Annotated in this window: 34 protein-coding genes and 1 pseudogene (1 of these 35 running past the window's edge); 17 read left to right on the forward strand and 18 right to left on the reverse strand. The window is 59.6% G+C overall.

Features of this window, described 5'->3' with window-relative positions; all coding sequences use genetic code 11:
- Positions 1 to 125, forward strand: partial view of a hypothetical protein gene (locus ACYYKW_RS05195; RefSeq protein ID WP_464989577.1) — the final stretch only. The gene continues 136 nt to the left of window position 1, outside the view; the window shows 125 of its 261 coding nt (coding positions 137–261); its start codon lies off the left edge, out of view; it ends in the stop codon at positions 123 to 125.
- 24 nt (positions 126 to 149) lie between these two features.
- Here ACYYKW_RS05195 and betT read toward each other — a convergent pair whose 3' ends face one another.
- A complete protein-coding gene (betT, locus tag ACYYKW_RS05200) occupies positions 150 to 2,111 on the reverse strand; it encodes a choline transporter BetT (protein WP_167359944.1) in 1,962 nt (653 codons plus the stop codon).
- 491 nt (positions 2,112 to 2,602) lie between these two features.
- A complete protein-coding gene (gene epsC, locus ACYYKW_RS05205) occupies positions 2,603 to 3,529 on the reverse strand; it encodes a serine O-acetyltransferase EpsC (RefSeq protein ID WP_464989578.1) in 927 nt (308 codons plus the stop codon).
- A 190-nt stretch (positions 3,530 to 3,719) separates the two neighbouring features.
- Here epsC and ACYYKW_RS05210 point away from each other — a divergent pair, with 190 nt between their 5' ends.
- The 11 genes from ACYYKW_RS05210 to ACYYKW_RS05260 all read left to right on the forward strand — a co-directional run bounded on the left by ACYYKW_RS05210 (position 3,720) and on the right by ACYYKW_RS05260 (position 15,222).
- On the forward strand, positions 3,720 to 4,712 hold the full coding sequence (locus ACYYKW_RS05210) for a D-cysteine desulfhydrase (RefSeq protein WP_464989579.1): 993 nt from the start codon (positions 3,720 to 3,722) through the stop codon (positions 4,710 to 4,712).
- Between the two features lie 307 nt (positions 4,713 to 5,019).
- Positions 5,020 to 5,820 (forward strand): cystine ABC transporter substrate-binding protein, encoded by an 801-nt coding sequence (gene tcyJ / locus ACYYKW_RS05215; protein ID WP_336356221.1) that lies wholly within the window; start codon positions 5,020 to 5,022, stop codon positions 5,818 to 5,820.
- Entirely contained in the window at positions 5,820 to 6,485 is a 666-nt protein-coding gene (gene tcyL, locus ACYYKW_RS05220; RefSeq protein ID WP_093106265.1) for a cystine ABC transporter permease, read from the forward strand. The genes tcyJ and tcyL overlap by 1 nt, the downstream gene beginning before the upstream one ends.
- 4 nt (positions 6,486 to 6,489) lie before the next feature.
- Positions 6,490 to 7,239 (forward strand): L-cystine ABC transporter ATP-binding protein TcyN, encoded by a 750-nt coding sequence (gene tcyN, locus ACYYKW_RS05225; protein WP_090288255.1) that lies wholly within the window; start codon positions 6,490 to 6,492, stop codon positions 7,237 to 7,239.
- Between the two features lie 461 nt (positions 7,240 to 7,700).
- Complete coding sequence (locus ACYYKW_RS05230) at positions 7,701 to 8,465, forward strand: hypothetical protein (protein ID WP_093106270.1); 765 nt, start codon at positions 7,701 to 7,703, stop codon at positions 8,463 to 8,465.
- 232 nt (positions 8,466 to 8,697) lie between these two features.
- Positions 8,698 to 9,939 carry an SfnB family sulfur acquisition oxidoreductase gene (locus ACYYKW_RS05235; RefSeq protein WP_093106273.1) on the forward strand — a complete coding sequence of 414 codons (1,242 nt, stop codon included), beginning with the start codon at positions 8,698 to 8,700 and terminating at the stop codon, positions 9,937 to 9,939.
- Between the two features lie 38 nt (positions 9,940 to 9,977).
- Positions 9,978 to 11,171 carry an SfnB family sulfur acquisition oxidoreductase gene (locus tag ACYYKW_RS05240; RefSeq protein ID WP_464989580.1) on the forward strand — a complete coding sequence of 398 codons (1,194 nt, stop codon included), beginning with the start codon at positions 9,978 to 9,980 and terminating at the stop codon, positions 11,169 to 11,171.
- A complete protein-coding gene (locus ACYYKW_RS05245) occupies positions 11,171 to 12,529 on the forward strand; it encodes an LLM class flavin-dependent oxidoreductase (RefSeq protein ID WP_093106283.1) in 1,359 nt (452 codons plus the stop codon). Before ACYYKW_RS05240 ends, ACYYKW_RS05245 begins: the two co-directional genes overlap by 1 nt.
- A 125-nt stretch (positions 12,530 to 12,654) precedes the next feature.
- The gene (locus ACYYKW_RS05250; protein WP_093106289.1) at positions 12,655 to 13,464 is read left to right on the forward strand and encodes a MetQ/NlpA family ABC transporter substrate-binding protein; all 810 of its coding nucleotides are present in this window, start codon (positions 12,655 to 12,657) and stop codon (positions 13,462 to 13,464) included.
- Between the two features lie 2 nt (positions 13,465 to 13,466).
- Positions 13,467 to 14,588, forward strand: coding sequence for a methionine ABC transporter ATP-binding protein (locus ACYYKW_RS05255; RefSeq protein ID WP_464989581.1), 1,122 nt, complete (start codon positions 13,467 to 13,469; stop codon positions 14,586 to 14,588).
- A complete protein-coding gene (locus ACYYKW_RS05260; protein ID WP_093106298.1) occupies positions 14,578 to 15,222 on the forward strand; it encodes a methionine ABC transporter permease in 645 nt (214 codons plus the stop codon). The genes ACYYKW_RS05255 and ACYYKW_RS05260 overlap by 11 nt, the downstream gene beginning before the upstream one ends.
- 99 nt (positions 15,223 to 15,321) lie before the next feature.
- Here ACYYKW_RS05260 and ACYYKW_RS05265 read toward each other — a convergent pair whose 3' ends face one another.
- Positions 15,322 to 18,225: an RHS repeat domain-containing protein gene (locus tag ACYYKW_RS05265; RefSeq protein WP_464989582.1), complete on the reverse strand. Its 2,904-nt coding sequence runs from the start codon at positions 18,223 to 18,225 to the stop codon at positions 15,322 to 15,324.
- A gap of 571 nt (positions 18,226 to 18,796) precedes the next feature.
- On the opposite strand from ACYYKW_RS05265, the gene ACYYKW_RS05270 reads away from it, so the two are divergent.
- Positions 18,797 to 19,153, forward strand: a complete 357-nt coding sequence (locus tag ACYYKW_RS05270; RefSeq protein WP_464989583.1) for a DUF6124 family protein — start codon at positions 18,797 to 18,799, stop codon at positions 19,151 to 19,153.
- A 107-nt stretch (positions 19,154 to 19,260) separates the two neighbouring features.
- Positions 19,261 to 19,890: a class I SAM-dependent methyltransferase gene (locus ACYYKW_RS05275; RefSeq protein ID WP_464989584.1), complete on the forward strand. Its 630-nt coding sequence runs from the start codon at positions 19,261 to 19,263 to the stop codon at positions 19,888 to 19,890.
- A gap of 98 nt (positions 19,891 to 19,988) precedes the next feature.
- Here the strand turns inward: ACYYKW_RS05275 and ACYYKW_RS05280 are convergent, their stop codons facing one another.
- From ACYYKW_RS05280 to ACYYKW_RS05290, 3 genes are read right to left on the reverse strand one after another with little or no spacing between them, the layout of a single operon-like run.
- Entirely contained in the window at positions 19,989 to 23,042 is a 3,054-nt protein-coding gene (locus ACYYKW_RS05280) for an efflux RND transporter permease subunit (protein WP_464989585.1), read from the reverse strand.
- On the reverse strand, positions 23,039 to 24,103 hold the full coding sequence (locus ACYYKW_RS05285) for an efflux RND transporter periplasmic adaptor subunit (RefSeq protein WP_090288229.1): 1,065 nt from the start codon (positions 24,101 to 24,103) through the stop codon (positions 23,039 to 23,041). The genes ACYYKW_RS05280 and ACYYKW_RS05285 overlap by 4 nt, the downstream gene beginning before the upstream one ends.
- Positions 24,100 to 25,203, reverse strand: coding sequence for an efflux RND transporter periplasmic adaptor subunit (locus ACYYKW_RS05290; RefSeq protein ID WP_090288227.1), 1,104 nt, complete (start codon positions 25,201 to 25,203; stop codon positions 24,100 to 24,102). Before ACYYKW_RS05290 ends, ACYYKW_RS05285 begins: the two co-directional genes overlap by 4 nt.
- Positions 25,204 to 25,349: 146 nt before the next feature.
- Between ACYYKW_RS05290 and ACYYKW_RS05295 the strand changes: the two genes are divergently transcribed.
- Complete coding sequence (locus ACYYKW_RS05295; protein ID WP_464989586.1) at positions 25,350 to 26,546, forward strand: AAA family ATPase; 1,197 nt, start codon at positions 25,350 to 25,352, stop codon at positions 26,544 to 26,546.
- Between the two features lie 209 nt (positions 26,547 to 26,755).
- Here ACYYKW_RS05295 and ACYYKW_RS05300 read toward each other — a convergent pair whose 3' ends face one another.
- From ACYYKW_RS05300 to ACYYKW_RS05355, 12 genes are all read right to left on the reverse strand, one after another.
- The gene (locus ACYYKW_RS05300) at positions 26,756 to 27,628 is read right to left on the reverse strand and encodes a transporter substrate-binding domain-containing protein (RefSeq protein WP_093106316.1); all 873 of its coding nucleotides are present in this window, start codon (positions 27,626 to 27,628) and stop codon (positions 26,756 to 26,758) included.
- Positions 27,625 to 28,407, reverse strand: coding sequence for an amino acid ABC transporter ATP-binding protein (locus ACYYKW_RS05305; RefSeq protein WP_464989587.1), 783 nt, complete (start codon positions 28,405 to 28,407; stop codon positions 27,625 to 27,627). The genes ACYYKW_RS05300 and ACYYKW_RS05305 overlap by 4 nt, the downstream gene beginning before the upstream one ends.
- Positions 28,404 to 29,063, reverse strand: coding sequence for an amino acid ABC transporter permease (locus tag ACYYKW_RS05310; protein ID WP_336356208.1), 660 nt, complete (start codon positions 29,061 to 29,063; stop codon positions 28,404 to 28,406). Before ACYYKW_RS05310 ends, ACYYKW_RS05305 begins: the two co-directional genes overlap by 4 nt.
- The gene (locus ACYYKW_RS05315; RefSeq protein WP_464989588.1) at positions 29,044 to 29,709 is read right to left on the reverse strand and encodes an amino acid ABC transporter permease; all 666 of its coding nucleotides are present in this window, start codon (positions 29,707 to 29,709) and stop codon (positions 29,044 to 29,046) included. Before ACYYKW_RS05315 ends, ACYYKW_RS05310 begins: the two co-directional genes overlap by 20 nt.
- A gap of 658 nt (positions 29,710 to 30,367) precedes the next feature.
- Complete coding sequence (locus ACYYKW_RS05320; RefSeq protein WP_016772222.1) at positions 30,368 to 31,165, reverse strand: MetQ/NlpA family ABC transporter substrate-binding protein; 798 nt, start codon at positions 31,163 to 31,165, stop codon at positions 30,368 to 30,370.
- Between the two features lie 167 nt (positions 31,166 to 31,332).
- Entirely contained in the window at positions 31,333 to 32,265 is a 933-nt protein-coding gene (locus ACYYKW_RS05325; protein WP_464989589.1) for a sigma 54-interacting transcriptional regulator, read from the reverse strand.
- A gap of 52 nt (positions 32,266 to 32,317) precedes the next feature.
- Positions 32,318 to 32,899, reverse strand: coding sequence for an alpha/beta hydrolase (locus ACYYKW_RS05330; protein WP_336356205.1), 582 nt, complete (start codon positions 32,897 to 32,899; stop codon positions 32,318 to 32,320).
- Positions 32,900 to 33,277: 378 nt separating this feature from the next.
- On the reverse strand, positions 33,278 to 33,679 hold the full coding sequence (locus tag ACYYKW_RS05335) for an ExbD/TolR family protein (protein WP_093095839.1): 402 nt from the start codon (positions 33,677 to 33,679) through the stop codon (positions 33,278 to 33,280).
- Between the two features lies 1 nt (position 33,680).
- Positions 33,681 to 34,406 carry a MotA/TolQ/ExbB proton channel family protein gene (locus ACYYKW_RS05340; protein WP_464989590.1) on the reverse strand — a complete coding sequence of 242 codons (726 nt, stop codon included), beginning with the start codon at positions 34,404 to 34,406 and terminating at the stop codon, positions 33,681 to 33,683.
- Between the two features lie 45 nt (positions 34,407 to 34,451).
- Complete coding sequence (locus ACYYKW_RS05345) at positions 34,452 to 35,261, reverse strand: energy transducer TonB (RefSeq protein WP_093095846.1); 810 nt, start codon at positions 35,259 to 35,261, stop codon at positions 34,452 to 34,454.
- A gap of 381 nt (positions 35,262 to 35,642) precedes the next feature.
- Positions 35,643 to 35,969: a hypothetical protein gene (locus ACYYKW_RS05350; protein WP_464989591.1), complete on the reverse strand. Its 327-nt coding sequence runs from the start codon at positions 35,967 to 35,969 to the stop codon at positions 35,643 to 35,645.
- A 196-nt stretch (positions 35,970 to 36,165) separates the two neighbouring features.
- Positions 36,166 to 38,526 carry a TonB-dependent receptor gene (locus tag ACYYKW_RS05355; protein WP_464989592.1) on the reverse strand — a complete coding sequence of 787 codons (2,361 nt, stop codon included), beginning with the start codon at positions 38,524 to 38,526 and terminating at the stop codon, positions 36,166 to 36,168.
- 165 nt (positions 38,527 to 38,691) lie between these two features.
- On the opposite strand from ACYYKW_RS05355, the gene ACYYKW_RS05360 reads away from it, so the two are divergent.
- Positions 38,692 to 39,636 (forward strand): LysR family transcriptional regulator, encoded by a 945-nt coding sequence (locus ACYYKW_RS05360; RefSeq protein ID WP_464989593.1) that lies wholly within the window; start codon positions 38,692 to 38,694, stop codon positions 39,634 to 39,636.
- 215 nt (positions 39,637 to 39,851) lie between these two features.
- Positions 39,852 to 41,466 (forward strand): annotated as a pseudogene (locus tag ACYYKW_RS05365) (alkaline phosphatase family protein).
- Positions 41,467 to 41,596 lie beyond the last annotated feature (130 nt).

Raw genomic sequence — 41,596 nt, forward strand, 5'->3', positions numbered from 1 at the left:
ATGGCGCGGTGGGGGTGGTGCATGCCAGCCAGTCCGTTGGTTCGGAAATAGCGGTTGGCAGTGCGGTGTTCGGCGTGCCAATGGCGGCGATGGTGTTGTTCATGGTGCTGAGCGCCGAGTCCTGAACAGACCCGACGCTCAGCCGCCGATCAACGCACCAGGTGCAGGAACTGCATGTGCCGTTCGTACTGGTCGAGGATGTCGTTGATGATCTGCTCTTTGGTGTAGCCGACCAGATCGTAGTCCTGACTGCCCTCGCTCAAATGCACTTCGGCGCGGTAATAGCGGCGGTTGTTGAGCTGTTTGGAGCCCATGCCACCGCGCGCAAATGACGGCGTGAAGTAACCGCGCATCTGCACTTGATAGATGAACGGATGCTGCTCGCCATGGCCGATTTCCAGGCTGACGCTGTCATGCGCCGGGTCTGGCTGGGTGACCACGTTCAGGCCTTTCTCGACGAACACTGCCGTGACTTCTTCAATCGCCGGGCGCACCGTAGTGTCCATGAAGCGATACACCTCGTCACGCGACGGGAAGTGCACTGCCTGGCTCAGGCGCTGGCGCCAGCCACCGGTGCCACGCCGCGAACCGGAAACCGGCGCCAGCGAATGCAACTGCGCAATCTGCTTCTGCGACTCCAGATAGAACGCCTTGTGCAGTCCCCACATCATCAGCAGCAGAATCAGCGAGAACGGCAACGACGTGAGCACCACCGCTGACTTCAGTGCATCGATGCTGCCGGAGAACAGCAGCGCACTGGTGATCAGCGCAGTCATCGCGCCCCAGAACACCCGCAGCCATTTCGGTCCGTCTTCGTCCGGGTTACCGCCCTTGGCCGACAGCGTCGAAAGCACGACAGTGCCGGAGTCCGCCGAGGTGACGAAGAACACGAAGCTGATGAACACCGTCACCGCGATCACGGTTTTGCTCCACGGATAGGTTTCCAGCAACAGATAAATGCTCATCGACGGGTTGTCGATGGCCGACATGCCCAGCGCGCTCATGCCATGGTTGAGCACTTGATCGAGGGCGCTGTTACCGAAAATCGACATCCACGCCAGGGTGAAACCGAGCGGAATCAACAGCACGCCGAAGACGAATTCGCGGATGGTGCGGCCACGGGAAATCCGTGCGATGAACAGGCCCACGAAAGGCGACCAGGCAATCCACCAGGCCCAGTAGAACACCGTCCAGCCGCCGAGCCAATCGCTCGGTTTGTCGTAGGCGTAGAGGTCGAAGCTCTTCATCGGCAGGGCGCCGAGATAGTCGCCAAGGTTCTGGATCAGGGTGTTGAGCAAGTGCTGGGTCGGCCCGGCGAACAACACGAATAGCAGCAGCGCACAGGCCAGCAGCATGTTGATGTCGGACATCACCCGCACGCCTTTATCGACACCGGAAACAGCAACGATGATCGCTGCGCCCATCATCAATGTGATCAGGCCGACCTGAATCCACTGGGTGTGAGCGATGCCGAAGAGATAGTCGAGACCGGAGTTGAGGTGCAGCACGCCAAAGCCCATGTCGGCACCCAGACCGAACACCGTGGCGATGATGCCGAAGCCATCGACCGCGTAACCGATCGGCCCGTTGATGCGTTTGCCGATCAGCGGATACAGCGCCGAGCGTAGCGCGAGCGGCAGGTTGTGACGGTAAGCGAAATAGGCCAGCGCCATGCCGACGAAGGCGAACACGCCCCATCCATGCAGACCCCAGTGCAGAAACAGAATCTGCATCGCCTGACGCGCCGCATCCGCGGTGCCCGCCTCGCCTTGCGGCGGCTGAATCATGTGCGTCAGTGGTTCGGACACGCAAAAGAAAAACAGCGTGATGCTGATCCCGGCGGCGAACAGCATGCCGGCCCAGGACAGATAACTGAATTCGGGCTCGTCGTGGTCGGCACCGAGTTTTATCTTGCCGTAGCCGGATAAGGCGGTGACCACAACGAAGATCAGATACACCGTCATCGCGAGCATGTAATACCAGCCGACCGTGTTGGCCGCCCAGTTCTGCGCTTGCAGCAGCCAGGCGCCGGCCTGCTCGGGCATGGCGATAACGACAAGGCCAAACAGCAGAATGACCGTCGCGGCGAAGTAGAACACCGGCGGATTCATCCGCACCAGACCGCTGGCGGGGGTAGACGATGCACTCATGAAACGTGCACCTCGAGGGGTTGAAACATGGCTGAAATGATCGGACTCAGCAAAGGCAAGCCTCCTGTTGTGAGCGGGCAGCGAACCACCGGTTTAACTTGAATGAACGTTCAAGTTAAACATGGATAGGGTGGTAAGGACTAATCGCAGGGCTGGGCGGTAGTTTTCATACAGCGGCCCGAGGAGGGGTATGACGCGGGATTCGGGGGATTCGTTCATTGCTCCGGTTGCAGAATCAAAAGCCCCTCACCCTAGCCCTCCCGAAACGTCGGACCGCCCAGAGGGAGAGGGGACTGATCGGGGGGTATTTGAGACTTACGGCGACCTGAAATGACTTTGACGAATCCATAATCAACTCGGTCTCTCAGGTCGATGGATAACCCAAAACACCTCCGTCGGCTCCCTCTCCCTTTGGGAGAGGGCTGGGGTGAGGGGAAAAGGATTCCACGTCCTTATTTCTGCGTCCCGTCATCATGCTGCAGATTCGCCTGCGTCAGATTCGCCCCCGCCGGCACACTGCGGGTCAGCCACACATTGCCGCCGATGGTCGAGCCCTTGCCGATGGTGATCCGTCCGAGAATCGTCGCCCCGGCGTAAATCACCACATCGTCCTCAACGATCGGATGGCGCGGATGGCCTTTCTGCAACTGGCCGTCCTCGTCCGCCGGAAAGCGCTTCGCCCCCAACGTCACGGCCTGATAAATCCGCACCCGCTCGCCAATGATCGCCGTCTCGCCAATCACCACACCCGTGCCATGATCGATAAAGAAACTGCGGCCGATCTGCGCGCCCGGATGGATATCGATACCGGTTGCCGAGTGGGCGATTTCCGCGCTGATCCGCGCCAACAGGGGCAAACCGGCGCGGTACAAATGATGCGCAAGGCGATGGTGAATCACCGCCAGAATCCCCGGATAGCAAATCAGCACTTCGTCGACACTGCGCGCGGCCGGATCACCGTGATAGGCCGCCAGCACATCGGTGTCGAGCAAAGTGCGCAAGCCAGGCAAAGCCAAGGCAAAATCCTGAACGATCTGAATCGCGCGGGGTTCGACCTCGCTGTCGTCCTGCGCACTGTGCCGCGCTACGTAACGCAATTCCAGACGGGTCTGCGTCAGCAAGGCATTCAGCGCGACGTCCAGAGTGTGGCCGACATAAAAGTCTTCACTTTCTTCACGCAGATCCACCGGGCCCAGGCGCATCGGGAACAGCGCGCCGCACAGTGCTTCAAGAATCTCCGCCATTGCTGCGCGCGAAGGCAACTCGCGACCACCCTGCTCACCGGAAGCCCGGCCATTCTGTGCCCGCCACTGATCGCGCGCGCTGCGCAACCGGCCGACGATGGTGTGCAATTGCCAATGACTGGAACGCTCGCTCACGGTAGAGACTCCTCACGGGCGGCCGGACTGTCTGGCCGCGTCAACGGCGCCCACTTTACGGCATGACCGCGAGAGCAAATTAAGAACCGATAGTGCTGACGTAAGTCCAGTTGGCTATAAGCGATTGGCGGTTGCCCCTGCAAAAGCGCGTGCCTATAGTCGTTTCATCTTCCTCCGCCAGTACGGACCCATGATCAAGAATCAGCTGGAACGCTTTAACCGTCTCGACCTGCTCGGCCATCCTACGCCACTGGAAAAACTTGAGCGTCTGTCCACATGGCTCGGCCGCGAGGTGTACATCAAACGCGATGACCTGACGCCGCTGGCCATGGGTGGCAACAAGCTGCGCAAACTCGAATACCTCGGCTCGGATGCTCTGGCACAAGGCGCCGACACGCTGATCACCGCCGGTGCGCTGCAATCGAACCACGTTCGCCAGACGGCTGCGCTGGCCGCCCGTCTAGGCCTCGGCTGTGTGGCACTGCTGGAAAATCCGCTGGGTACCGAGGACAGCAATTACATCGGCAATGGCAACCGCCTGCTGCTGGACCTGTTCGATGCCAAGGTCGAGCTGGTCGACAATCTCGACAACGCTGACGAACAACTGGCCGCCCTCGCCGTGCGTCTGCGCAGCAACGGCAAAAAGCCCTATCTGGTGCCGATCGGCGGTTCCAATGCACTGGGTGCGTTAGGTTACGTGCGCGCCGGGCTGGAACTGGCCGAACAGATCAAAGACACCGGACTTGAGTTCGCTGCCGTCGTATTGGCATCGGGCAGCGCTGGTACGCATAGCGGCCTGGCCCTGGCGCTGAGCGAGGCGTTGCCGCAACTGCCAGTGATTGGCGTGACCGTGTCGCGCAGCGAAGAAGATCAGCGGCCGAAAGTCCAGAGCCTGGCCGAGCGCACCGCGGACCTGCTCGGTGTCGAGCTGCCGGCCAGTTTCAAAGTCGAGCTGTGGGACGAGTATTTCGGCCCGCGCTATGGTGAGCCGAACGCCGGAACCTTGGCAGCGGTGAAACTGCTGGCGGGCCAGGAAGGTCTGTTGCTTGACCCGGTCTATACCGGCAAGGCCATGGCCGGGTTGCTCGATGGCATCGGGCGCCAGCGCTTTGATGACGGACCGATCATTTTCCTCCACACCGGCGGTGCGCCGGCGTTGTTTGCCTATAAGGATTTTCTGTAACTGATCGTTCCCACGCTCCGCATGGAAATACAGCCCGGGGCGCTCTGCGTTTTTTCCAGAGCTGGAGCGCGGAGCGCCCCTTGAGGCATTCCCACGCCGAGCGTGGGAACGACTTATATGCAGGAAAAGAATAACCAGTCAGATATTGAGTATTTTCAAGTCTATATCCGACATCCTATAGTCACGCCGCGGGCGAATTTCGGGCGAGACGCATAAGCTGCTTTGAGGCAGGATAGCGCTGTCGTCAAATTCCCGAATGTGCCTACATTCCTTAAGCGTCTTCCATAAGAAAACACAGGGGCTTGTCATGAATTTTTCCGCACTACGTCGCACTCTGCTGGTCGGTTCGCTGGGGCTTGCGCTGGGCGCCGGTCTGATCGGCCAGGCCGTGGCCGGTGAGCAACTGCAACAGATCAAGGACAAAGGCGTACTCAACGTCGGCCTGGAAGGCACTTATCCACCGTTCAGTTTCGTCGACGAGAGCGGCAAGCTGTCCGGTTTCGAAGTCGAACTCTCCGAAGCGCTGGCGCAAAAACTGGGTGTCAAAGCCAAGGTTCAGCCGACCAAATGGGATGGCATCCTCGCCGCGCTGGAATCCAAGCGTCTGGACATCGTAGTCAATCAGGTGACCATCTCCGACGAGCGCAAGAAGAAGTATGACTTCTCCAAACCGTATACCGTTTCCGGGATCCAGGCGCTGGTGCTGAAGAACAAGGAAGCAGCGCTGAACATCAAGACCGCTGCTGACCTGTCCGGCAAGAAAGTCGGTGTCGGCCTGGGCACCAACTATGAACAATGGGTTCGCGCCAACGTGCCAGGTGCTGACGTACGCACCTACGATGATGATCCGACCAAATTCGCCGACCTCAACAACGGCCGCACCGATGCGATCCTGATCGACCGTCTGGCCGCGCTGGAATATGCCAAGAAAGCCCCGAAAACCGTCGCCGCGGGTGAAGCGTTCTCGCGTCAGGAATCCGGGATTGCCCTGCGCAAAGGCGAGCCGGAACTGCTGGCTGCGGTGAACAAGGCCCTCGACGAACTGCGCGCCGACGGCACGCTGGAAAAGCTGTCGAAGAAATACTTCAACGCTGACGTCACTCAATAATGGAAGAAGCTTTCCAACTCGCCCTGGATTCCGCGCCCTTCCTGCTCAAGGGCGCGTATTACACGGTAGTCCTCAGCCTCGGCGGCATGTTTTTCGGCCTGCTGCTGGGCTTCGGTCTGGCGCTGATGCGCCTGTCGCGCTTCAAATCGGTCAGCTGGCTGGCACGCATCTACGTGTCGTTCTTTCGCGGCACGCCGTTGCTGGTGCAACTGTTCGTGATCTATTACGGCTTGCCGCAATTGGGTCTCGAGCTTGATCCGCTGCCAGCGGCACTGATCGGTTTCTCGCTGAACATGGCCGCCTACGCCTGTGAAATCCTCCGCGCCGCGATCGGTTCGATCGAACGTGGTCAGTGGGAAGCGGCTGCGAGCATCGGCATGACCCGCGCGCAGACCTTGCGCCGGGCCATCCTGCCGCAAGCGATGCGCACGGCGCTGCCGCCGCTGGGCAACAGCTTCATTTCGCTGGTCAAGGACACCGCGCTCGCCGCCACCATTCAGGTGCCGGAGCTGTTCCGCCAGGCGCAACTGATTACCGCCCGGACTTTTGAAGTCTTCACCATGTATCTTGCCGCCGCGCTGATCTACTGGATTCTGGCCACGGTGCTGTCGCACCTGCAGAACAAGTTGGAAGAGCGGGTCAATCGGCACGACCAGGAGTCCTGAGCCCATGATTGTCGTGGAAAAACTGACCAAGCAATTCAAGAGTCAGGTCGTACTTGACGGCATCGATCTGGAGGTCAAGGAAGGTGAGGTCGTGGCGATCATCGGCCCCAGCGGTTCGGGGAAAACCACGTTCCTGCGTTGCCTGAATTTCCTTGAACAACCCACCAGCGGCCGGATCAAGGTTGGCGACATCGAAATTGATACCAGCCGCCCGCTGAACCAGCAACAGAGCCTGGTGCGCAATCTGCGCCAGCACGTGGGTTTCGTGTTCCAGAACTTCAACCTGTTCCCCCATCGCACCGCGCTGGAAAATGTCATCGAAGGCCCGATCGTGGTCAAGAAGATCCCGCGCGACGAGGCTGTTGCGCTCGGCAAAAAACTCTTGGCCAAGGTCGGACTCGCCGGCAAAGAGGATGCTTACCCGCGTCGTCTCTCCGGTGGTCAGCAGCAGCGCGTCGCAATTGCCCGGGCCCTGGCGATGGAGCCGGAAGTGATTCTGTTCGATGAGCCGACCTCGGCGCTCGACCCGGAACTGGTCGGGGAGGTGCTGGCGACCATCCGCGGCCTCGCTGAAGAGAAACGCACCATGGTCATCGTCACGCACGAGATGGGTTTTGCTCGCGACGTGGCCAACCGTGTGGTGTTTTTCGACAAGGGCGTGATTGTCGAACAAGGTGAAGCCAAGGCATTGTTTGCCAATCCGAAAGAACAGCGCACACAACAGTTTCTCAGCAAGTTCCTGAATCACGCCTGAGTCTCTTTCAAGTGCGCATCGGCAACTTCCAGGGATGGAAGATGCCTTATCAAGATCTATATAAGCAATATCCAAAATACTTGGACGAGCGCATCTTCAAACATTGTGCAACAGTTGAATAGCGCTTGTAAGCTGAGCCCTTCCATTTGATCACGCCCCCATAAACCCAAGTAGAAACGGACCAGAAGCCGCGGAGCTCGTGGCCCGATTCGCCTCGACACCTAGGCTTTCGGCGTCCGCGCCGTAGGACCTTTCTGATTAACTTGTAATTCGCCGATTAACTAATTTCGTCTATTGACACTCCTCCCGGCACACTCTTATCTAGTCGACAACCGGCTCCACCCAGTTCAGTCACGCCGTCTTCAACTTGAATAAAAGTTTGACGCTTTATTGCCGGTTTATTCACGCCTTTTGTTCTTTCAGAAACGGACTTCGCTGCAAGGCTTCAAGGAGAGAAATAGATGAACCGCACTTCGCATACCCCCGAACTGGCAGCGCCGAGCCTGGCGCCCGCGCAGAAAACCGGCATCAATCTGGCCGCCGCTGCTCACCTGTTGATCGAGGTGGCGCCCTACCCCGACATGGACAGCGGCGACCTTATCGAATTGTTCTGGAACAAGTGTTACGTCGCCTCCAGGGTTCTGACTGCCGAGGATGTCGGCACGGCGGTCAGCCTGCGGGTGCCGGAAAGCTTCATCGAAAACGGCACTGCGCGTATCCATTACCGGCTGATGCAGGTCGGCCAGGGGCCGGCGTTATCGGCGACAACGCGAGTGCAGGTCAAACTTGATTGCCCGGGCGGCCAGCCGTCGGCCCTGAGCGCAGACGAAAACCAGCAATTGGCGCCGGTGACGATACCCGAGGTCATTCGCCGCCAGGGCGTCAACCCGAACCAGATCAAACGCGGCGTGCCGCTGAGCATCGAGCCGTACCTGAACATGGCCGAAGATGACGCCATCACCTTGCGCTGGGGTGATGTGCGGATGGACCTGGCACCGATCACCGCAGCCGACATCGGCTTGCCGATCCAGGTCTGGGTGCCGCCGGCGGTGATTGTCGAAGCGGGCGAAGATCTGCGACTGGACGTGACCTATTGCATCCTCGATCGGGTCGGCAACAACTCCCGCTGGGCACCGCCGCGCACGCTGAAAATTGGCTGCGTCAATCCCTACCTGAAAGTCCCGTTGAAGCAGGAATTCGAAGCGGCCGAAGCACGTGAGCATTGATGCTGTCGCGAGGTGACGAGGGTTCGCCCCCTCCTTCTATACATATTCCTAAAAGTTAGTTTATTTAATATTTATACGCGCTTAGGGTATATACACCGGACCACCGGACATTCCTTCGTTCGCCGCACCTTGCGGCGTTTTCAATGAGATGTGAGGTAGGTCGTATGGTCCGGAAGTCAATCACCCCAGTGCAGATCGCCAGGGCATTGCGTGCAGCCAGGGAGTGGCACTGATGTCCAGTCTGGCCGATGCAAACGTCCAGTCGGATCTGGACATCGCCCCGCTGTTGTTGCCCGCGCAGGTCTTGCGCAACGACGCCCAGGCCATCAAGGCTGCCCATGAGCTGGCGCAGGTCGCCCGCGTTCAGGCGGCGAAACGCGATCGTCAGCGCAAGTTGCCGTGGTCGGAAATCGAGCAGTTCACCCGCAGCGGCCTGGGCAGCATTGCCATCCCGCGCGAGTACGGTGGCCCGCAGGTTTCGTTCGTCACGCTGGCGGAAGTCTTCGCCATCATCTCCGCCGCCGACCCGGCGTTGGGGCAAATCCCGCAGAACCAGTTCGGCATCATTCATCTGGTCCTTGGCTGCGCCAGCGCGGCGCAGAAACAGCAGTTGTTCGACAGTGTTCTGCAAGGCTGGCGCATCGGTAATGCCGGCCCGGAACGCGGCAGCAAAAATACCCTGGAATTGAAAGCGCGGATCACCGCCGATGGCGATGGCTATCTGATCAACGGCCAGAAGTTCTACTCCACCGGCGCGCTGTTTGCGCACTGGGTGGCGGTGAAAGCGCTGAACGATGAAGGCAAGCAAGTGCTGGCGTTCGTCCGGCGCGGCACGCCGGGTTTGCGCATCGTCGACGACTGGTCGGGCTTCGGTCAGCGCACCACCGCCAGCGGCACGATTTTGCTCAACAACGTGCGCGTCGAGTCGAGCCTGGTCATCGACAACTGGAAGATCAACGAAACGCCGAACACCCAGGGCGCCGTTTCGCAGTTGATTCAGGCGGCCATCGATGCCGGCATCGCTCGTGGCGCGATTGACGATGCCATCGAATTCGTCCAAACCCGTGCACGGCCGTGGATCGACGCCAAGGTCGATCGCGCCAGCGATGACCTCTACGTGATCGCCGATATCGGCAAACTGAAGATCGAATTGCATGCCGCCGAAGCGCTGCTGCGCAAGGCAGGCCAAGTGCTCGATCAGGTGCACGCCGCACCGATCACCGCGGCCTCCGCCGCGCGTGCGTCGATCGCCGTGGCCGAAGCGAAAGTGCTGACCACCGAGATTTCCTTGCTTGCCAGCGAAAAGCTTTTCGAACTGGCCGGCAGCCGCGCGACCCTCGCCGAATTCAACCTCGACCGCCACTGGCGCAACGCCCGGGTGCACACCCTGCACGACCCGGTGCGCTGGAAATACCACGCGGTCGGCGCCTATCGCCTCAACGGCACGCTGCCTGCTCGTCACTCATGGATCTGACGACCAGAACACTTTTGACCAGATCTCTGGAGAAGCACATGACTTTTTCCCAACCCGTCGCGCTCATCATCAGCGATGAGCAAGCCCTGATCGTCGCCAGCGACCTGGCCGAAGATTTCCAACGCGACAGCGCCCTGCGCGATCGTGAAAGGCGCCTGCCGCTGCCCGAGCTGGAGGTGTTTTCCCGCTCCGGCCTGTGGGGCATCAGCGTGCCCAAGGCGTACGGCGGCGCTGGCGTGTCCAACGTGACCCTGGCCAAAGTCATCGCCCTGATTGCGCAGGCCGACGGTTCGCTCGGGCAGATTCCGCAAAACCATTTCTACGCACTGGAAGTGCTGCGGGTCAACGGCAGCGAGCAGCAAAAACAGCGCCTGTACGCCGAGGTTCTCGCCGGCCAGCGTTTGGGCAATGCCTTGGCGGAACTGGGTACTAAAACCGCTCACGACCGCGTAACCAGTCTCAAGCGCGACGGCGATGGTTATCGCATCAACGGCCGCAAGTTCTACGCGACCGGGGCGATTTACGCGCAGCGCATTCCGACCTCGGTGGTGGACGAAAATGGCGTGCAGCAACTGGCCTTTGTCCCACGTAACAGCAAAGGTCTGAGCGTGATCGACGACTGGAGTGGTTTCGGCCAGCGCACCACTGGCAGCGGCTCGGTAGTCTTCGAAGATGTATACGTCGCGGCTGAAGACGTGCTTCCGTTTCAAAGTGCTTTCGAACGGCCGACCACGGTCGGCCCGCTGGCACAAATTCTTCACGCCGCCATCGATACCGGTATCGCTCGCGCCGCTTACGAGGACGCCTTGCATTTCGTGCGCAGCAAGACGCGGCCGTGGATCGACTCCGGCAATGACAAAGCCACCGAGGACCCGCTGACCCTGAAGAGCTTCGGTCACCTGAGTATCCGCCTGCACGCCAGCGAAGCCCTGCTTGAACGTGCCGGCGAATTCCTTGATGCCGCACAGGCTGACACCAACGCCGAAACCGTTGCAGCGGCCTCAATCGCCGTCGCCGAAGCACGCGCGATCAGCACGGAAATATCGCTGGCGGCGGGCAGCACATTGTTCGAGCTGGCCGGCAGCCAGGCCACCCTCGCCGAGCACGGCCTCGACCGCCACTGGCGCAACGCCCGGGTGCACACGTTGCATGACCCAGTGCGCTGGAAATATCACGCGGTCGGCAATTATTACCTCAACGACGAAAAGCCTCCGCTGCGAGGGACGATCTGATGAGCGCGGCGAAAAAGAAGATTCTGCTCAACGCGTTCAACATGAACTGCATCGGCCATATCAATCACGGATTGTGGACGCATCCGCGCGATACCTCGACCCGTTACAACACGATCGAATACTGGACCGAACTGGCGCAATTGCTCGAACGCGGCCTGTTCGACGGCTTGTTCATCGCCGACATCGTCGGGGTGTATGACGTCTACCAGAACTCGCTCGACGTGACGCTGAAAGAGGCGATCCAGTTGCCGGTCAACGACCCTTTGCTGCTGGTCTCGGCAATGGCTGCTGTGACGAAAAATCTCGGCTTTGGCCTCACCGCCAATCTCACCTACGAAGCGCCGTATCTGTTCGCCAGGCGTCTGTCGACGCTCGATCATTTGAGCCGTGGCCGGGTGGGCTGGAACATCGTCACCGGCTATCTCGACAGCGCCGCCAAAGCCATGGGCCTCAGCGCGCAGGTTGAACATGACCGCCGTTACGACCAGGCCGACGAGTATTTACAGGTGCTCTACAAACTCTGGGAAGGCAGTTGGGAAAATGGCGCGGTGCTCAACGACCGCGCGCAGCGCATCTACGCGCAGCCGGACAAAGTCCATAAGGTCGAGCATAAGGGCGAGTTCTACCAGGTCGAGGGTTATCACCTGTGCGAACCGTCGCCGCAGCGTTCGCCGGTGCTGTTTCAGGCCGGCAGTTCCGAGCGCGGTTTGCAGTTCGCCGGGCGCCACGCCGAGTGCGTGTTCATCAGCGGCCAGAACAAATCGTCGACCAAGGCACAAGTGGACAAGGTCCGCGCCAGTGCGGTTGCTGCGGGACGCAACCCCGAAGACATCAAGGTGTTCATGGGCCTTAATGTGATTGTCGGCGCCAGCGAAGAAGCGGCCTGGGCCAAGCACGCCGAATACCTCGGCTACGCCAGCGCCGAGGCCGGCGTGGCGCATTTTTCCGCCTCCACCGGCATCGACTTCTCCCGGTACGAAATCGACGAACCGATCCAGTACGTGAAAAGCAACGCGATCCAGTCGGCCACCAAAACCCTGCAGAACAACGACTGGACCCGGCGCAAATTGCTCGACCAGCACGCCCTCGGTGGCCGCTACATCACTGTGGTCGGCTCGCCTGAACAAGTGGCCGACGAGCTGGAGTCGTGGATCGCCGAAACCGGGCTGGATGGCTTCAACCTGACCCGCATCGTCACGCCGGAAAGCTATGTGGATTTCATCGACTTGGTGATTCCCGAACTACAGCGGCGCGGCTCGTACAAGACCGCGTATGACAGCGGCACCTTGCGCGAAAAGCTGTTTCACGAAGGGGCGCAGTTGCCCGAGCGACACACAGGCTCCGCGTTTCGCCGCTAAAAGCATCGCTGGCAAGCCAGCTCCCACAAGGGTCTGTGCCGTTCACAAAACCTGTGGGAGCTGGCTTGCCAGCGATGAGGCCATCCAATACACCACAAATTCATGCACGGACTGGATAACTCATCATGACCAAGAATCTGCTCTCCCACCCAGTCAAAGCACTGGCCCTGGCCCTCGGCCTGTTCAGCTCGGCAGTATTTGCCGCCGATGCACCCTTGAAAATCGGCACCACCGCCGCCTTCGCCATTCCGCTGGAAGCGGCCGTCGAAGAGGCCTCCAAACAGGGTCTGAAGGTAGAGCTGGTGGAGTTCACCGACTGGATCGCGCCCAACGTCAGCCTCGCTGCCGGCGATATCGACGTGAACTATTTTCAGCACATTCCGTTTCTGGAAAACGCCAAAGCCGCGTCGGGTTTTGATCTGGTGCCGTTCGCGCCGGGGATCATCAACAACGTCGGTCTGTACTCGAAAAAATACAAAAGCTTCGCCGAGTTACCGGAGGGCGCCAGCGTTGCCATCGCCAACGATCCGATCAACAGCGGTCGCGGTCTGCAATTGCTGGCCAAGGCCGGTTTGATCACGCTCAAACCAGGCGTCGGCTACAAAGCCACCGAGGATGACATCGTCGCCAATCCGAAGAAGATCAAGATTCTCCAGGTCGAAGCCGTGCAACTGGTGCGCGCCTACGATGACGCCGATCTGGTCCAGGGCTACCCGGCCTACATTCGTTTGGCGAAGACCTTCGATGCCGGTTCGGCGCTGCTGTTCGACGGCCTCGATCACAAGGAATATGTGATTCAGTTCGTCATTCAGCCGAAGAGCAAAACCGATCCGCGCCTGATCAAATTCGTCGACATCTACCAGCATTCGCCGGCCGTTCGCGCAGCGCTGGATAAAGCCCACGGCAGGCTCTATCAAGCCGGTTGGGAAAGCTGAGCATGACCGCCGCGATCCAACGGCGACTGGAGACTCCAGAGCCACACACTGCTGAACAAACCGAGCTGCATCCCGAGCTGAACCGTGCCCATGTGCGCTTCATCGGGCTGGGCAAAACCTACAACGGTCGTCAAGGTCCGGTCGCCGCCTTGCAGGGCATTGACCTAGCGATTCAGCGCGGCGAAGTGTTCGGCATCATCGGCCGTAGCGGCGCCGGCAAGTCGTCGTTGATCCGCACGATCAATCGCCTTGAGCAACCAACGTCGGGGCGCGTTCTGATCGATCAGGTCGACATCGGCGAATTCGACGAAGACCGTCTCGTCGCGTTGCGCCGGCGCATCGGCATGATCTTCCAGCACTTCAATCTGATGTCGGCCAAGACCGTTTGGCAGAACGTCGAGTTGCCGCTGAAAGTCGCGGGTGTACCGAAACGGCAACGCGAGGAAAAGGTCCGCGAGCTGCTCGAGTTGGTCGGTCTGCAAAGCAAGCATCAGGCGTATCCGGCACAGCTTTCGGGGGGACAGAAACAGCGCGTCGGTATCGCCCGTGCGCTGGTGCACGACCCGGACATTCTGCTGTGCGACGAAGCGACTTCGGCGCTCGATCCGGAGACCACGCAATCGATCCTCGCCCTGCTGCGCGAGATCAATAAACGCCTCGGCCTGACCATCGTGTTGATCACTCATGAAATGGCGGTGATCCGCGAGATCTGCGACCGCGTCGTGGTGCTTGAGCATGGCCGTATCGTCGAGCAAGGCCCGGTCTGGCAGGTGTTCGGCAATCCGCAGCACGAGGTCAGCCAGACCCTGCTTGCGCCGCTGCAACACGCCTTGCCGGAAGAATTGCAGAGCCGTTTGCTCGCGCACTCGACTTCCGCCAACGACGCTGTAGTGCTGCGCTTGCAGTTCACCGGCAGCTCCAGCGACGAACCGGATCTGGCGGCGCTGTTCGCTGCATTGAGCGGTCGAGTCAAGCTGTTGCAGGGCGGCGTGGAACGGATCCAGGGGCATGCGCTGGGGCAACTGTTATTGGCAGTCAGCGGTTCTTCGTACAGCGCCGAGCAATTGCGCGAACGCGCCGCGCCATGGGCACAACGCGTGGAGGTAATGGGTTATGTGGGTTGAGCGCTTGTGGCAGGGTTTTATCGACACGTTCCTGATGGTCGGTGTGTCGTCGTTGATCGCATTGCTGGTGGGCATTCCCATGGCGGTGATTCTGGTCACCAGTGACAAGGGCGGCATCTACCAGGCGCCGATGCTGAATCGTGCATTGGGCGCCTTCGTCAATCTGTTCCGCTCGATCCCGTTTCTGATTCTGATGGTCGCGCTGATTCCGTTCACCCGGCTGATTGTCGGCACCACCTACGGAGTCTGGGCCGCCGTAGTGCCGCTGACGATCGCCGCAACACCGTTCTTTGCGCGTATTGCCGAGGTCAGTCTGCGCGAGGTCGATCATGGCTTGATCGAAGCCGCGCAGGCGATGGGTTGCCGGCGCTGGCACATCGTCTGGCATGTGCTGTTGCCCGAGGCGCTGCCGGGGATTGTCGGTGGCTTCACCATTACCCTGGTGACGATGATCAACTCGTCAGCGATGGCCGGGGCGATCGGCGCCGGGGGCTTGGGGGATATCGCTTATCGCTACGGCTATCAGCGCTTTGACAGCCAGATCATGTTGACTGTGATTGTGTTGCTGGTGGCAGTGGTGGCGGTGATTCAGTTGGGTGGGGATCGGTTAGCTCGGGGGTTGAACAAGCGTTGAGGCGAGATCAATGGTCGCAGCCCTTTAACCAAAGTCAGTTACCTTTTTGGAAATGGGCCGCCCCTTGGCGGCGTACCTACACAAGTCGGGCGTCGCCATTCAGGTGAACCATTTTTTGAAAAAGTTCTGCTTGGGGGGCTTTTCGTAATAAGCGATGAAGTTGGCGATGGATCTGTCGGACGATCCTTCCTCTGGTCTTCTGTAAAGCAATTCGCCCTGTGCTCCAACCACGCCGATTCCGGCCGAATAACCGCCATCGAGGTTCACTGACCATCCATTAGCCCCGCTCATCCCATCAAGTCTGGCCATTACCCTGGACCATTCGGGCATGGTATAGCCTGTTGCTGCTTCGCTGCGCCCGGTGCTGCCGCCCCATGCCAAACGCGTACGCTGCCCGTGCTCTGATCCGCCGGGCCTACTGATACCGGAGCGAATGTTGGGTGAACCTGCGTGACCCAACTTCCCCGGCTGATTGTTTTTCGGGTTGAAGAGAAACTTGGTAAGACCTAACAGGCTTTCAGGGAAAACAGCTGTACCGCCTCGTGAGACCACGGGCCCGGATTCAATACTCGATCCGTCTCTCATTTGAACCGTCACGAAATGCTCTCGATAGTCTGAAGGCACCGGGACGTAAATCCGGCTTTTACCACCAATCTTGCTTGGGCCAATTGGCGCAAAGGGGGAAACGTGCTCGCTGGCCTGGTTACCCATATTGAAAAAACCGCCATTTACATAGGCAACGACACCCGCATCCTGAATGGCGGCTTGCGCCTTGATGTCCTGCCCCGGCGCAGTATTCAGACGAAATCCTGTTTTTGCTCCCGCAACTTTGCTTTGCAATGTCGAATCAAGCGACAGGTAGGCAAGCGTTCTATCGCCAATGACAGGGCGATTCAAATTCATTCCCATCCGCTTGAACAGTTCATTACCGCCGACAATATCGACTGCAATAATCCCCTTCGCCACGGTGCGTACCCAGACACCGTCTCTTGAAGCCACTACTCCCGCATAAGCTCTGCGCCAACGATCCTGCGCATCGCTTCGCTTGCGACCGTCGGGATCAACAGCGGTTGTCGGATTGTTTGTGACCATTGCGTACAAATTCAATCCGTCCTCCTCCGGATCCGCGCTGATCCATCGCTGCAGCCAGGGCGCGTAATATCGGTAGCCATAGTAATAAAGCCCCGTGGCGTCTCGCTCCTTGCCAGAGTATCGAGTGCTCTTGTATGCCGCCGCAGCCGCATTTTTTCCAGCCCAACAGGCGGTGCCTCCAAACGGATAATACTGTTCCAGTGTCAGAACACAGCCTTGCGCATCAAGCTCCAGAGTGCAGGAGCCGACGAGATCGTCATAGCCAAAGCGCAGTTGGTCTGGATGTCTGCCGCCAGGCCAGTGCAACAGTGTCACAGAAGATCGACCGACTCCGATTTCGATCACTTGATGCTCTTCACCTTCGGCACTACGGTGTAATTCAAGACCGGAAAAATAACGAACCTCGCTACTCAAAATTCGGACCGTAGTCTGTCGGATGAATACTTTGCGCGATCGATGTCCGGGACGCTCATAACTGAAGCATTCGGCGTCACCGTTTTTTGCCTCGCGTTGAACCAGTACTACCTGGCTCAGCTCATTACGCTCGTTCCACGTCATCGCCTGACCGCGTTGCAACTCGAGCTGATTACCCGCCGCATCGAATCCCGACGCTATATCCGCTTCCCCGGGCAAATTACCGTCATCGCGCTGGCCCAGACTTCGGTTGTTGTACGCCGAAGTAAACATCGAAAACCCAGGCGCACCGCTGTGATGACGGGTGATCAGATTACCCGCCGCGTCATAGTCGAATGTCTGTGTGTAGTTGCGCCGCTGATTGGGGTCCAGCGGTGTAGGTAACAGATCCGGCAATGCCGGGCCGTGGCTCGGATTACTGACTTCCCAACTCCGGGCCTCGACCAGTTGATAAAGGCTGTCGTAGCGATATCGACAGACCGGCTCGATCCGCTGATTGTTGAAGTAAGACACAGCCTGGGTTTTATCTTCCAGGCTGGTGACATTGCCCACCGGGTCATAGGTGTAATTCAGATCCTGCAACGGCTCTTGCGCACCGACACTGGCGACCAATCTGAGTAACCGGCCATCATCGCGGCTGTATTCGGCGCGGGCGACGATGCCGTTGCCGGCCGTTTCGCTTTCGATCTGACCCTGCGCGTTGTAACGAATGGCGCTGACCAGGCACTGCGGCTGCCTGCCCTCGCCGGCCTGTAACAGCCAGATCGCGGCAGATTGCCCGGCCATGTTGTAATGCTGCGTTCTGATATTACCCACCGCGTCGGTGTGATGCTGCAGGTCGCCTGTGGGGCTGAAAGACTGTCGAGTGACGTAGTTTTTCTCCTCGAGAAACTCATCTCGGCGGTCCGGATCGAGGGGCCAGTCCGGTGTTTCCAGTTCAATCAGAAAGCGTCGCGATTCCACCAGTGCTGACCCGCCGAGGCCGTAGTCATCGAAGTGTCGATTGCCGGCCGGGTCGTCATGACGAATCGGTTGACCGCACTGATTGCGCAGGGCGGCATCATCGGTGGCTTCTCCATAGGTCCAGCGCTCGACTACGCGAGACGGCCCGTTGTGCGCTTGCTCAGTGAGGGCGACCGGCCGTTGCAGCTCATCGTATTGGTGATGGCTCTGACTGCCCCGCGCATCCCAGACAGCACACAACGAACCCGCTTCGTTCAACAGGCACGCCTGCCATCCGGCGTCGACACTGTCTGTGAATAGCCCTTGCCCGCTCAACGCGTAGACAGCGGCCAGATTTGGCTTCGGCGCAGCGCCATATAAACGTGGATCCCACGACGCCACCTGCCGCCCCGCCTCATCGAAGCTCTGCCGAGTGATGCGCGATTCGATGTCCGGTTTTTCCGGATGCCGGTAGTAGGCAACGCCGCGAATCGCCAATGCGCGCGAGTCAAGGACCGACAAGGTCGGAGTGGCGGTGTGATGGTGAGTGTTCACGGCTACGCGAGTCCCTGGCGCCCATGCACCAAGACTGAACCTGTTTTCTCTGCCCCGACACTGTAAGAACTACCAGTTGCTTTCAGCCAGGTTTTCCGGCTTGTGCGCGCACGTATCGTATATGGACAGGGCTGGCGCGGTGGCTGAATAAGCGCTATGTTCCATAGCGGCAGGTGGCCATCAATCAGATCCATGTGATCCCACGTATTTGGGCAATGCCCTTCGTAAAAACCAGACCCTTCCTACGCAAAATTTATCGTTTCGCCAGCCCGATCCACGCGGGTTTGCAGGACGCTTCCTAGAATGTTTTGCCCGCTTGTACCCGAAATATCCTGTAGCTAATCTCCGCTCGTCACTGCTTGGCGGTGACCGGATTCAGTTGTCCGGATTCGCTGGGCGTGCGGTCAGGCCTGACCTCGGCAGAGCTTCAAGCTGCCCGATGTTGGCTGTGCGCAGGGCACTTTCGGGTGCGCCGATAACCGGCGGCCGGCGACTGATCTGCGCGCAGCCGCCGCCCTGCTCGTTTAGTCGCGAAATGGTTGGCTCCCCACTTGAAGTCAGGAGTTTACCCGTGGAAAAAAATCTTGCCGATCCGCCACTCAGCCTTACCTCCACCAAGCGGTTCACCGAGGATTTGCTCAAGGATCGCTCGGCACTTTGCCGCGCCGTTGACTCTCATCTGGCCGGCAGTCAGGTCACGGTGGCGGGACAGAAACGTGTCTACAGCATCAGCGAAGACGTGACGCTGGAGGATGCCCAGTTGTATGTCGCCGACCTGCTGCGCTGCGCTTCGGTGACCGTCCATCAATGCGGCGATCAGCTCGGGGGCGCGGATCGAGCCATGGTGTTCTCGGTCTGGCATCTGCTGGAGATGGCCAAAGCGATGATGGACCGCTCGATCGATTGCCTGGGCGCGAAGCAGCACTAATTCCAGGCATCAATCACCGCCTGCGCTGGCAGCAGCGCAGGCGGCGTTTTTTTGCCAGCGAAAAAGCTTATAGTCCGCTTCTCCCACCGCCAAAAACAGCATCGATGATGAAGCAAACGCCCAGCGACCTCGAACAGATCACCGCCACCACTCTCGGCCATTACAACTCGGTGGCCGAGGACTTCCGTGAAGGCACCCGCGATCACGATGTCAGTCAGAATATCGATGCGTTGCTGCGGCATATTCAAGGCTCGGCGCCGTTTACCATCCTGGACTTCGGCTGCGGGCCGGGGCGGGATTTGCAGACGTTTACGCATATGGGGCACATCGCTGTCGGGCTGGACGGTTCGGAGGAGTTTGCGCGGATGGCCCGCGAGGACAGCGGCTGCGAGGTATTGCAGCAGGATTTCCTCAACCTGGATCTGCCGGCGGAGCGCTTCGACGGGATCTTCGCCAACGCGGTGTTGTTTCATGTGCCGTTGCAGGAATTACCGCGAGTGCTCAAGCAATTGCACGACGCGTTGAAAGCGGGCGGTGTGTTGTTCAGCTCCAATCCACGCGGGGATAACCGGGAGGGCTGGAACGGGCCGCGCTATGGCTCGTATCACGATCTCCAGGCCTGGCAAGGTTTGCTGACGGCGGCGGGGTTTGTCGAGCTGGAGCATTACTACCGGCCAGCGGGGCTGCCGCGCGAGCAACAGCCTTGGTTGGCGAGTGTTTGGCGTAAATCTGCATAGTCCATCAAGACGCCATCGCCAGCAGGCTGGCTCCCACAGGAGCGCGCATTGCAATTGTGGGAGCCAGCCTGCTGGCGATGAGCGCGAAGCGCTCGCTTTTACTCTGGGTCTTTTTTCGGCTCGCGAATCTTGTACCAGGCCACATACAGCGCCGGCAGAAACAGCAGCGTCAGCAACGTCGCCACTACGATCCCGCCGATCATCGCGTAGGCCATCGGCCCCCAGAACACTTCGCGAGCGATCGGGATCATGCCCATGCTCGCCGCGGCGGCGGTCAGCAAAATCGGCCGGCGCCGGTGCTCGGTCGCTTCCACCACCGCATCCCATGGCGCATAGCCTTTCTGCTCGAACTCATCGATCTGCGTCACCAGAATCACCGAGTTGCGGATGATGATGCCGATCAGCGCAAGAATCCCCAGAATTGCCACGAAGCCCATCGGCGTGCCGGTCGGCACCAGCGCCAGCACCACGCCGATCAGCCCCAGCGGCGCGACGCTGGCCACCAGGAACATCTTTTGCACGCTGTGCAACTGGATCATCAGGAAAGTCGCCATGAGGAACAGCATCAACGGCAAGACCTTGGCAATCGGCCCCTGGGCCTTGCCGCTTTCCTCGACGGTACCGCCGGTGGCGACCTTGTAGCCGACCGGCAGTTTCGACGCGAAAGCGTCTATCGATGGCTTGAGCAGTTTCACCAGATCGGTTGGCTGGATCTCATCGCGCACCGAAGCCTTGATGGTGATCGTCGGCAAACGGTCGCGACGCCACACCAGCGGCTGCTCCAGTTCATAGCGCACGGTGGCGAACGCCAGTAGCGGAATCGAAGTGCCGCTCGGCGTGACGATCTGCAGGTTCTGCAGGGTTTCCGGCGTACCGCGTTCGGAATCCACCGCGCGGCCGACCACGTTGATCAGGTAGATATCATCATCGACCTGGGTCAATGGCGAGCCGCTGACGATACTGTTCATCAGGTTCGCCACGTCTTCCGACGACAGCCCGAGCTGGCGGGCCTTGTCCTGAGCAATGTCAACGCGCAGGACTTTACCCGGCTCATTCCAGTCGTAGATGATCTCGCCGATATGCGGGTTCTTGTCCAGTTCAGTGGCCAGGTCGATCGCATGTTTGCGCACCTGATCGACGTCCTTGCCACTGACCCGGTACTGGATCGGACGCCCGACTGGCGGGCCCATCTCCAGCGCCTGCACGTAGCTGCCGATGCCGACGAAGTCCTTGTGCAAGCGCTCGCGCAGGCGCTGGCTCAGCGCTTCGCGGGCCTCGAAATCCTTGCTGACGATGACCAGTTGCGCGTAGTACGGGTTCTGCAATTGCTGGTCGAGGGGCAGATAGAAACGAATCGCGCCCTGACCGATGTAGGTGCTCCAGCGCACAATGTCAGGGTCGCCCTTGAGCGTGGCCTCGAGCTTGTCCACCGCTTTGCGGGTTTCATCGATCGAAGCGTTTTGCGGCAGGTTGAGGTCGACGAGAATTTCCGGACGGTCCGAAGCGGGGAAAAACTGGTTCTGCACAAAGCGCATGCAGAACACCGCCAGCACGAACAACAGTACGGTGACGCCGATCGCCCACCAACGGTTGCGCATCGCCCACAACAGGCCGCCGTTGAAGGCGCGACCGATGCGACCCGGTTCAGCGTCATGGGCCTTCACCTTGTCGCTGAGGATATGCACGCCGATCACCGGCGCAAAGAACACCGCCACCACCCACGAGACGATCATCGCCACGGCAATCACCGCAAACAGCGTGAACGTATATTCACCGGCGGAGCTCGCGTTGAGGCCGATCGGCACGAACCCGGCCACCGTCACCAGCGTACCGGTGAGCATCGGAAACGCCGTCGAGGTGTAGGCGAACGTCGCCGCCTGCTCTTTGGTTTCGCCCATTTCCAGACGCGTGACCATCATCTCCACGGTGATCATCGCATCGTCCACCAGCAGGCCGAGGGCAATGATCAACGCCCCGAGGGAAATCCGCTGCATGGTGATGCCGCTGTACTCCATGAATACAAATACCATCGCCAGCACCAGCGGAATCGAGCACGCCACCACCAGCCCAGCGCGCACGCCAAGGCTGATGAAGCTCACCACCAGCACGATGATCACCGCCTCGAACAAGGCGCTGGTGAAGCCGCCGACGGCTTCTTCCACCACCACCGCCTGATCGGACACCGTGTGCACACCGACGCCCACCGGCAAATCTGCGGTGAGCTGGTCGATGCGCTCGTGCAGCGCTTTACCGAACTCCTGAACGTTGCCGCCCTTCTGCATCGCAATCGCCAGACCGATGGCCGGTTTGCCGTCGAAGCGGAATTCAGGCGTGGCCGGGTCGACGTAGCCGCGACGGATGTCGGCGATATCGGCCAGACGATAGAAACGGTCGTTGAGCTTGAGATTGACCTCGGCCAGATCCTTCTCCGAAGCGAACTGCCCCGACGTGCGCACGGAAATCCGCTCGGGCCCGGCCTCGATCACCCCGGCCGGCGTTACCGCGTTCTGCGACTGCAGGCTTTGCACCACTTGACGCTGATCGATGCCCAGCGCGGCGAGTTTGCGCGTGGAGAAGTTCAGGTAAATCGTTTCGTCCTGCTGGCCGACCATTTCGATCTTGCCCAGCCCCGGCACGCTGCGAATCTCGGCGCGGGCCTGCTCTACGTAATCGCGCAATTGGCGCATGGTCAGGCCGTCGGCAGTAAACGCATAGACCGAACCGAACACATCGCCGAACTCGTCGTTGAACCCCGGCCCTTGAATCCCTTGGGGAAACTGCCCGCGAATGTCGTCGATCTTCTTTCGCACCTGGTACCAGATTTGCGGAATGTCTTCGGCGCTGGTGGTGTCGCGCAGGTACACGTACACCGTCGATTCGCCGGGGCGCGTGTAGCTTTTCACGTAATCGAGCGAGTCGAGTTCCTCGAGTTTTTTCTCGATGCGGTCGGTGACCTGCTTGAGGGTTTCGTCCTGGGTCGCGCCGGGCCATTTGGTCTGGATGACCATGGTCTTGATGGTAAACGATGGGTCTTCTTCACGGCCCAGATTGAAATAGGAGAACACCCCCATGAGCAATCCGACGAACATCAGATACCAGACGAATGACTGATGCTTGAGGGCCCATTCGGAGAGGTTGAAAGAGCCTTTCATTGACTGTCCTCGTCAAGTTTTACCGATTGCCCGGGTTTGAGGCTGTTGACGCCGGCGCTGACCACGCGCTCGCCGTTCTTCACGCCGCCGGCCAGCACCACGCTGCTGTCGGTGCGGCTGATCACCGTGACGTCGCGGGGGCTGACGGTTTTGCTTTGCGTGTCGATCACCCAGATCCGCGGTTTGCCTTCGACCTCCTGCAACGCGGTGGCGGGCAATTCGATGCGCGGTTTGATCGCCGAACTGAGGGTCACGCTGATCGCCGTGCCGAGGCGAAAACCGTCCGGGGTGTCGGTCAAGGTCAAACGCGCCCGGCGCGTGCGTGTGGCGCTCTGCGCCTGGGGCTCGATTTCGCGGATGATCGCCGTGGTGTTGATGCTCGGGTCGAGTTGCGCGGCCACCGAAAACACCACGTCGGGCGGAAGCTGATCGACCAAGGTATCCGGCAGGTCGATCACCGCTTCCTTGATGTCCGGCTGAGCCAGCGTCACGACTTGTTGGCCGGCGGTCACCACCTGCCCGGCTTCGGCGTTCCACGCGGTGACCACGGCTTTGTGATCGGCGCGCAGTTCGGTGTAGCCGAGTTGATCCCGGCTCTGGTTGACCGCCGCGCGCGCCTGATCCAGCGAAGCCTGGGTAGTTTTCAGGTCGGTCGTGGCAACGTCCAGTTGCGCCTGTGCACCCACGCCGCGATCGAACAGCGCCTGCTGCCGGCGCGCGTTGGCCTGCGCATTGATCAATTGCGCCTGAACCCTGGCCAGATCACCCTCGGCCGAACGCAGCTGGTTTTGCTGGTCGGACGGGTCGAGGGTGGCGAGTAACGTGCCTTTCTGTACTTCGGCGCCGACATCGACATTACGACTGGCAATGCGCCCGCCAACGCGGAAACCGGTATTGCTCTCGTAACGCGCCTGAATGCTGCCGGCGAAACGCCCGAGATTTTCCTCGCTCAACGCTTCGACCTTGACCGACAAAACCGGACGCACTGGTTCCGGCGGCGTTTCCTTTTCCGAGCAGGCGCCCAGCAGCAGCGCCAGGCAAAACAGTCCGAGACGCTTCATGGCTGCGCTCCCGGTTGCAGGTCTTTGTAAGTGTTTTCAGCGATTTCGACTTTCATCCCGGGGTGCAACAGCTGCCCGCCGGCGACGATGACTTTCTCGCCGCCCTTCAGGCCCTCGCTGATGATCACCTTGCCGGTCAGATAGCGACCGACCGTGACCGTATGCAACTGCGCCTCGCCCTTGTCATCGACCATCCAGACTGCTGGCTCGCTGATGTTTTTCGTCAGCGCCGACCACGGCAGCTCCACCGCCGACTTGCCCGCACCTTTCGCTGTGGCACTGACGACCGAGCCGAGCTGCATGCCCGGCGGCAGTTTGTCGAGGCTGACCTTGACCTGCACAGTGCCGGATTGCGCCGATACCGCCGGGGTTATTTCACGCACGGTGCCGGTGGTTTTGATCTCGGGATTATCGAGCAGGCTGACCACGATCGAATTGTCCGCAGGGCGCTCGGCCAGCAGCGATTCATACACGTTGAACACCGCATCACGGTCGCCATCGCGGGCCAGGCTGAAGATCGGTGCGGTGGCCTGCACCACTTGCCCGACTTCGGCCTGACGCTCGGTGATCACTCCGGGGGCATCGGCAATCAGTGCGGTATAGCTGAGTTGATCCTTGGCGTTGGCCAGTTGTGCCTGCGCGGCGCTCAGGGCGCTTTGGCTGCTGCGCAACGCCGCTTGGGCGGAATCGTATTCGCTCTGGCTGGTGTAGCCCTTGGGCAGCAGTTTTTGCTGGCGGACGAAGGCCGCCGCGGCCTGTTTCACGCGGGCCTGTTCGGCGAGGACCTGAGCCTGGGCCGAATCGACATTGGTCTGCAGATCCTTGGGGTCAAGCTTGGCCAGCACCTGTTTGGCAGTGACGCGGTCACCGACGTCGACCATGCGCTGGATGATCTTGCCGCCCACGCGAAATGACAATTGCGTCTGCACGCGCGCCTGCACGTCACCGGTGAGGGTCACCGCTGCCGCATAATTCTGGGGCTTGACCTCTTGCACAAAGACCCGTGGCAAGTATTCCTGAGCGGGTTTCTTGTCGCCGCAAGCGGTGAGCAAGACCATGGCGCTCAACGCCATCAGCACTTTCAATCCGGGACCCGCCATGCACACTCCTTGGCCTTTAATGCTGCTGTCGAGACGATACGACTTCAGAGCTTAGAACAGGGTTCCACGGTTGCAGGGGTCAAGCACAGATTTATCTCATTGCGGGTATGCTGCGAACGTTCCGCAGTCACCTGGAGAAGGATTTCATGCTCAACACCCTGGCGGTGGCCAACTACCGCTCGATCAACAAACTGATGATCCCGCTCGGGCGTCTGAACCTGATCACCGGGCCCAACGGCAGTGGCAAATCCAACCTTTACCGCGCACTGCGCCTGCTGGCGGAAACCGCGCAGGGTGGCGTGGTCAATGCCTTGGCCCGCGAGGGTGGGCTGGATTCGACCTTCTGGGCCGGGCCGGAAACCATCAGCCGACGCATGCGCAACGGTGAAGTGGCGATCGAACCGACGGTGCGTCAGGGCGTGAAGCGATTGCGCCTGGGGTTTGCCGGGGAGGATTTCAGTTATTCGATCAGCCTTGGTCTGCCTGATTCCAATGGCCATTTCATGCTGCCAGAACATTCGCGACCAATTCCCTCGCGTTTCAGCCTCGACCCGCAAATCAAGCGCGAATGCATCTGGGCCGGACCGCTGTATCGCCCGGCGAGCCTGTTGGTGGATCGCGATGGGCCGATGATCCGCGCCCGTAACGAGCGCAAATGGGATGTTCTGGCGCAGCACACGCCGAACTTCGACAGCCTGTTTGACCAGATTGGCAGCCTGCGCAGCTCGCCAGAAGTGTTTCAGATGCGCGAGTTCATTCGCCGCTGGCGCTTCTATGATCATTTTCGCAGCGATGCCGAGGCGCCGGTGCGTCAGCCGCAACTGGGCACCCGCACGCCAGTGCTGCACCACGACGGGCGCGACCTCGCGGCAGCCTTGCAGACCATCATCGAAATCGGCGACCCCGAAGCCTTGCGCGCAGCGATCAGTGATGCCTTCCCCGGTGCGCGGCTGAACATCGCACCGCTGGCTGGTGGACGCTTCGCCATCGAGTTTTATCAAGAAGGCTTGCTACGGCCGTTGTCGGCGGCAGAGCTGTCGGACGGGACCTTGCGTTATCTGCTGCTGGTCGCGGCGCTACTGACGCCGCGACCGCCGTCATTGATGGTGCTCAACGAGCCGGAAACCAGTCTGCACCCGGATCTGCTGCCGGCACTGGCACGACTGATCATTCGCGCCTCGGAGCAGTGTCAGGTGTGGGTGGTGTCGCATGCACGACGGCTGATTTCGGCGTTGCAGGAAGATCCCGAGTGCAATTGCATCGTGTTGGAGAAGACGCTCGGGCAGACCGGGCTGGTTGGCCAGCGGGTGCTGGATGAGCCGGCTTGGAACTGGCCTGATTGAGCGGTGCCAGCGAAAAACCCCCTCACCCTAACCCTCTCCCGGAGGGAGAGGGGACTGACCGAGTTGTTTATGAGAGTTGCGTCTACCTGAAAATCTCGGGTCGAACTCAGGTTTGAAAAGCACAAAGATCGGCTCCCTCTCCCTGGGGAGAGGGCTGGGCGGGCGGCGTTCCGATGAGGGGCAAGCCTCACCGCCGATCCCACAGGCAATCACCCCTGCCACTTGCCTCCCTCGACAATCACACTCTCAGGCCGGGTGTCATCGCTCAGCTCCTTGCGCACATACTGGTCATACAGCTTGAGCAGATATTTCTCCTCGCCCAGTTTCGCCAGCTCGCTGTTCACCCAGTCGCGCAGCTCGGTATTGCCCTTCTTCACCGCCGGCGCAATTGGCGCTTCGGCCCCGAGTTTTTCTTCCAGCACGCGATAGCCCGGATTCTGCTTGGCCCAGCTGAACAGCACCAGATTGTCCTGTGCATAGGCATCGCCGCGACCGTTGGCCAAGGCTTGCAGCGACTCGGAATTCTTCTCGAACTTGAGCAACTTCCAGTCCGGATGAGTCTTGGTCAGCCAGATATCGGCGGTCGTACCGGTAGTGACGATGGTGGTACGAGTCGCCAGATCATCGAGTTTTTTCACCGAGCTGCCCTGCGGCACCAAGGCCTGTACCGCAACCTTGAGATTGGGGTTAGTGAATTCCACCGCTTCCTTGCGCTCCGGTGTCACAGTCATGTTGGCGAGGATCAGGTCGACCTTGTCGCTTTGCAGAAACGGAATACGACTGGCCGGTTCCACCGCGACGAATTCGACCTTGTTTTCATCGCCGAGCAGATCCTTGGCAAAACGCCGGCCGATGTCGGTATCGAAACCGACGTAACGGCCGCTCTCGTCGACAAAGCCGAACGGCGGTTTGTCGGTGAACACGCCAACAATCAGCTTGTCGCGGGCCTTGATCTTTTCCAGATAACCGGCCGGCGCAGCACTCTCGCTGGCGACTTTCGGTTTCGCCGGTTCTTCGGTTTTGCTGCAACCGGCCAGCAAGGCCAGGCTCAACAGGGGCAGTAATAAAACGGCAGTTTTCATAACAGTTCCAGTTCCTTGGTCGGGTTCGTTTTCGGCAGTGTTGCCACGAAGGAGAACTTCTCCAGAAACTGCTGCGCGCGTGCGGTTTGCGGGTTCGTAAAGAAAATCTCGGGCGGGGTCTGTTCGAGGATGCGCCCGGCATCCATGAACACGATGCGGTCGGCCACCGCGCGGGCGAAGGCCATTTCATGGGTGACGATCAGCAGTGTCATGCCTTCGCGTGCCAGGCCCTGAATCACTTGTAGTACCTCCTTGACCATTTCCGGATCAAGCGCCGCGGTGACTTCATCGAATAGCATCACCCGCGGGTTCATGCACAGCGAACGGACGATGGCGATGCGTTGCTGCTGTCCACCGGAGAGCTGACGCGGGAAGGCGTCGCGCTTGTCCGCCAGGCCTACGCGCGCAAGCAAGGCTTCGGCCTGCTGCTGCGCTTCGCCGCGCTGACGTTTTTGCACTTTGAGCGGGCCGAGCAGCAGGTTGTCGAGCACGCTCATGTGCGGAAACAGGTGATAACTCTGAAACACCATGCCGATCTGCTGGCGGATTTCGCGCCAGTCGGTGGCCTTGTCGAGCAACTCGCGCCCGACAAATTTCAGGCTGCCGCTGTGGGCTTGTTCCAGACCGTTGAGGCAGCGCAGCAAGGTACTTTTGCCGCAGCCGCTAGGGCCGAGGATGACGATGACTTCGCCGCTCTGCACGCGCAGATCGATGCCATCGAGCACCTGCTGTTCGCCATAGAATTTGTTGAAGCCATGAAACTCGATCAGTGCGCTCATGCTTGCGTCCAGCGCCGCTCCAGCACGCGCGAGGCGGCCGACAACGGGTAGCAAATGAAAAAGAAAAACAGAAACAGCGCGCCATAGATCAGCACCGATTCGTAGGTGCGCTCGATGATCTGCTGGCCGACCTTGATCACATCGACGACGCCGATCAGCACTGCCAGCGAGCTGGTTTTGATGATCCGCGTGTAGACGTTGATGGTCGGCGGTGTCATGCGCTTGAGCGCTTGCGGCAGCAGCACGTAGCCGTACAGTTGCGAAACGTTGAGACCGATCGACAGCCCTGCCTCACGCTGGCCGCGTGGTAACGAATGCAACGCACCGCGCGCCACTTCGCCGACCTCGCTGGCGCCCCACAGCGACAGCACCAGCACCGCGCACCAGAAGCTCGGCAGGCTCAAACCGAAGAAAATCGGCAGGCCGAAGAACAGCAGGTACAGCCAGACCAGCACCGGAATCGCCCGGAACAGCTCCAGATACACCCGCAAAATCGCGTTGAGCCACGCTACGTTGAGCGTGCGCAGCACCCCGTAGAACACGCCGCCGACCGTGCTGATGGCGATGCTCAGAAACGAGATCGACAGCGTTTGCCCGGCGCCCTTGGCCAATTGCGGCAACGACACCCAAAGCAATTCAAGACCCGAACTGGCCATGCTGGAGCCTCCTTTCCAGACGGCTGAGCAACAGCGACAGCGGCAAAAACAGCAGCACGCAGATCAGCGTCAGCACCGCGAGCATTTCGTAGGTTTTGTAGTAGAGCGCGATGTAGCTCTTGGTGGTGTAGAGGATTTCCGGCACCGCCACTGCCGAGACGATGGTGGTTTCCTTGAGCAGGAAGATGAAATTGGCGAACAGCGACGGCAGGCTGAGAATGCCCGCCTGCGGCAGAATCACGTAGCGCAGCAACTGGCCGTCAGACAGGCCGATCGAACGCCCGGATTCCAGCTGCGCCTGCGGCACGGCATCAACGCCGGCACGCAGCACTTCGGTGAGGTAGGCACCTCCGAGAAAGGTCATGGTGATGATCGCCGCGGTGAAACCGGAGACTTTGATCCCCAGTGCCGGCAAGGCGAAGTAGACGAAGAACAACTGAATCAGCAGCGGCGTGTTGCGCGCCAGCTCTACGTACAGGCCGACCAGTTTGCGCAGGTACGGCGTGTGAAAAACCAGGATCGTCGCGTTGAGCAGCGCCACCAGCAGCGAGGTGCCAATGGTGATCAAACCGACCTGGAGCGTCACGCCGACGGCTTTGAGAAACGTCGGCAGGGTGCTGAGGATAAATGCGTAGTCGAAAGTCATGCCGTGTCCTGACGTCGCTCGGTAAACGACGGTGAAGCAATCCATGGACAGCGGATGGCTGTCCGGCAGGCACTGACTTTATAGGTATAAAAACCAGAATTTAAATACCGTTAAAGCATATGGATATCACTCAAAAAACTATCTTGCCGGTTTGCCGGGAAGGAGTAAGAAGGCTATTTTTCTTTGCGCTGTAGGAAGGATCTTTTTTTCAAGAAAGGCCTCCAAGGACGGACAGCTTTTGGCCAGACTCCCTCGGCCAAATCACAACAAGGAAGATGACATGGACGTAAAAGCACCGCAGCGACTGGATCCGCAGGATATTTTGAAATTGCTGGTGGCGTTGCGCCGGGCGTTGAAGGCGCAAGTGGCCTGAAGATCAAAATCAACAGCACCCTCACCCCAGCCCTCTCCCGGAGGGAGAGGGAGCCGTCCGAAGTGTCTCGCGCTTTACATCGACCTGTGGAATCGGGTCGATTGCAGATTTAACGCAGGTCCTTCAGGTCTGCGGAGATCTGAAGCATCCCCCGATCAGTCCCCTCTCCCTCCGGGAGAGGGTTAGGCGGGCGGCGTTCCGATGAGGGGGCTTTTCAAGGCGAACAAAAAAACGCCGATGACCATCACTGGCCATCGGCGTTTTCAGATCAAATCAACGCTCGGATCAGAACGCCGGCAATACCGCGCCGCTGTACTTCTTCTCGATGAACGCTTTGACTTCCGGGCTGGTCAGCGCCTTGGCCAGTTTCTGGATGGCGTCGCTGTTCTTGTTGTCCTCACGGGCAACGAGGAAGTTCACGTAAGGCGAGTCAGCGCCTTCGATCACCAGCGCATCTTTCTGCGGGTTCAGCTTGGCTTCCAGCGCGTAGTTGGTGTTGATCATGTCCAGATCAACTTCTTTCAGCACGCGCGGCAGCAGGGCCGATTCCAGTTCCTTGAACTTGAAGTTGTGCGGGTTCTTGGCGATGTCTTTCGGCGTTGCCAGAGCGTTTTTCGGATCTTTCAGCTCGATCAGGCCAGCCTTCTGCAGCAGGATCAGCGCACGGCCGCTGTTGCTGCCTTCGTTCGGGATGGCGATGGTCGCGCCATCCGGCAGTTCAGCCAGGGTCTTGTACTTGCTTGAGTAGCCACCGAACGGTTCAACGTGCACGCCTTGCACGGTTACCAGGTACTTGGACTTGTCGTCCTTGTATTTGCCCTGGTTGAAGCTGTTCAGGTACGGCAGGGTCTGGAAGTAGTTGGCGTCCAGACGCTTCTCGCCCACCTGTACGTTCGGCTGCACGTAGTCGGTGAAGACCTTGATCTCCAGATCCACGCCTTCTTTGGCCAGGGTCGGTTTGATCAGCTCGAGGATTTCCGCGTGCGGCACCGGGGTCGCGGCAACCACCAGTTTCTCACCGGCGTTGGCGAAAGAAGCAGTCAAAGCAGCCGCCAATGCGGTAAACAACAGAACCTTTTTCATGCAGTGTCCTTATCGAAAATCACGGTCGTCATCGACGACGGCATTTAATACGTGTGCCAGTGAAGTGATATCGCTGGCGTGAGGCGGACAATACCCGGATTTTTTATTCCCGGACAATAACGTTTATTCAGCTTCATATTCCATTTTGTTCATGTTGAAGAAAATGGCTATAACCCGTCGCTCAAGCGAATCAGCAAATCTTTCAAGGCTTTACGTTCCGCCGTGCTGCCGCCGATGTTGATTTGCGCGACCAGCCGTTCGATCTGCACCTGCGGCCCAGACACCTCGGGCAGGTTCAGGTGCTGCGGCAGAATCTCTTCGCCAGTGCTGACCAGCAGGGCGAAGTGAATGACATTTTCCAGCTCCCGAGTGTTACCCGGCCAGCTGTGCTGTTCGAGCGCATGCTGCGCGGCTTCGCTGATCAAGGGCACCGGAAGATCGAGACGCTGGCTATAGATGCCGAGAAAATACTCGGCCAGCGACAGGATATCGCCGGTTCGCGCCCGCAGTGCCGGCAGTTCGAGCTGGCCCTCGCTGAGATAATGATAGAGCCGCTCGTGGAATTTCCCCGCATCGACGGCTTGGGCCAGATCGATGCTGGTCGCAGCCACCAGCCGCACGTCGACCGGGCTGGGTTGATGAGCGCCGACGCGAGTGACTTCATGATTCTCCAGCGCGGCGAGCAATTTGACCTGGATCGGCAGCGGCAAATCGCCGATTTCGTCGAGGTACAACGTGCCGCCATTGGCCGAACCGAACCAGCCGGCGCGACTGCTGGCCGAACCGCTGTAGCTGCCGGCTGCGTAGCCGAACAATTCGGCGTCGGCGTACGTCGGGCTGATCGCACCGCAGTTCACCGACACGAACAGCCCGCTGCGATCACTGGCGCGATGGATATGCCGCGCAAGCAGCTCCTTACCGGTGCCAGTCTCGCCACGGATCAATACCGAGATCGCGCGTGGCGCCAGTTGCTCCAGTTCTTCACGCAGTTGGCGCGAGCGTGGATCGACGAAGACCAGCGCTTTGGCGCGAATGCTCAGCGGGCTTTTTTCCGCATCGGGAAAGGTCAGCAATGGCTGACCGAAAGTTTCGACACTCATGGCAGGCTCCCGCCCTGAACCGCCTGGCAGACGGGGGCGTTAAAAATGAAAGTCAGGCGCGACGACGGGCGAAATGCTCCAGGCGATTTTGCAGGCGATACAGATAGGCAAAACCCTGTTCCCAGCGCTGATGCCCGGACTTCACGTTGATATGCCCGGCGCCGGCGAGAATCCCCGCTTCCGCGCCCCAGTTGCGCGCCAACTCCAAGGCGCGCGGCGCACTGACCGCAGCGTCGTTATCGGAACTGACGACCTGACTCGGGAACGGCAACAGATCCGCGGGAATCGGCGCGAAGTTGCGCAGTGCCGGTGCGCACGCAGGGCGCTCCACATCGGCAGGCGCGACCAGCAACGCACCGCGCACCTGACGCAGGTATTGCAGCGGCGCGGTCGCTGCCCAATGCGCGACGGTAATGCAACCCAGGCTATGGGCGATGAGGATCACCGGCGTGCTGTCGGCGGCAATCGCTTCGGCGAGCGCCGCGACCCAGTCTTCACGGCGTGGCGTCAGCCAATCGGCCTGCTCCACCCGCGCACTGTTCGGCAGGCTGTTCTGCCAGTGGGTCTGCCAATGATCTTCTGGCGATCCTTGCCAGCCCGGCACAATCAGGTAGCGGATTGATTCATTGCGCATGGGAAGCTCTCCTGCGTCGTGTCTGTTCTCGGTCGAGTATAGGGACGGGAGTTATATTCGTTAAGGAATAAGAAGCTATTTGTTAATATCTTAATTGAATATGAGATGTGCGCATGGCTTTGGATTTTTTCCCCCTCACCCCAGCCCTCTCCCCCAAGGGGCGAGGGGAAAGGGAGCCGATCTTCAAGCTTTTCAATTCCTGAGTTCGACTGAGTTTTGCATATCGGTGTAAAACCACCGGACGACTCGATCAGTCCCCTCTCCCTCTGGGCGGTCCGACGTTTCGGGAGGGCTAGGGTGAGGGGCTCTTCTAAAGTCATACACAAAAAAAGGGCCGCACCCTGCCAAGGAAACGGCCCCGGAAAACTGTTGAATCTGTCACCGCGCAGTAATCACCGACAATTTAGTAATCCCTGCCCGCTCGATCGACGCCATGGCCCGCGCGACTTCGCCATAATTCACGCCGTCATCGGCCTGCAACTGCACACGCACCTCCGGGTCCTTGGCCTTGGCCGCCTTGAGGTTTAACTCCAGCGACTCCGGCTGAATTTCGTCCTTGTTGATAAACAGCTTGCCGACACCGTCGATGCTCACCACCAGCGGATCCTTCTGCTCGACCGGCGCCACCGCTTCGGTCTTTGGCAGGTTGATCGGAATCGCGTTGGTCAGCAGCGGCGCGGTGACGATAAACACCACCAGCAGCACCAGCATCACGTCCACCAGCGGGGTCACGTTGATCTCGCTGAGCACCTCATCCGTGTCTTGCGTGGAGAAAGCCATATCAGGAGGCCTCCTTCACTTTTGGCGAATTCCCCGGCGCAGAAGCTTTGTGTGCAGTCGGGTGAATCAACACGCGAAACGCGGTCTTCTGCGCCAGGCTGTAGAAGTCGTGGGCGAAGTCGTCCAGGTCCGCCGCGGTCAATTTCAAACGGCGCAAAAAGTAGTTGTAAACCAGCACCGCCGGTACCGCGACGGCGATGCCCACACCGGTCGCGACCAATGCAGCACCGATCGGTCCGGCCACGGTTTCCAGGCTCGCCGAACCCGCCGCGCTGATGCCCTTCAACGCTTCCATGATTCCCCACACCGTGCCGAACAATCCTATGAACGGCGAAGTGCTGCCAATACTCGCGACCACTGCCAGACCGGTTTCCAGCGAACGCCGCTCACGGACGATTTGCTGGCGCAAGGCACGCTCCAGACGATCCTGATGGTTGATCGCCTGGCTCAGGTCATTGGCCTGTGACGTCTCACCAACCTGAATCGCCGCGTAGCCCGCCTGCGCCACACGCGCCGCAGCGCCGGGCTGGGTTTCGCTCAACTCGGCGGCCGCATCAAGACTTGACGCCGCCCAAAAGCGTTTATAAAAACGGCGGTCCTGCGCCTTTAAACGGCCGAACTGCAACGCCTTGAGCAGTGCCAGCCCCCAGGTGGCGACGGAAAAAGCCACCAGCAGCCAGATCACCGCGCTTTCGATGGATTCCAGTGGAGAAGCCAGTAACGTCATGATGTATTCCCTCGTGTAAACGTTTCGCGCGAATTTGATTGCGGTTTAGTGAATCTTGAAATCGATGGGCACGCTGACCCAGCCGTCCTGGGCGACATCGCCCTGCATGGCCGGGACGAAACTCCAGCGTTTCACGGCGTTGAGCGCCGCATCGTCGAGCTGCTGGCGGCCGCTGCTTTTCTGAATCTGAATCTCGCCCGGTTTGCCACTGGCCAACACCTGCACGCGCAGCAACACCGTGCCTTCCCAACCGCGACGCTGCGCCAAGGACGGATATTCCGGCGCCGGGTTTTTCAGGTAAGCGGCGCTGGCCGAGGCCGGTGTGACCGGGGCTGGCGCGGGTGGCGCAGCTGGCGCTGGCGCAGCGACCGGGGCGGCCGGCTTGGGCGGCGCTGGCGGTTGCTCGACGGCTTTAGGCGTCGGTTTGAGTGGCTGCTTGACCACCGGCTTGGGTTTCGGCACGGGCTTGGGCGGTGGCGGCTTTACCGCCAGCTCGTCTTCCACCGGTGGCGGTGGCTCGACCACCGGCGCAGGAGGCGGCGGTGCCACAACCGGCGGCGCGGGCGGTGCCGGGCGTGAGAACTCGATGGTCATCGGTGGAATTTCCGGCGGCACGATTGGCAGCGCGGGGGTCGGATGCTGATTGATCCAGTAGATCACCGCGCCATGCACCACCAACGCCAGCACCGCGAGCAAAACGGTTTCGCGGCGACTCAGAATGCCCCTGGGCGAACGCTGCAAACGCAGTTGCCCCAACGGCACACGGTGCGGCCGGCCGAGGTCGATCAGTTCGCCACTCGGCGTTTGCCGCCACAGCAATTCCCCTGCGCTGGCGGCGGTCTGGACACTGCCCATTGTTTGACTCCCTGCGGTCTTTTTACGGTTCTTGCACAACGGCTGAACAACCGCTTGTTGAATCCCCACCGGCTGCCCCTTGGGAGAATCATTGGTGTTGTCGCTTATCTCCGAAAGTAATCTTTAATGTTATGTATAGGACTTTATGGAATATGGAAAACGATCAATTCCACCAAAGCCTTGCGCCACGCGGGCTGCAGCGAGACGCAAAAAAACGCATGCTTTGCCGGCATTGAAAGTATTCGTTCAGCGCATCGGATTCAGCTGACCCGGTTTCAAAGGACAGGCTCAAAACAGCGTTGTTAGTTTAAAAATTATTTTCATCGAGCAACAAAAAAGGCCGATACACTTTCGCGTACCGGCCTTTTGTTTGATCAGCTGTTATTGTTTGATGAATTCTCCCGCCAGACCTACCACATCACCGTCAAAGTTGGTGCGCGCGCCAACCGCGCGAACTTTTGAATAATTGTGATCTGGCGAAAACAATGTCCATGCCTGATAACCCGAGCCCTCGTTCAAAGCTGCGAAGGTGATGACCGTAGGCTGCCCCGTGCTGTTCTGGAAATGGTAATGGCCATACGCGATGTCGTAGTTCACGCCGTTCTGGCTGAATTTCCCGCTGAATGTGCCGTTGGAATCGTTGCCATCGGTAATTGTCAGCCTGGCGCCCGCGTTGGCGTTTACATAATTGCCATTGATGCTCGACATGATGCGATTTCCTTTATCGTTTAAATGGGTATCTTCCGTTGAGAGCAAGTTTCTTTCCTGGAAACTCGCGACACAGATCATGGTTCGACATCGATTGATTGTCCACGGGAGCAACTAACTGAATCGGCATAAACACTATTCAAGAGACGTCTAAGTTATTGCGAAATAACTGTACGCCTATTCCGATTGGTTACGATTAAAAATCATAACGCCCAGTCACCCCAAGCGTACGCGGCGTGCCGTGCAGCCCCTCATAACCGCCATTGCCGCCCGTCCACAGCGTCGTGTAATAGGTTTTGTCGAAGGCGTTTTTCAGCCACAACGAAACATCCCACTGGCCTTGGTTGAAGTCGCCACGCAAGCCTGTGGAAAAGTTGACCACGGCGTAGCTGGGAATCTGCCCGTAGTCGGAATCCTCAACCGTACCCACGGCTTTGGAGCGGAATGCATAGCTGCCGGTGACGTAGGGTTCGAAGCCGTTATCCAGATTCCATTTGTATTCGCCGTTGGCGTTGCCGATCCATTTCGATGCGCCGACCACTTGATGGCCGCTGAGATCGCAAGAGGCTGGCGCACCCGGCGCCTGGCTGACTTCCGGCGGGCATGGCGCATCTTTGTAGGAGAGGTAGCTGACGTCGTTGTACGAGCCGTTGAAGTTCAGCGTCAGGCCACGCAGCGGCACCACGGTGGTTTCAAATTCGATGCCGCGCGAGCGCACGGAACCGGCGTTGGTCAGGTATTGCACGCGGTTGTCGGCGTCATAGGCATTGGTCTGGTAGGCGTTGACCTGGGTCCAGAACACGTTGGCGTTGAGCTGCAAACGGTGATCCCACAAAGTGCTTTTGAAACCGAGTTCGGCGTTGTTCGCCCGTTCGGTGCCGATCAACAACGAGTCGGCACCCGCAGTTGGCGCGGAGCCGACTGCGAGATTGACGCCGCCGGACTTTTCGCCGTGGGACAACGTCGCGTAGCCAAGCACGTCATCGGTGATGCGATAGCTGAGATTGAGCAGCCCCGAAGGACTCGAGCTGTACTGATTCAAGTCACCGGAATCGTAGGCGCCGGCGCGGCCGCGACGCGCATTGGCTGCCGCGCCGGCCACGGCCGCACCGCCAACCGGGGCATCGCGGCTGACCCAGGCATTTTTCTCTTCGTAGGTGCCACGCACCCCGGCGGTGAAATCCAGACGCTCGGTGAGGTGCCAGGTGCCTTGGGCAAACAGGGCAAAACTGTCGGTCTTGATGTGGCCTTTGCCGACGCTGGTGACATTGGCCAGCGCCCCCGCCGGCGTGCCATTCCAGATATCCGCCTGCGGGCCGTAATAGGCGAAGGATTTGTTGTCCAGATCAGAACCGAAATAGTAGGCACCGATCACGTAGTCAAAGAACTCACCCTTGGGCGAGGCCAGGCGAAATTCCTGCGAATACTGTTTGTCTTCCACCGACACTCCGGCGTTGTAACTGGCCGGCACGTTGAGGCCGTCGTCGTTGCGCGGGGTGAAGTTCCAGAAGCGATACGAGCTGACCGACGTCAGGGTGAAATCACTTGGCAAGGTCCAGTTGGCTTCTACCGAAGTACCGCCCTGATGCACGGTGACGTGCTGATCGTTATCCAGATTGACCTTGCGATGTGTGCCGTTGACCAGCGCCGCGCCGGCCGCGTTGGCCCGCGACTGATAGAGGTTGACGCCGTTGATGGTCGGACCGGTGTTGTACAACACGCGGGTGCCGGCGCTGGAATCCTCTTCGTTGTAGTCACCGATCCAGCGCAGGTTGAAATTTTCATTGGGCTTGAACAGCAGTTGCGCGCGGAAGCCCTCACGCGAGCCGCCATTCAGATCATGGCCGTCGTACTCATTCTTGATGTCGCCGTCGCTGCGCGTGCGATACGCGGAAAAACGCCCCGCGAGTTGATCATTCAGCGGCCCGGAAATGGTGCCCTTGGTCTGGAAATAACCGTCCTCGCCGACCGAGGTTTCGATGCTGCGCTCAGGGGTAAAGGTCGGCGCACGGGTGCTGATATTGATCACCCCGGCGGTGGTGTTTTTACCGAACAGCGTGCCCTGCGGCCCGCGCAAGACTTCGAGCTGTTCGATGTCCATCAAGTCGAACACCGCCATTCCCGGGCGGCCCAGATAAACGTTGTCGATGTACAGGCCGACGCTGCCCTCCAGACCGTCGCTGGCCGGGTTGTTACCGAGGCCGCGTATCGACACGCTGGACTGCCGCGCGTGCATATAGGCGACGTTGACGCTGGGCACCAGTTGCTGCAGATCCTGAATCCGGTACACCCGTTGCGTTTCCAGATTCTGCCCGCTGACCACGCTCATCGGCGTCGGTACGTCTTGCGAACTTTCCTCGCGACGGCGGGTGGTCACGGTCACGGTTTCCAGCTGCGAACTGCTGGCCGAAGCTTTGCCTGCGGGGACTGGCGTCGGGGTTTCGGCTTCGGCGGCATAGCCGTGAGTCCAGCTCGCGCTGCCGGCGAGAAACAGGGCCAGGGGCAGGCGTTTGAGCTGTCGAGGTGATTGGGTTGAAGCGTGTTTCAACGGACTCATGGCGCGGCTCCTGGTCAAAAAACACACAGGCTTCATCAGCGCTGCATATTCCTTTGAGTTATTTATTTATGGATTTACAAATATTTACTGCATAAGAGATTGCCTTTATAAGGAGTCGACCTAATGCATATCCAATGCATTTCCCGGATATTTTTCATGTGAAAAATGCATATCGATCTGCGCCAACTTCGTCACTTCATCGCCCTGGCTGAACAACGCAGCTTCGTAGCTGGCGCGCAGGCGGTGAACCTGTCGCAGTCGGCGTTCAGCCGCAGCATTCAAGCGCTGGAACACAGTGTCGGCTGTCAGTTGGTCGATCGCGGGCGCAAGGAATTGCCGCCGACCAAACAGGGTCAGGTACTGCTCGAACACGCGCGGCGGCTGGTCAGTGGCGCGCAGCAGATGGCGAACGAGATCAGCCAGTTCAACGGCCTTGAAGCTGGGGAATTACGCTTCGGTTGCGGGCCGGCGCCAGCGGCGGGACTGATTCCACGGGCGATTGGCGCCTTCATCGGACGCTACCCGAAAGCGCGGGTGCATTTTCAGGTGGACGACTGGCAGAGCCTGAGCAAGCGACTGTTGAGCGAGGAGTTCGAGTTCTTCGTCGCCGACACCCGGCAGTTCGAAGCGGACCCGGACTACCTGACCCATCGGTTGCGCGCACGCAAATGGCATTTCTGCTGTCGCGCCGGGCATCCGCTGGCGGCGTTTGAACGGATCAGCGCCGAGCAGTTGATGAGTTATCCACTGGCGGTGAGCATTCGCCCGCCGAACCTGCGCAAGGTCATTGTCGACCTCAGCGGCCGGCCGGATTTCACCCCGAGCGTCGAATGTGAGAACAGTGCAAGCCTGCTCAGCGTGGTGCTGCGTTCGGATGCGATCGGAATTGTCGGGGCCTATTCCGACGCGTTGCATCTGGCCAAGGGTGAGCTGGTGTGCCTGAAGATCGAAGGTTTGGCTGACGATCTTGAGGAGTTGTATACCCGCTACGGAATTGTCAGCCGCGCCGGGTATCGGTTATCGCCGCTGGCCGAAGCGATGATCGAGCAGATCAAAGTGATCGATCAGCAGGATGAAGAAGTCTGTTCACTGGAGAATCTTGCGGTCTGATTTACCGCCATCGCTAACAAGCCAGCTCCCACAGGATTCGCGCCGAGCACAATTCATGTGGACACCCCCAATACCTGTGGGAGCTGGCTTGCCAGCGATGGCGTCAGTGCAGGCACCGATGCATCCGCTGCATGAAACCCATTCCCCAAACGCACTTGCCGAACACCCCCACCGACAGCGAAAACCGTCACCTGTCCCACTGCCCGGTGAACCCCATGCCCACCCCGCCCAACCCCGTGCGCAACGTGCTGTACATCATGTGCGACCAGCTGCGCCGCGATTACCTGTCCTGCTACGGCCATCCGCATCTGCACACGCCGAACATCGATCGCCTCGCTGCGGCCGGCGTACGGTTCAGCCGCGCTTACACCCAGGGCACGATTTGCGGTCCTTCGAGAATGTCGGCCTACACCGGGCGCTATGTCAGCAGCCATCAGGCGGCATGGAACGCGGTGCCGCTGCCGCTGGAGGAATTGACCATCGGCGATTACCTGCGCCCGCACGGCATTCGTACCGCTCTGGTCGGCAAGACTCACGCAACGGCAAACATCGATGCCTTGCAGCGCCTGGCAATCAACCCTGACAGCCAACAGGCCGAGATCCTCAACGAAGTCGGCTTCGAACCTTACATGCGCCATGACGGTATCTATCCCGACGACCCGCTGTTCGATGACAAGCGCGAATCCGCGCCTTATACCCATTACCTGCGCGAACACGGTTTCGACGGCCGTAATCCCTGGCATGACTGGGCCAACGCTGCCGAAGGCGCGAACGGCGAGATCCTCAGTGGCTGGAAAATGCGTCATGCGAATCTGCCAGCACGAATTCCCGAGCAACACTCAGAGACTGTCTACACTACCAATCGAGCCATCGACTTCATCACCGAGCAAGGCGAGAAATCGTGGTGTTTACACCTCTCGTACATCAAACCGCACTGGCCCTACATCGTACCTGAGCCATACCACGCCTTGTACAGTACGAAATCGATTCTCGAACCGATCCGCGCAACGCCCTCCGAAGCCAGCGAACACCCCGTATACACGGCCTTTCGCCAACATCAGGAAAGTCTCAACTTCTCCCGGGACTCAGTACGATTGACTGTAATCCCTACCTACATGGGCCTGATCAAACAGGTGGATGACCAACTCGGAAGGTTGTTCGATTTTCTGCAGAACAATGGCCGCTGGGACGACACGCTGATTGTGTTCACCAGCGATCACGGCGACTTTCTCGGCGATCACTGGCTGGGCGAGAAGGAGTTTTTGCTCGAACAAGCGGTCGGCGTGCCGCTGATCGTGCGCGACCCGCGCTCGGCGGCGGATGTCACCCGCGGTAAGGTTGATGAGCGACTCGTGGAAACCATCGATGCACTGCCGACATTTCTTGCGGCGCTGGGATTGCCGGGCGCCGAGCATCGGCTTGAAGGGCGCTCGCTGATTCCCCTTCTGCACGGTGAGAATCCCGATTGGCGCCGCTATGCAATCAGCGAATACGACTACGCCTTCCAGGCGCCGGCGCGCGAGCGTTTGGGCCAGCCGATCGACCGTTGCCGCATGACCATGGTGCAGCGAGCGCTGGAAATACCTGGCGTACGATGGCTTCCGGCCACAGTTGTTTGATCTGCTGAATGACCCGCATGAACTGTGCGACCTGGGTGATGACCCGGCGTACGCGGCCGTGCACGATGAGCATGCGGGGTATTTGTTCGAATGGCTGCGCGGGTTGAAGCGGCGCACGACGATCAGCCATCAGGAGGTTGATTTGCGCGGACAGCGGTTTCGTTATGGAGAGCCGGAGATAGAGAAGATTGTGCAGATTGGGGTCTGGTAGCGGAAAAGCCCCTCACCCTAGCCCTCTCCCGGTGTATGTACCGGACACATGGTAGACACATGTTCGGAGACATGGTGGACACTTTTAAATAGACACATTGCTCATCGCGAAGGAGATGGCCTGTGTCTTG

This window comes from Pseudomonas sp. 15C, from assembly GCF_055484735.1.

Coding starts and splice junctions, on each gene's coding strand:
- ACYYKW_RS05325 (WP_464989589.1), bottom strand. CDS start 32,265: ATGAGTGTCGAAACTTTCGGTCAGCCATTGCTGACCTTTCCCGATGCG.
- ACYYKW_RS05260 (WP_093106298.1), top strand. CDS start 14,578: ATGTGGGTTGAGCGCTTGTGGCAGGGTTTTATCGACACGTTCCTGATG.
- tcyJ (WP_336356221.1), top strand. CDS start 5,020: ATGAATTTTTCCGCACTACGTCGCACTCTGCTGGTCGGTTCGCTGGGG.
- ACYYKW_RS05280 (WP_464989585.1), bottom strand. CDS start 23,042: ATGAAAGGCTCTTTCAACCTCTCCGAATGGGCCCTCAAGCATCAGTCA.
- ACYYKW_RS05320 (WP_016772222.1), bottom strand. CDS start 31,165: ATGAAAAAGGTTCTGTTGTTTACCGCATTGGCGGCTGCTTTGACTGCT.
- ACYYKW_RS05330 (WP_336356205.1), bottom strand. CDS start 32,899: ATGCGCAATGAATCAATCCGCTACCTGATTGTGCCGGGCTGGCAAGGA.
- ACYYKW_RS05285 (WP_090288229.1), bottom strand. CDS start 24,103: ATGAAGCGTCTCGGACTGTTTTGCCTGGCGCTGCTGCTGGGCGCCTGC.
- tcyN (WP_090288255.1), top strand. CDS start 6,490: ATGATTGTCGTGGAAAAACTGACCAAGCAATTCAAGAGTCAGGTCGTA.
- ACYYKW_RS05355 (WP_464989592.1), bottom strand. CDS start 38,526: ATGAGTCCGTTGAAACACGCTTCAACCCAATCACCTCGACAGCTCAAA.
- ACYYKW_RS05275 (WP_464989584.1), top strand. CDS start 19,261: ATGAAGCAAACGCCCAGCGACCTCGAACAGATCACCGCCACCACTCTC.
- tcyL (WP_093106265.1), top strand. CDS start 5,820: ATGGAAGAAGCTTTCCAACTCGCCCTGGATTCCGCGCCCTTCCTGCTC.
- ACYYKW_RS05290 (WP_090288227.1), bottom strand. CDS start 25,203: ATGGCGGGTCCCGGATTGAAAGTGCTGATGGCGTTGAGCGCCATGGTC.
- ACYYKW_RS05315 (WP_464989588.1), bottom strand. CDS start 29,709: ATGACTTTCGACTACGCATTTATCCTCAGCACCCTGCCGACGTTTCTC.
- ACYYKW_RS05310 (WP_336356208.1), bottom strand. CDS start 29,063: ATGGCCAGTTCGGGTCTTGAATTGCTTTGGGTGTCGTTGCCGCAATTG.
- ACYYKW_RS05350 (WP_464989591.1), bottom strand. CDS start 35,969: ATGTCGAGCATCAATGGCAATTATGTAAACGCCAACGCGGGCGCCAGG.
- ACYYKW_RS05245 (WP_093106283.1), top strand. CDS start 11,171: ATGAGCGCGGCGAAAAAGAAGATTCTGCTCAACGCGTTCAACATGAAC.
- ACYYKW_RS05305 (WP_464989587.1), bottom strand. CDS start 28,407: ATGAGCGCACTGATCGAGTTTCATGGCTTCAACAAATTCTATGGCGAA.
- ACYYKW_RS05250 (WP_093106289.1), top strand. CDS start 12,655: ATGACCAAGAATCTGCTCTCCCACCCAGTCAAAGCACTGGCCCTGGCC.
- ACYYKW_RS05335 (WP_093095839.1), bottom strand. CDS start 33,679: ATGGCTTTCTCCACGCAAGACACGGATGAGGTGCTCAGCGAGATCAAC.
- ACYYKW_RS05235 (WP_093106273.1), top strand. CDS start 8,698: ATGTCCAGTCTGGCCGATGCAAACGTCCAGTCGGATCTGGACATCGCC.
- ACYYKW_RS05340 (WP_464989590.1), bottom strand. CDS start 34,406: ATGACGTTACTGGCTTCTCCACTGGAATCCATCGAAAGCGCGGTGATC.
- betT (WP_167359944.1), bottom strand. CDS start 2,111: ATGAATCCGCCGGTGTTCTACTTCGCCGCGACGGTCATTCTGCTGTTT.
- ACYYKW_RS05360 (WP_464989593.1), top strand. CDS start 38,692: ATGCATATCGATCTGCGCCAACTTCGTCACTTCATCGCCCTGGCTGAA.
- ACYYKW_RS05230 (WP_093106270.1), top strand. CDS start 7,701: ATGAACCGCACTTCGCATACCCCCGAACTGGCAGCGCCGAGCCTGGCG.
- ACYYKW_RS05210 (WP_464989579.1), top strand. CDS start 3,720: ATGATCAAGAATCAGCTGGAACGCTTTAACCGTCTCGACCTGCTCGGC.
- ACYYKW_RS05295 (WP_464989586.1), top strand. CDS start 25,350: ATGCTCAACACCCTGGCGGTGGCCAACTACCGCTCGATCAACAAACTG.
- ACYYKW_RS05240 (WP_464989580.1), top strand. CDS start 9,978: ATGACTTTTTCCCAACCCGTCGCGCTCATCATCAGCGATGAGCAAGCC.
- ACYYKW_RS05345 (WP_093095846.1), bottom strand. CDS start 35,261: ATGGGCAGTGTCCAGACCGCCGCCAGCGCAGGGGAATTGCTGTGGCGG.
- ACYYKW_RS05300 (WP_093106316.1), bottom strand. CDS start 27,628: ATGAAAACTGCCGTTTTATTACTGCCCCTGTTGAGCCTGGCCTTGCTG.
- ACYYKW_RS05255 (WP_464989581.1), top strand. CDS start 13,467: ATGACCGCCGCGATCCAACGGCGACTGGAGACTCCAGAGCCACACACT.